At 66.0% G+C, this 51,389-nt stretch carries 42 protein-coding genes, 1 tRNA gene and 1 pseudogene; 17 read left to right on the forward strand and 27 right to left on the reverse strand.

All coding sequences use genetic code 11. The annotated features are described in order from the left end of the window. Nucleotides 1-163 (reverse strand): annotated as a pseudogene (locus NCCP691_RS21455) (phosphate ABC transporter substrate-binding protein PstS); the annotation flags it as partial. A 187-nt stretch (nt 164-350) separates the two neighbouring features. Between NCCP691_RS21455 and ppk1 the strand changes: the two are divergent. Further along, nucleotides 351-2,447: a polyphosphate kinase 1 gene (gene ppk1 / locus NCCP691_RS20385; protein ID WP_220810412.1), complete on the forward strand. Its 2,097-nt coding sequence runs from the start codon at nt 351-353 to the stop codon at nt 2,445-2,447. A 9-nt stretch (nt 2,448-2,456) separates the two neighbouring features. Continuing rightward, nucleotides 2,457-2,924 (forward strand): SixA phosphatase family protein, encoded by a 468-nt coding sequence (locus tag NCCP691_RS20390; protein ID WP_220810413.1) that lies wholly within the window; start codon nt 2,457-2,459, stop codon nt 2,922-2,924. Nucleotides 2,925-2,941: 17 nt separating this feature from the next. Here the strand turns inward: NCCP691_RS20390 and NCCP691_RS20395 are convergent, their stop codons facing one another. Continuing rightward, nucleotides 2,942-4,177, reverse strand: a complete 1,236-nt coding sequence (locus NCCP691_RS20395) for a DUF445 domain-containing protein (protein WP_220810414.1) — start codon at nt 4,175-4,177, stop codon at nt 2,942-2,944. Nucleotides 4,178-4,282: 105 nt separating this feature from the next. Beyond that, nucleotides 4,283-4,783: a hypothetical protein gene (locus NCCP691_RS20400; RefSeq protein ID WP_220810415.1), complete on the reverse strand. Its 501-nt coding sequence runs from the start codon at nt 4,781-4,783 to the stop codon at nt 4,283-4,285. A gap of 152 nt (nt 4,784-4,935) precedes the next feature. On the opposite strand from NCCP691_RS20400, the gene NCCP691_RS20405 reads away from it, so the two are divergent. Then, on the forward strand, nt 4,936-6,975 hold the full coding sequence (locus NCCP691_RS20405) for a methyl-accepting chemotaxis protein (RefSeq protein WP_220810416.1): 2,040 nt from the start codon (nt 4,936-4,938) through the stop codon (nt 6,973-6,975). A 31-nt stretch (nt 6,976-7,006) separates the two neighbouring features. After that, nucleotides 7,007-8,122, forward strand: a complete 1,116-nt coding sequence (locus tag NCCP691_RS20410) for an ABC transporter substrate-binding protein (protein WP_238482528.1) — start codon at nt 7,007-7,009, stop codon at nt 8,120-8,122. A 15-nt stretch (nt 8,123-8,137) separates the two neighbouring features. Here the strand turns inward: NCCP691_RS20410 and NCCP691_RS20415 are convergent, their stop codons facing one another. After that, a complete protein-coding gene (locus NCCP691_RS20415) occupies nt 8,138-9,592 on the reverse strand; it encodes a Ppx/GppA phosphatase family protein (protein WP_220810417.1) in 1,455 nt (484 codons plus the stop codon). A gap of 160 nt (nt 9,593-9,752) precedes the next feature. Between NCCP691_RS20415 and NCCP691_RS20420 the strand changes: the two genes are divergently transcribed. Further along, a complete protein-coding gene (locus NCCP691_RS20420; RefSeq protein ID WP_238482529.1) occupies nt 9,753-10,283 on the forward strand; it encodes a polyhydroxyalkanoate granule-associated phasin in 531 nt (176 codons plus the stop codon). Between the two features lie 20 nt (nt 10,284-10,303). Here the strand turns inward: NCCP691_RS20420 and NCCP691_RS20425 are convergent, their stop codons facing one another. Then, on the reverse strand, nt 10,304-11,275 hold the full coding sequence (locus tag NCCP691_RS20425; RefSeq protein ID WP_220810418.1) for a glycosyltransferase family 2 protein: 972 nt from the start codon (nt 11,273-11,275) through the stop codon (nt 10,304-10,306). A 61-nt stretch (nt 11,276-11,336) separates the two neighbouring features. Beyond that, nucleotides 11,337-12,278 (reverse strand): radical SAM protein, encoded by a 942-nt coding sequence (locus tag NCCP691_RS20430; protein ID WP_220810419.1) that lies wholly within the window; start codon nt 12,276-12,278, stop codon nt 11,337-11,339. 305 nt (nt 12,279-12,583) lie between these two features. Between NCCP691_RS20430 and NCCP691_RS20435 the strand changes: the two genes are divergently transcribed. Next, on the forward strand, nt 12,584-13,051 hold the full coding sequence (locus NCCP691_RS20435; protein WP_220810420.1) for a TIR domain-containing protein: 468 nt from the start codon (nt 12,584-12,586) through the stop codon (nt 13,049-13,051). A gap of 385 nt (nt 13,052-13,436) precedes the next feature. On the opposite strand, the gene NCCP691_RS20440 is transcribed toward NCCP691_RS20435, so the two are convergent. Then, nucleotides 13,437-13,526 (reverse strand) — tRNA-Ser (locus NCCP691_RS20440). Nucleotides 13,527-13,939: 413 nt separating this feature from the next. Between NCCP691_RS20440 and NCCP691_RS20445 the strand changes: the two genes are divergently transcribed. After that, nucleotides 13,940-15,694: a GGDEF domain-containing protein gene (locus tag NCCP691_RS20445; protein ID WP_238482530.1), complete on the forward strand. Its 1,755-nt coding sequence runs from the start codon at nt 13,940-13,942 to the stop codon at nt 15,692-15,694. 9 nt (nt 15,695-15,703) lie between these two features. Here the strand turns inward: NCCP691_RS20445 and serS are convergent, their stop codons facing one another. From serS to NCCP691_RS20470, 5 genes are all read right to left on the reverse strand, one after another. Further along, the gene (serS, locus tag NCCP691_RS20450; RefSeq protein WP_220810421.1) at nt 15,704-16,999 is read right to left on the reverse strand and encodes a serine--tRNA ligase; all 1,296 of its coding nucleotides are present in this window, start codon (nt 16,997-16,999) and stop codon (nt 15,704-15,706) included. 114 nt (nt 17,000-17,113) lie between these two features. Beyond that, nucleotides 17,114-17,464: a CzcE family metal-binding protein gene (locus tag NCCP691_RS20455; RefSeq protein ID WP_220810422.1), complete on the reverse strand. Its 351-nt coding sequence runs from the start codon at nt 17,462-17,464 to the stop codon at nt 17,114-17,116. A 71-nt stretch (nt 17,465-17,535) separates the two neighbouring features. Continuing rightward, entirely contained in the window at nt 17,536-18,822 is a 1,287-nt protein-coding gene (locus NCCP691_RS20460; protein ID WP_220810423.1) for a replication-associated recombination protein A, read from the reverse strand. A gap of 58 nt (nt 18,823-18,880) precedes the next feature. Then, complete coding sequence (lolA, locus tag NCCP691_RS20465; RefSeq protein ID WP_220810424.1) at nt 18,881-19,522, reverse strand: outer membrane lipoprotein chaperone LolA; 642 nt, start codon at nt 19,520-19,522, stop codon at nt 18,881-18,883. 9 nt (nt 19,523-19,531) lie between these two features. Next, complete coding sequence (locus NCCP691_RS20470; RefSeq protein ID WP_220810425.1) at nt 19,532-21,868, reverse strand: DNA translocase FtsK; 2,337 nt, start codon at nt 21,866-21,868, stop codon at nt 19,532-19,534. A gap of 219 nt (nt 21,869-22,087) precedes the next feature. Here NCCP691_RS20470 and trxB point away from each other — a divergent pair, with 219 nt between their 5' ends. From trxB to NCCP691_RS20485, 3 genes are read left to right on the forward strand one after another with little or no spacing between them, the layout of a single operon-like run. Beyond that, nucleotides 22,088-23,044 (forward strand): thioredoxin-disulfide reductase, encoded by a 957-nt coding sequence (gene trxB / locus NCCP691_RS20475; protein WP_220810426.1) that lies wholly within the window; start codon nt 22,088-22,090, stop codon nt 23,042-23,044. A gap of 52 nt (nt 23,045-23,096) precedes the next feature. Next, nucleotides 23,097-23,744, forward strand: a complete 648-nt coding sequence (locus tag NCCP691_RS20480; RefSeq protein ID WP_220810427.1) for a Smr/MutS family protein — start codon at nt 23,097-23,099, stop codon at nt 23,742-23,744. A gap of 57 nt (nt 23,745-23,801) precedes the next feature. Further along, nucleotides 23,802-24,404, forward strand: a complete 603-nt coding sequence (locus NCCP691_RS20485; protein WP_220810428.1) for a trimeric intracellular cation channel family protein — start codon at nt 23,802-23,804, stop codon at nt 24,402-24,404. Nucleotides 24,405-24,417: 13 nt separating this feature from the next. Here the strand turns inward: NCCP691_RS20485 and NCCP691_RS20490 are convergent, their stop codons facing one another. Both NCCP691_RS20490 and NCCP691_RS20495 read right to left on the reverse strand, forming a co-directional pair. Then, nucleotides 24,418-24,756 (reverse strand): P-II family nitrogen regulator, encoded by a 339-nt coding sequence (locus NCCP691_RS20490; protein ID WP_220810429.1) that lies wholly within the window; start codon nt 24,754-24,756, stop codon nt 24,418-24,420. Nucleotides 24,757-24,889: 133 nt separating this feature from the next. Beyond that, nucleotides 24,890-26,938, reverse strand: coding sequence for an NAD(+) synthase (locus NCCP691_RS20495; RefSeq protein ID WP_220810430.1), 2,049 nt, complete (start codon nt 26,936-26,938; stop codon nt 24,890-24,892). Nucleotides 26,939-27,053: 115 nt separating this feature from the next. On the opposite strand from NCCP691_RS20495, the gene NCCP691_RS20500 reads away from it, so the two are divergent. Both NCCP691_RS20500 and NCCP691_RS20505 read left to right on the forward strand, forming a co-directional pair. Then, a complete protein-coding gene (locus tag NCCP691_RS20500; RefSeq protein ID WP_220810431.1) occupies nt 27,054-28,184 on the forward strand; it encodes a GNAT family N-acetyltransferase in 1,131 nt (376 codons plus the stop codon). 42 nt (nt 28,185-28,226) lie between these two features. Next, nucleotides 28,227-29,276 carry a serine/threonine-protein kinase gene (locus NCCP691_RS20505; RefSeq protein ID WP_220810432.1) on the forward strand — a complete coding sequence of 350 codons (1,050 nt, stop codon included), beginning with the start codon at nt 28,227-28,229 and terminating at the stop codon, nt 29,274-29,276. A gap of 10 nt (nt 29,277-29,286) precedes the next feature. On the opposite strand, the gene NCCP691_RS20510 is transcribed toward NCCP691_RS20505, so the two are convergent. The 3 genes from NCCP691_RS20510 to NCCP691_RS20520 form a co-directional block, all read right to left on the reverse strand. Next, on the reverse strand, nt 29,287-30,888 hold the full coding sequence (locus tag NCCP691_RS20510; protein WP_238482531.1) for an HDOD domain-containing protein: 1,602 nt from the start codon (nt 30,886-30,888) through the stop codon (nt 29,287-29,289). A 181-nt stretch (nt 30,889-31,069) separates the two neighbouring features. Continuing rightward, on the reverse strand, nt 31,070-32,380 hold the full coding sequence (locus NCCP691_RS20515) for a PepSY-associated TM helix domain-containing protein (RefSeq protein WP_220810434.1): 1,311 nt from the start codon (nt 32,378-32,380) through the stop codon (nt 31,070-31,072). A 49-nt stretch (nt 32,381-32,429) separates the two neighbouring features. After that, nucleotides 32,430-34,388 (reverse strand): TonB-dependent siderophore receptor, encoded by a 1,959-nt coding sequence (locus tag NCCP691_RS20520; protein ID WP_238482532.1) that lies wholly within the window; start codon nt 34,386-34,388, stop codon nt 32,430-32,432. On the opposite strand from NCCP691_RS20520, the gene NCCP691_RS21460 reads away from it, so the two are divergent. Then, entirely contained in the window at nt 34,381-34,527 is a 147-nt protein-coding gene (locus NCCP691_RS21460; protein ID WP_238482533.1) for a hypothetical protein, read from the forward strand. The genes NCCP691_RS20520 and NCCP691_RS21460 overlap by 8 nt on opposite strands. 252 nt (nt 34,528-34,779) lie before the next feature. On the opposite strand, the gene ppa is transcribed toward NCCP691_RS21460, so the two are convergent. The 5 genes from ppa to hemC form a co-directional block, all read right to left on the reverse strand. Then, entirely contained in the window at nt 34,780-35,319 is a 540-nt protein-coding gene (gene ppa, locus NCCP691_RS20525; RefSeq protein ID WP_220810436.1) for an inorganic diphosphatase, read from the reverse strand. Between the two features lie 103 nt (nt 35,320-35,422). After that, nucleotides 35,423-36,619, reverse strand: a complete 1,197-nt coding sequence (locus NCCP691_RS20530; RefSeq protein WP_220810437.1) for a heme biosynthesis HemY N-terminal domain-containing protein — start codon at nt 36,617-36,619, stop codon at nt 35,423-35,425. A gap of 1 nt (nt 36,620) precedes the next feature. Continuing rightward, nucleotides 36,621-37,733 carry a uroporphyrinogen-III C-methyltransferase gene (locus tag NCCP691_RS20535; protein ID WP_220810438.1) on the reverse strand — a complete coding sequence of 371 codons (1,113 nt, stop codon included), beginning with the start codon at nt 37,731-37,733 and terminating at the stop codon, nt 36,621-36,623. Continuing rightward, nucleotides 37,730-38,512, reverse strand: coding sequence for a uroporphyrinogen-III synthase (locus NCCP691_RS20540; RefSeq protein ID WP_220810439.1), 783 nt, complete (start codon nt 38,510-38,512; stop codon nt 37,730-37,732). Before NCCP691_RS20540 ends, NCCP691_RS20535 begins: the two co-directional genes overlap by 4 nt. Before the next feature lie 29 nt (nt 38,513-38,541). Continuing rightward, on the reverse strand, nt 38,542-39,489 hold the full coding sequence (gene hemC, locus NCCP691_RS20545) for a hydroxymethylbilane synthase (RefSeq protein ID WP_220810440.1): 948 nt from the start codon (nt 39,487-39,489) through the stop codon (nt 38,542-38,544). Nucleotides 39,490-39,608: 119 nt separating this feature from the next. Between hemC and ppc the strand changes: the two genes are divergently transcribed. After that, complete coding sequence (gene ppc / locus NCCP691_RS20550) at nt 39,609-42,470, forward strand: phosphoenolpyruvate carboxylase (protein ID WP_220810441.1); 2,862 nt, start codon at nt 39,609-39,611, stop codon at nt 42,468-42,470. Between the two features lie 163 nt (nt 42,471-42,633). Here the strand turns inward: ppc and NCCP691_RS20555 are convergent, their stop codons facing one another. Both NCCP691_RS20555 and NCCP691_RS20560 read right to left on the reverse strand, forming a co-directional pair. After that, entirely contained in the window at nt 42,634-43,419 is a 786-nt protein-coding gene (locus NCCP691_RS20555; protein WP_220810442.1) for a LytR/AlgR family response regulator transcription factor, read from the reverse strand. After that, the gene (locus NCCP691_RS20560; protein ID WP_238482535.1) at nt 43,416-44,507 is read right to left on the reverse strand and encodes a sensor histidine kinase; all 1,092 of its coding nucleotides are present in this window, start codon (nt 44,505-44,507) and stop codon (nt 43,416-43,418) included. The genes NCCP691_RS20555 and NCCP691_RS20560 overlap by 4 nt, the downstream gene beginning before the upstream one ends. Nucleotides 44,508-44,527: 20 nt before the next feature. Here NCCP691_RS20560 and argH point away from each other — a divergent pair, with 20 nt between their 5' ends. The 3 genes from argH (at nt 44,528) to NCCP691_RS20575 (ending at nt 48,505) form a co-directional block, all read left to right on the forward strand. Next, nucleotides 44,528-45,922, forward strand: a complete 1,395-nt coding sequence (argH, locus tag NCCP691_RS20565) for an argininosuccinate lyase (protein ID WP_220810443.1) — start codon at nt 44,528-44,530, stop codon at nt 45,920-45,922. Between the two features lie 279 nt (nt 45,923-46,201). Further along, complete coding sequence (locus NCCP691_RS20570) at nt 46,202-46,786, forward strand: TRAP transporter small permease subunit (RefSeq protein WP_220810444.1); 585 nt, start codon at nt 46,202-46,204, stop codon at nt 46,784-46,786. A gap of 18 nt (nt 46,787-46,804) precedes the next feature. Further along, complete coding sequence (locus NCCP691_RS20575) at nt 46,805-48,505, forward strand: TRAP transporter large permease (protein WP_220810445.1); 1,701 nt, start codon at nt 46,805-46,807, stop codon at nt 48,503-48,505. A gap of 704 nt (nt 48,506-49,209) precedes the next feature. On the opposite strand, the gene NCCP691_RS20580 is transcribed toward NCCP691_RS20575, so the two are convergent. The 3 genes from NCCP691_RS20580 to NCCP691_RS20590 all read right to left on the reverse strand — a co-directional run. Then, complete coding sequence (locus tag NCCP691_RS20580; RefSeq protein ID WP_220810446.1) at nt 49,210-50,289, reverse strand: TRAP transporter substrate-binding protein; 1,080 nt, start codon at nt 50,287-50,289, stop codon at nt 49,210-49,212. A gap of 251 nt (nt 50,290-50,540) precedes the next feature. Further along, a complete protein-coding gene (gene efp, locus NCCP691_RS20585) occupies nt 50,541-51,098 on the reverse strand; it encodes an elongation factor P (protein WP_220810447.1) in 558 nt (185 codons plus the stop codon). A gap of 7 nt (nt 51,099-51,105) precedes the next feature. Further along, nucleotides 51,106-51,389 (reverse strand): hypothetical protein (locus NCCP691_RS20590; RefSeq protein WP_220810448.1); only part of this gene is annotated, 284 nt, incomplete at its 5' end.

A 51,389-nucleotide genomic window follows, 5' to 3' on the forward strand; every position in this document is an offset into this window, starting at 1 on the left:
TCAGGCCGGTGCCGGTGGCCTTCTTGTATTCCTCGGCCCACTTCGCATAGATCGGGTACGGGAAGGTCGCGCCGGCGCCGGTGATGTCGGCGGCGATCGCGTTGTTGATGAAGCTTGCTCCGGCGGCAATGGCCATCGTGGCAAAGAATTTGTTCAGTCGCATCATCTGCTCCATGAGAATTGTCAAACAAGGACAGGGCGAACTGTAGCCCCGAAATATGACACGTTTATGACAGCGGCGACACGCGCTTGTCATAAAGCGGCGCAAGAGATTTTTCCGTCATAAAGCGGTCATATTTGCTTAATAGACTCGGTCCGCCGGCATGTGCCGCCCTAGATTTGCCAAAAGAATGAATAAAAAGACAAGCAAGAAAACCGGCTCTTCCCTCTCGCACGAGGAAACAGGGACGTATCTGAATCGCGAACTGTCGCAGCTGGCATTCAACCGCCGCGTCCTCGCCCAGGCCGAAGACCGCGCGGTCCCGCTGCTCGAGCGCCTGCGCTTTCTCTGTATTGTCAGCAGCAACATGGATGAATTCTTCGAGGTCCGGATTGCCAGCCTGCTGGCGCAGGACCCGGGCGCCGCGCCGAGCGTGCCGACCCCCGCCCTGGCGGCGGTGCTGGGACGGATCGGCGAGGAGTGCCATGCGTTGATCGAAAGGCAATATACGCTGCTGCACGAGGAAATCCTGCCGCAGCTGGCATCCGCCGGCATCCGGCTGCTGCGTCATGAAGAGCGCAACGAGGCGCAGCGGGCCTGGGTCAAGGAGTACTTCGACCGGGAAGTGCGGCCGCTGCTGACGCCGATCGGACTCGACCCGGCCCATCCGTTTCCCCTGGTAGTAAACAAAAGCCTGAATTTCATTGTCGAGCTGTCGGGCAAGGATGCTTTCGGCCGCGGCAACGCGATCGCCATACTCAAGGCGCCGCGCGTGCTGCCCCGGGTCATCCGCCTGCCGGATGAACTGTCCGACGGCGCCGCCTGCTTCTGCCTGCTGTCTTCGGTCATCCACGCGCACATCACCGACCTGTTCACCGGCCGCGAAGTCACCGCCTATTCCCAGTTCCGCGTGACCCGCAACAGCGACCTCTGGGTGGACGAGGACGAGGTGAAGAATCTCCGCCAGGCGCTGCAGTCGGAGTTGCAGAGCCGTCAGTTCGGCTTTGCGGTGCGGCTGGAAGTGGCGGCGAACTGCCCGCCGCACCTGTCGCAGTTCCTGCTCGAGCAGTTCGGCATCGACAAGGGCATGCTGTATGCGGTGAACGGGCCGGTGAACCTGGTGCGGCTGCAGGAAATCATCAGCCACGTGCAGCAGCCCGCCCTGCACTACCCGCCTTTCGTCCCCGGCCTGCCGGCGACGCTGGCCGACGGCGGCATGTTCGCGCTGCTGCGGCGGCAGGATGTGCTGCTGCATCATCCCTTCCAGTCCTTCCAGCCGGTGGTCGAATTCATCCGCTCCGCCGCCCATGACCCGGATGTGCTGGCGATCAAGCAGACCATTTACCGGACCGGCATGAACTCGGACCTGATGGAGTCGCTGATTCTCGCGGCGCAGCGGGGCAAGGAAGTGACGGTGATCGTCGAGCTCATGGCGCGCTTCGACGAACAGGCCAATATCAACTGGGCGGAGCGCCTCGAACGGGTCGGCGCACAGGTGGTGTACGGCGTGGTCGGCCTGAAGACGCACGCCAAGCTCGCGCTCGTGCTGCGCCGCGAGGGCCGGGAGCTGCGGCATTACGCCCACCTCGGCACCGGCAACTATCATCCGACGACGACCAAGTTCTACACCGACTTCGGGCTGCTCACCGCGCACCCGGGCATCACCAGCGAAGTCAACGAGATCTTCATCCACCTCACCAGCCTGACCCGCCCGCGCCGGCTGCAGTATCTGTGGCTGGCACCCTTCGGGCTGCAGCGGGAAATCATCAAGGCCATCCGCAACGAAGCCGCGATCGCGCGCGAGGGCCGGCCCGCGCGCATCATCGCCAAGATGAACGCGCTGATCGACGAATCGGTGATCCGGGCGCTGTACGCGGCCTCGGCCGACGGCGTCAAGATCGACCTCATCGTGCGCGGCGCCTGCGCGCTGCGTCCGGGCGTGCCGGGCTTGTCGGAAAACATCCGGGTGCGTTCGGTGGTCGGCCGCTTTCTCGAACACAGCCGCATCTATTATTTCCGCGCCAACCTCGAACACCGGGTCTATCTTGCCAGCGCGGACTGGATGAGCCGCAACCTGCTGCGCCGGGTCGAAGTCGCTTTCCCGGTGCTGGACAAGTCGCTGCGCAAGCAAGTCATCAACCAGGGCCTGAACCCGTACCTGAAGGATAATGTCGACGCCTGGGAACTGGGCGCGGACGGCCGCTACGTGCGCCGTAAGCCGCGCGGCAAGCAGGCGGCGTTCAGCGCGCAGCAATACCTGGCGCAATCACTGGGCTCGAGCCAGTAAGGAGAAAACATGGAACTGATCCTGTGGCGGCATGCGGAAGCGGAACCGGGCGGACCGGAGCTGCGGGACGAGGCGCGGGCACTGACCGCCAAGGGACGCAAGCAGGCGGCGCGCATGGGCGAGTGGCTGGACCGCCAGCTGCCCGGATCCTGCCGCGTGCTTTCCAGTCCGGCGGTGCGCACCGTGCAGACGGTCGAGGCGCTCGGCCGCAAGTTCAAGACCCATGTTTCGCTGGCGCCGGACGCGAGCGCGGCATCGGTGCTGGAAGCTGCGCAATGGCCGCAGGCGGCGGGCGCGGTGCTGGTGGTCGGGCACCAGCCGACGCTGGGCCAGGTGGCGTCCCTGCTGCTGGCGGGGCAGGAACAGGACTGGCTGCTGCGCAAGGGCGCCGTGCTGTGGATCGCGCAGAAACAGGTCGGCGAGCAGACCCTCCCCTATATCAAGGCGGCGCTGACGGCCGACATGGCGGGCAAGTAAACCGGCGGCACGCCGCCCTAGGGCAAGGCCAGCGACACCACGTGCAGCACCAGGCCGACGAGGCCGCCCACCAGGGTGCCGTTGATGCGGATGAATTGCAGGTCCTTGCCGACATGCAGTTCCAGCTTGCGCGACATGGTCACTGCATCCCACTTGTGAATCACCCGCGCCACGAGGTCGGCAATCGCCTCGCGCCGGCCGACGATGGTCTCGGTGGCGACGATGCGGATCCACTGATTGAGCTTGCGCTGCACGCTTTCATCCTGCAGCAGGTCGCGGCCGAAAGCGCGGATGGCGTGATCGAGCTTGGCCGCCATCTGGGAATCCGGACTGTTGGCATCCGCCACCAGGCGTTCCCGGATGTCGTGCCAGACGCCGATCGCGTAATTGCGCACCGCGGGATGCCCGAGCACTTCGCTCAGAATCGCGTCCAGGCGCGCCTCGTACTCTTCCGAGGTGCGCAGCTTTTCCAGGAAATCCCTGGCGAGATTGTGGAAGCGCATCCGCCATTCGCTGTCTTCGTCGCGCATTTCATCGAGCGTGCTTTGCAGCGCCGCGACGATGCGCTCATACAGCTTTTCATCGATCGCCTTGGGCAGCCAGCGCGGGCTGGTCTCATGGATTTTCCATCGGATGTAGGACTTGTTGTGCTCGAGCGCGCGCCCCGCCAGCACGATCAGCTGGTCGAACAGCGCGCGCTGATGGCCGCTGGCCATCAGCAGATCGAGCATGTCGGCCAGCGCCGGCGCGAAGCGGGTGTTTTCCAGGGTGCGCGCGATCCGATGCTGGATGAAGCTGCGCACTTCGTCGTCCTCGATCACTTTCAGTAGCGAGGGCACGCTGCGCACCGCCTGCCGCGCCACCGCGCGGCTGTTTTCGGGCTGCGCCAGCCAGCCGGCCGCGGCACCGGCGAAGTCGACCCGGCGCAATTCCTCGCGGATGACTTCCTGGGTGATGAAATTATGCTCAAGGAAATTGGACAGGCTGTCGCCTATCCTGTCCTTGTTGCGCGGAATGATGGCGGTATGCGGAATCGGCAGGCCGAGCGGCGAGCGGAACAAGGCGGTCACCGCGAACCAGTCAGCGAGCGCGCCCACCATCGCCGCTTCGGCGAAGGCGGTCACGAACGCCAGCCATGGATAACGCGCCTCCCCCAGCCGCGCGGCGACGAACAGCACCGCCATCAGGACGAGCAGGCCGGTCGCCAGGCGGCGACTCTTGCGCAACTGTTTTTCCTGCTCCAGCTCGTGCATCGGTCGTGTCGCTCTGTTGACGGAACTCCGGTTCGAGCGCGAAGAGATGCGGTTGGTTCACAACCGCGGCAATGACTCGCGGCAAGCAGGATCGGCCTGGCCGGCTTACTTCCCTTCTTGCTTGCCCTCTTGCTTGCCTTTCTTCGGCCGCCCCGCCTTCAGCGACGGCAGCGAACCGAGCACGTCCCTGACGCCCTGGACATCGAGACGCTTGAGCAGCGCCACGCCCGCGCGCAGCAGTTCGCTCTTCTTGACCTCGATGCCGGCCTTCAGGCAGGCCTTCTTGATTTCGCCGAGCGCGGCGTATTCCGATTCCGGCATGGTGAAGCTGTCGCGAACGAGCTTAGGCTTGCGCGCCCTGACCTCCGGCTCCGCCTTGACTTCCGGCTTTGCCTTGACCGCCGCCGCCTTCCTGGCTGCCGGTTTTGCTGCCGGCTTTTCAACCGGCTTTGCGGCCGGCTTTGCGGCCGGCGCCGCCTGTTCGGCGGGGACAGCCGCCGGCGCCTTGGCCTGGGCCGTCACTTTCGAAACCTTCTTCGCTGCCGGCGCGGCCTTGCCTGCCGCGGGGGTGGCGGACTCCGCCTTGCTTGCAATCGTCTTTGCCATGTTCAATCCTCCATGCGTGAAATCGTATAAATCATTTATACCGTATAAATGATATTACCGTTTATGTCCGGCATGCAAGACTGTTTCCGTCATCACCGGGTAACAAACACTGGGCAAACTTGCCGAAAAACAACTTTTAAGGTGTCAAGCCCATGTCGATGCTCCTCTCTCCCGCCGTTCGCCTGATGCAGCAGCTGCGCCTGCTGCCGAAATTCGGGCTGGTCGCGCTGCTGTTCGCGTTGCCGCTGCTGCTCGTCACCGCGCTGCTGCTGGTCGAATTGCAGCAATCCGTGGCCAGCACCGAGACCCGTCGCGCCGGACTGAAACGCCTGGAGGCCGGCGCCGAGGCTGCGCGGCTGCTCGAGCAGCATCGCGCCTGGCGCCACCTTGCCCTCGCCGGATCGAAACCGGCGGCTGCCAGGGCCGACGAGATCAGGGCCGCGCTCGACACGGCGATCGCCCGGTTGACGACCGATGCGGCGCCCGCTGCGGCCGATGCGGGCAAGCAATGGCAGACGCTGAAGGAACGGATCGCCGGCCTCCAGGCCAAGGAAAGCTATGCCTTGCATGGCGCGCTGCTCGCGCGGATCGCCGAACTGAATACCCGCATCGCTGAATCCTCGGGCCTGACGCTGGACCCGGAAATCGCGCCGCACCACCTGGCGACGCTGGCCGTCACCGCCCTGCCGGAACTCGCCTCCGGTCTCGCCGACGTGGCCGCGCGTGGCGCCGCCTATATCGATACCGGGCTGCAGGAGGGCGGCGAAGATGTGCTGCTCAGCTCGACGCTGATGCTCGCCCAGCGCGACCTGGCGCGCATGCCCGAGCGTTTCGCCGCCGTCCTTCGCGAGCGCCCCGCGCTCGCCGCCCGCCTCAAGCCGGAGCAGGCATCGCTCGCGGGTGCCGGTCTCTTCATCGAGCGCGCACGCAACGAGGTGCTCAGCTCGGTCGATCAGACGTCCGGCATGGCCTTTCTCGAGGCGGGACTGCAAAGCATCGACGCCCTGCACGGTGCCGCGCGCGCCAGCCGCGCCGAACTCGACGCCCTGCTCGCGCAGCGTGTCGAGGATCAGACCGGTCATCGCAATCTGATCGTCCTGATCGCGGTCGCCGCGCTGTCCGCCGCCATGTGGCTGCTGTCCGGGTTCATCGAGTCGTTCCGGCGCGATATCGGGCAGCTCGGCCGCGCGGTGGCGAAGGCGGCGCAGGGCGACCTCTCGGTCCATGTATCGACCCGCTCGCGCGACGAGATCGGCGAGCTGGCGACGGCGTTCGACGACATGATCGACGGTCTCGGCCGGCTGGTGCGGCAGGTCCGCGGCGGCAGCGAAACCATCGGCCGCGCGGCCGCCGAAATCGCCTCCGGCAATGCCGACCTGTCGGCACGCACCGAGTCGCAGGCGGGCGCGCTGCAGCAGACCGTAAGCTCCATGGAAGAACTGACCGCGGCGGTGCGCCGCAACAGCACCGGTGCCGCCGATGCCCATCGCCTCACGCTCACCGCCGGCGCCATCGCCGACAAGGGAGGCGAAGCGGTGGAGCGTGCGGTCGCCAGCATGGCGGCGATCAAGGCATCCTCTGCCAAAGTGATCGACATCATCCGCGTGATCGACGAACTCGCGTTCCAGACCAATCTGCTCGCGCTCAACGCGGCCGTCGAAGCTGCCCGCGCCGGCGTCCATGGCCGCGGCTTCGCGGTGGTGGCTTCCGAGGTCCGCGCGCTGGCCCAGCGCAGCGCGGGCGCCTCGCACGAGATCCGCAAGCTGATCGACGGCGCGGTCGGCGAGACCGAGCGCGGCAACGCCATGGTGGCCGACGCCGGCAAGACCATGCGCGAACTGCTCGGCGCGGTGCGCGAAGTCACGCTGATCATGCAGGACATCGCCGACGCCAGCAGCGAACAGTCGACAGGCATCGAACAGGTCAACCTCTCCATCGGCCAGATGGATGAAGTCACGCAGCGCAACGCCGCGCTGGTCGAGCAGGCCGCCCAGGCCTCGGCGGCCCTGCGCCAGCAGGCGGAGGACCTGCTGCATGCGGTCGCCGCATTCCGCCTCGACGAGGACGGCGAGCCGCAGGCGCCTGCCGCGGTCAGCGCCGCGGTGCGGGTGCTGCCGGTCCCCGGCCGCCCGCTGCCCGCCGTGCTGCCCGCTGTGCTGCCCCGGGAAGAGCGTCCTCTTCTGCGCGCCTGATTCCCTGTTCACTCACTTTGCCAGACTCGACATGATGTACCGACTCAAACAACTGCTGGTCGCCGGCCTGTGCCTGCTGCCGCCCGCGATGCCCGCCCTGGCGGCCGAACCGATCGTGATCGGCCAGGCCATCGACCTGTCCGGCCCCAACGGAAGCCTCGGCCGCGACTATGTCGCCGGCATCAAGACCTGTTTCGACATGATCAACGCCGCGGGCGGCATCCAGGGCCGCCGCATCCGCTTCATCGCGCGCGACGACGGCGGCGACCCGGCGGCGAGCGCGGCCGCGGCGGCCGAACTGCTCGAACGCGAGCAGGCGGAATTCCTGATCGGCGGCATCGGCGATGCGACGGTGCGGGCAGTGGCGGACAGCCCCGCGGTGCGGCGCAAGGGCCAGATGCTGTACGCCCCGTTGGCGGCCGGCGAACAGACGCATGGCCAGCGCGTGCTGTACTGGCGCCCGACCTACCGGCAGGAGCTGCGCCACATCTTTTCGCATTTCAGGAAGCTGGGCATCAGCGATGTCGGCGTCGTGCACCAGGACAGCCCCGTCCACCAGGAAGCCTGGCGCAGCGTGCAGGAGGAAGCGCGGGAGCGCCAGGTGCGCGTGACCCGCGAGGCGCGCATCAGCGCGCGCGAAGACAGCATCGCGCAGGAAGCGCAACGCATGGCGGCCGCCCGACCGGGTTTCGTGCTGGTGATCGCCGACAGCATCAGCACCGGCCTCTTCCTGAAGGCTTTCCGCAAGCACGACGGCCAGCGCTTCGTCGCCGGCACTTCCCTGACCAACCTCGATACCCTGCGCGAACTGGCCGGCAGCCGCGCGGTCGAGTGGACCGTGTTTTCCCAGGTCGTGCCCAATCCCGGCGCCGGCAACACGGTGCTGCAGATGGAGCACCTGGGCATGATGAAGAAATACCGGGACGAGAGCGTGTCCGCGCTCACGCTGGAGGGATTTGCGGCCGCGCGCACGCTGGTGAAGATGATGCAGGCGTCGCGGCGCAGCGGACCGGCGGTGCTGCAGGAATTCATGGCGCGCGGCACGGCGATCGACATCGGCGGCCTGACCGCCGCGCCGGAGAACGGCCGCCTGTCCGGCTATCTCGACATCGCGCTGCTGACCCGCGGCGCCGGACTGGTTTTCTGAGGGCGCGGGCCGCGGTCAGTCCGCGGTCCGTAGCTGAAAGCCGTAGCCCGCCTCGTCCCAGGCGGCACGCTCCTTGTCGATCCACACGCCGACGGTCGGATGGCGCTGCAGCCATGCGCGCTTGAGCTCGAGTTCGATCCCCTTCTTCATGCGCAGCCGCATGTCGCTGATATCGCCGTCGATGCGCGAATGCATGAACATGGTGGCCAGCCGCAGCGCGAGTATCGCCCGCGCGCGGTCGCCGTCTTCCAGGGCGTCGGCCACCTTGCGCAGGTTGCCCTTCTGCGCCAGCGCCAGCGTCGACATCAGCCGCTGTTCGCGGGTGGTGAAGCCGGGCAGGTCCGCGTTGTCGATGATATAGGCGCTGTGCTTGTGGAAGCCGGTGTGCGAGACCGCCAGTCCGATCTCGTGCAGCAGCGCCGACCAGCGCAGGTATTTCTCCATGTCCTCGCCCGCCGGCTTGAGCCGCGCGTACAGCGTCAGCGCCGCATTGGCCACGCGGTTGGCGCGGTCCGCGTCCACGCGGAAGCGGCGCATGCATTCCCGCACCGACTGCTCGCGCCGGTCGCGCTGCGTCGCGCGCAGCTGCAGATCCCACAGCACGCCCATGCGCAGGCCGGCGTCCACCGGGTGCAGCACCGGGATGTCCAGTTCCTGCATGAGGCCGAGCAGGATCGCCAGGCCGCCGGCGACCGCGATCGCGCGATCGGGCCGGATGCCGGCGAGATTGACGCGGCCGATGTCGCCGAAAGCGATCAGGCGGCCGGCGAGCGCGCGCAGGCTGTCCTGCGACATGCGTCCGTCGCCGATCGCATTCCTGGCGATGACTTCGGCGGTGGTGCGGATCGTGCCCGACGAGCCGTAGGCATTGCTCCAGCTCTGCGCCTTGTACAGCGGGGCCGCGTCTTCGAAGGTGGAACGGGCGGCCAGCACGGCCGCCTCGAAGGACGTGTCGTCGATGCGTCCCCCGGGGAAGAAGGACAGGCTGTGGCCGGCGGTGCCGATGCTGAAGGATTCAACCTGGAGGATGTCGCTGCCACGGCCGACGATGACTTCGGTGGAGCCGCCGCCGATGTCGACCACCAGCCGCTGCTCCGCGGCCGGCAGCACGCTCGACACGCCCATGTAGATCAGCCTGCCCTCTTCTTCGCCGGAAATGATCTCGATCGGATAGCCGATGGCCTGCTCCGCCTGCGGCACGAACTCCGCCGCATTCCTCGCCACCCGCAGGGTATTGGTGGCGACCACGCGCACCGCGTCCAGCTCATATTCGCCGAGCACCGCGCGGAAGTCGCGCAGGCACTGCAGGGCGCTCTGCATGGCTTGCGGCGTCAGGTTTCCCCCGGCATCCAGTCCGGCACCGAGCCGTATCTGGTCTCGTGCCGTGCGTACGATGCGGATCGCCTCACCGTCGAAAGCGCCCACATGCAGGCGGAAACTATTGGAACCCAGATCGACGGCGGCAAACATGCTTTTTTCCTTTTATTGCCTCGTCCCGGCGCCGGCCGCGGACAAAGACGTTGACGATAGGGACGCATTATGACTGCTTGATGACAAAACAGGATGAATGTTCCGTGAACCGGCCCGGCCACGGGCGCTCCAAGCCCCACCCGCCGCCCGAGGAGCCGCCATGCCGTCACGCACCCCTTTTCCCGTCGCCGCCGATCCGATGCTCGGCTGGCTCCGTTTCACGCTCGGCTATGCGGAGATGCTGCAGTCGTCCGCGGTCGTGATTGCTCACCGGCTCGGCAGGATGGCGGCCGCCGGCCCCAACCCCGGCATCCGCGATCGCCGCGAGTTCACCCGCATGGTGCAGGAGAAACCGCAGGCCGCCGCCGAGTCGCTGCAGGCGATGATGCTCAGGGCCATGACGCTCAATGTGCAGCAGGGCATGTGGATGGCGGGGCAGATGGCGATGGCGGGCGCCGGCCTGATGCGATGGTGGATGATGCCCGCGCCTTTCCTTCACGCAGGGAGCGCGCGGCGCCCGGGACGCGCGGTGATGTATGGCGGCACTCATGCGATGGAGCGCCTGTCGCGTGCATGCGCGGGCATCGCCAATGGCGGGTTGAAGCCGGTCCGCTCGCGCGCGACGGCGAACGCGAGGCGGCTCGTCTACCGCCCCGCGGGTCGCCGCGCGGCAAAGCGCGGCGCGAGATAAGCCGTCAGGACGGGGCCGGCTCAGGCGGCGAGCTGTCCGGCCTCCTGTGCGGCCTCCTGAACGGCCGCGTCCGCCGCCGCCGTACTGTCCTGCCCGGCCTCCGGCGCCCAGGTGCGCGCAGCACCCGTCGAGCGATAGATCGGCCCGCCGCCGCGGCCCCAGCCGAGCACCCCGTCCAGCCGTCCCCGCATCACCGCCCGCCCCAGCGCCAGCTCGTTGCCGAAGCGCCCCTGCGACAACGGCCGCAGCACCGGCGCGAGCAACCCCCGCAGGATGACCCAGGGCGGCAGCGCATGCTTGCGGTACAAGGCGCCGGCGCCGCGCGCGCGGAGTCGCTCGGCGTGCCGCGCATCCGCCGTCGGCGGCGGTTCCTTGAGCGGATGATGAACGACCGCCGAGGGTTCGAATTCGATCACGGCGCCGGTGCGCAGCGCCCGGAACAGGAGGTCCGTCTCCTCCCCCGCGCCGAACCACTGGCCGACACCCAGCCGGGCGTCGAAACCGCCGATCCGCTGGAATACCGCCCGGTGGAAGAACAGCGCGAACGACGGCGTGGGCACATCCCGGAAGGCGCGCGAGCGTCGCCAGCTCAGCCGCGACGCCGGCTCGGACGCGTCTATCAGCTCATGCCAGCGCGCGGCGACGCCTGCCGCGGGCTGCCGGCCCTCGAAATACTTCGCCAGCCGCTCGAGCATGTGCGGGCTGTACCAGCAATCGTCATCCGGAAAGCCGATCCACTCGCCGCGCGCCGCATCGATGCCGAGATTGCGTGCGGCGGACAGATTGGCCGGCTGCAGGCGCAGATGACTGAGCGCCAGTCCTTCCTGTCTTGCCTGCGCCAGGATGGCGTCCAGGCGGTCATCGCCGTTCTGGTCGACGACGATGACTTCGAAACCGCGCCAGCTTTGGGCGGCAAGCGAGGCGAACAGGCCCGCGAGTTCGGCGGTGCGTCCCACCGTCGCGACCACGAGCGATAGCAATGGCTGATGCATGAACAAGCTCCTCCGGATCAGACTGTCGGTGAATGGCTCTCCGCCCGAGACGCGGCGGTATTCAGGATTCGACTTCCTGCTCGCGCACGGGCGCGACGGGCATGCGCTGAAAGCGCAGCTGATACTCGGTCTGCCGGGAGGCGTCGTCCATCCTGCGCGCCTTCTTGTCTTCCCGCCAGCGTTGATAAAGCCCGACCCAGGTCGGCGACAGCTTCTGTTCCAGGGTGGGCGGACGCAGATGCTCGGGAATGAAATGCCCCTCCCTGAAATGGCCGCACAGGCGGCACAGCCGTTCCGCGGCCTCCAGCATGTCGTCGTCGTCGGCCGGAAGATGCGCGTGGCCGAGGCGGTTGCCCTCGATGCGGTCGATGCCGCCTGCCACCGCGCACGGATAGTAGCCGAGCGGCGTGAGCGCCATGCCGCACTCCGACATCACCGCGCAGCCGTTCCGGTAATCCGCGTGCCGGTAGGCGGGATCATCGGCAGGCGCGAGGTTGAACGGACCGAACGACGGCTGCAGGTTGCCGGTCTTGGCGGAATTCTCGATCTCGATCCCGGACGGGATCTTCTTCAGCATCGCCTGCACGCCCTTGCCGTTGCCGTTGGTGACCAGCTGCACCTGGCAGGCGGGATGCCAGCGCTTGTACTGCAGCACGTCCTCGAGGATGCGGATGCATTCCGGATGCATGGTCGGCTCGCCGCCAAGGATGCGTATCGTGCTCCAGCGCTTGCCGCGCGCGATCGACTCGGCGACGAAATCCTGGATCATCGCGCGCGACATGTGCATCTTGTCCGGCGCCTGCGTGATCGAGCGGTTGCAGTTCAGGCAGCGCAGGTTGCAGGCATAGGTAATGTCGATCTCGATGCGGTCGCGGCTGCGCACATATTGCGCTCCGAACACGCGGGTCACCGCCCGGAGCACCCGCAGATGCCGATAGCCCGCGCGCACGCGGTACCAGAAACGCATCGGCGCCGGACTCATCCGACGCAGTACATCAAGCATGAAAGGTGTCTTGTTTGCGTTCGCCAAAGTCGTCTCCTTCGTTGGATCGGAACTGCGTCGGGACTCACATCTTTATCTCTTGCCTCGATGACACAATGACAATGATCAAGCGGTTACATCGTCCCGCGAAAGATAGTTACCGTGGTCATGCGGCGTGGCGGATGGGCCGGGCTACGCGTGGCCTGCTGCATAAAGTCCAGGCCTCGCCGTCCGGCATGGCTTCATGGCCGGTCGATGATTGTCCTTGATCCGTATTGCTGATAAACAAGTAAAATCTGGCAACCTGTCAACGATCGGGTGCAACCATGGGCTTGCCACGAGCTGTCGTCGGCTTCAGCAGTACGGATATTGCTTACTACCGGATGATGCAAGCGTGGAAAGAGCGCGAGCATATCGACTTCAATTTCGTCGACTGTCAGCTGGCGCAGGAAGTCAATTCCGAGAACGAGGCGTATATCAAGAAAAAATGCCGCGAGCGCATCAGCAGGGGCGGCACCTACCTGATGTTGATCGGCCAGGACACCCGTTATAAGTGCGACTACGTGCAATGGGAGGCGGAAGTAGCACTGGAAAAAAAATGCAGGATCATCGGGGTCAATCTCGATGGATTACGATACGCCGATCACAAATGTCCTCAGGTCATCCGGAATATCGGCGCCGTCTTCGTTCCGTATGAAGCGAAGATCATCGAGTTCGCCCTCAGAGATTACAAGATGCGCGGGACGGACGACTGGCACTATAAGGAAGAGATTTATGCGCGACTCGGCTTATAGGCCTTCGCTGCATAATCGGTCAAGAAGACGCATGAGCTTCCTGATGGAGCCGAGTTGACTGTGCTTTCAGGTTTCGCAGGACAGGGTGTTGGTCAAAGCCTGATCAACTGCTTGTTTGAGCGTCGGTATCCTGCCCCCACGTCAGACGCTTTTGCTTTGCGTCGGGACTGCTCGTTGATGATTTGGAGTAGGCCGGATATGTCGCCGTCGTGACAGTGCGTTGCCAGGAACCGCTGAAGCGTCGAGGGAAGCTGCGACGTACGTCAAAGCGCAACGACTGGACCATGGCGCTCGCGACCGACGACTTGCATCGCGTATCGCGCCGTGGCCAGAAACAGGGCAGAAACAAAAAAGCGCCTCGGGAGGCGCTTGATTGCTTGGTCGTTGGCGGAAAGGGAGGGATTCGAACCCTCGATACGCATAAACGTATACTGGATTTCGAGTCCAGCGCATTCGACCACTCTGCCACCTTTCCGTTACGGGTCGATTTGCGGACGGGGTACGCCGCAAAGCCGAGGAGTATAACAGACAAACTACGGAGAAGGAATAGTAACTGCGAGAAACCGGCCCCTTCCGCCCTTCCGCCCTTCCGCCCTTCTGCTCTTCTGCTCTTCTGCCTGCCCGACCCCACGTTCCGGCACCCGCCCCCGCCCATTCCCGATTTTCGTAAAAGTTTCTTTTGATCATCATCCTGTCACATACGGCGGCTAGGATGCGGCTACCAATAGACCGTCCAGTTCAAGAAAGGCTGCCGTGAGTTCCATCCTCTCCTTTTCCAGTGTCGCCGCGCCCGGGCAGCAGGTCGCGCCGAATGCTTGGCCGGGCATGTTCCCCGCCCCCGCCGGCCCGCAGCGCCAGCCCCGGCCCCAACCCGAGACCGGAGATGCCATGTTGTTGTCGCGACTGAGGGAAATCCTTTCGCTGCGCCAGTTGAGCGCGCTGTTCCAGCCGATCATCAACATCCAGCGCGGCGAGATCGTCGGCTATGAGGGCCTGATCCGCGGCCCGTCGGACAGCCCGCTCCATTCGCCGCTGAATCTGTTCAAGGTCGCCCGCGCCAACAACCTGAGCGTCGAGGTCGAGCACATGTGCCGGCGCGTGGTGCTGGAGCGCTTCGCCGAACTCGATCTGCCGGGCAAGCTGTTCCTCAACGTGAGCCCGGACATGCTGCTGCAGCCGCGCGCCCGCCACGGTGAAACCCTGGGCTACATCCACGAGGTGGGCATCCATCCCGACCGCGTGATCATCGAGCTGACCGAGAACCAGCCCGCCTATGACTACGACCTGCTGCGCGAGGCGGTTCGCCATTACCGTGGCATGGGCTTCCAGATCGCGATCGACGATCTCGGCGAGGGGTTTTCCAGCCTGCGCCTGTGGTCGGAGCTGCGGCCCGAGTATGTGAAGATCGACATGCATTTCGTGCAGGGCATCCACCAGGACCCGGTGAAGCTGCAGTTCGTGCGATCGATCCAGGAAATCGCGCAGGAATCGGGCACCATTGCAATCGCCGAAGGCATCGAGGCGCAGACCGAGCTGATGCTGGTGCGCGATCTCGGCATCGCCTGCGGCCAGGGCTACCTGATCGCGCGCCCGCAGCCGGAGCCGCCGCGCGAACTGGCGGCCGAACTCACGCAGTCGCTCAACCGCACCGGTGTCGCGCTGTATCCGCAGCGCGGCGCGCTGGAGCACAACGTGGTGACCGCGAAAAAGCTGCTGCGCATCGTGCCGAGCGTTTCGCCGACGATGACCAACAACGAGGTGTGCGAGCGCTTCATGAGCGACCCGCAACTCGCGATCCTGCCGGTGGTGGATGAAGGCCTTCCGCTCGGCCTGATCGCGCGCAGCTGCCTGGTGGACCGCTTTGCCCGCCTGTACTCGCGCGATGTCTACGGCAAGAAGCCCTGCACCACCTTCATGGACCGCCATCCGGTGGTCGCCGACAAGGACACCAGCCTGCAGGCGCTGAGCGAAATCATGGTGGCGGCCGACCGCCATCATCTGTCGAACGGCTTCATCATCACCGACAACGGCCGCTATCTCGGCATGGGCACCGGTCACGACCTGATGCGCGAGATCACGCAGATGCAGATCACGGCGGCCCGCTATGCCAATCCGCTCACCCTCCTGCCGGGCAATGTGCCGATCAACGAGCATATCGAGCGCCTGCTGCAGAAGCAGGTACCCTTCGCCGCCTGCTACGTGGACCTGGACCATTTCAAGCCCTTCAACGATGCCTACGGCTACCGCCGGGGCGACGACGTGATCCAGCTCACCGGCCGCATTCTCACCGCGCATGCCGACCCGCGCCGGGATTTCATCGGCCACGTCGGCGGCGACGACTTCCTGGTGCTGTTTCAGAGCGAGGACTGGGAGCGGCGGTGCAGGATGGTGATCGATGCCTTCGCGGCCTCGATCCCGCAGCATTACAGCAGCGAACATCGCGCGCGCGGCGGCTTCGTCAGCGAAGACCGGCGCGGACGCACCGTCTTTCATCCGCTGATCAGCGTCTCGCTCGGCGCGGTGCGGGTGGAGCCGGGCCGCTTCGTCTCCCACCACCAGATAGCGTCGGCGGCGGCGGAAGCGAAACGGCAGGCGAAAAAAATCCCCGGCAACAGCCTGTTCATCGAACGGCGCCAGGGATAGGAAGGGGTCTTAAGCGCTGCGGGTCAGGCGCTTGAGGCCGCCCATGTAGGGCTGCAGCACCTCGGGGATGTCGACGCTGCCGTCGGCCTGCTGGTAGTTCTCGAGGATGGCGACCAGGGTGCGGCCGACCGCGAGGCCGGAACCGTTGAGGGTATGCACCAGCTCCGGCTTGCCCTGCGCGTTGCGGAAGCGGGCCTGCATGCGGCGGGCCTGGAACGCCTCGCAGTTCGACACCGAGGAAATTTCGCGGTAGGTGTTCTGGGCCGGCAGCCAGACTTCCAGGTCGTAGGTCTTGGCGGCGCCGAAGCCCATGTCGCCGGTGCACAGGGTAATCACGCGATACGGCAGGCCGAGCTTCCTGAGGATGTTTTCGGCATGGCCGACCATCTCTTCCAGCGCTTCATAGGATTTTTCCGGATGCACGATCTGCACCATCTCGACCTTGTCGAACTGGTGCTGGCGGATCATGCCGCGCGTGTCGCGGCCATAGCTGCCGGCCTCGGAACGGAAGCACGGGGTGTGCGCGGTCATGCGGATCGGCAGCGCGTCGGCGGACACGATCTCGTCACGCACCATGTTGGTCAGCGACACTTCGGAGGTGGGGATCAGGTAGAGCGCCTCGCCCTCGCCTTCCTGGCCGCCCTTCCTGGCGGCGAACAGGTCGGCCTCGAACTTCGGCAACTGGCCGGTGCCGCGCAGCGAATCCGCGTTGACGATATACGGCGTGTAGCACTCGGTATAGCCGTGCTCGCCGGTATGGGTGTCGAGCATGAATTGCGCGAGCGCGCGGTGCAGGCGGGCGATGCCGCTCTTCATCACCGCGAAGCGGGAGCCAGTGAGCTTGGCGGCGACATCGAAGTCGAGCCCGAGCGCGGCGCCGACGTCGACGTGATCCCTGACCTCGAAATCGAAGCTGCGCGGCGTGCCCACCTTGCGCACTTCGACGTTGCCGGCTTCATCCTGGCCCACGGGCACCGACTCGTGCGGCAGGTTGGGGACGGCGAGCAGGAATTCGGAGAGCCTGGCCTGGATCTGGTCGAGCCGCTCGGCCGATGCCTTGAGCTCGTCGCCGATGCCGCCGACCTCGGCCATCACCGCGGACGCATCCTCGCCTTTGCCCTTGAGCATGCCGATCTGCTTGGACAGCATATTGCGGCGGCTCTGCAATTCCTCGGTGCGGGTCTGGATCTGCTTGCGCTCCGCCTCGAGTGCGTTGAAGGCGGCGGTGTCGAGCTGAAACTTGCGCGCGGCCAGGCGGGCAGCAACGTTGTCGATGTCTTTGCGAAGAAGTTGGATGTCGATCATGGAAGTGCGGGCGCTCGGATGCAAAAACGGCATTGTACCAAGGGCGCGCCCCATTCCCGCTGCCGCCTGCTGCGCCAGCGCAAGTCCGCGTCGCGGGCCATGCCGGCGGGGCGCTCAGTCGTTTCGCTCTCCCCCGTCGCCGCCGATGTATCTCGGGTCGGGGCCCACGTAGGCGATCACCGGATGCGGCAGCACGCCGGGCGGCGCCACGCGCGACAGGTCGAATGAACTGACCGTGGCGGCCACATTGAACGCCCATCCGAATTCGCGCCCGCCCGACACGAACCTGACCGCTTCACCGCCGTTGACGTTGACCCACCTCGTGTCCGGGTTCAGCACGATGGTCTTTTCGGCGGCCGCCGAGGGTATCGGGTGGCCGAGCAGGGACACCGGGTAATCCGACGCGCGGTGGGCACAGCCGGCGCTCAGGACAGCGACAAGCAGGGAAATGTGCAGGGATTTCATGACGCGCTCCGGGGACTTGTGGAGGCTTCGACAGCGCGGCTTTTCGGGCGGTTCTGGGAAGGCGGCGCGGATTACTGCTTGCCGGCGTCCTCGTCGAGTTTTTTCAGATACGCGAGTTTCTCGGCGATCTTGATTTCCAGGCCCCTCGGCACCGGCTGGTACCAGCGCGGCTCCCGCATGCCTTCCGGCAGGTAGTTCTCCCCCGCCGCATAGGCATTCGGCTCGTCGTGCGCGTAGCGGTACAGCTTGCCGTAGCCGAGTTCCTTCATCAGCTTGGTGGGTGCGTTGCGCAGGTGCTCGGGCACCGGGCGCGTCTTGTCCTTGGCGACGAAGGCACGCGCGGCGTTATAGGCGTTGTAGACGGCGTTGGACTTGGCGGCGCAGCTCAGGTAGACCACCGCTTCGGCGAGCGCGAGTTCGCCCTCGGGCGAGCCGAGCCGCTCGTAGACATCGGCGGCGTCCAGCGCGATGCGCAGGGAGCGCGGATCGGCGAGTCCGATGTCCTCCACCGCCATGCGGATGATGCGGCGCGCGAGATAGCGCGGGTCGGCGCCGCCGTCGAGCATGCGCACGAACCAGTACAGCGCGGCGTCGGGACTGGAGCCGCGCACCGACTTGTGCAGGGCCGAGATCTGGTCGTAAAAGGCGTCGCCGCCCTTGTCGAAGCGGCGCAGGTTTTCCGCCAGGGCGGTGGCGAGCAGCGCCTCGTCGACCATCTCGCTCTGCGCGGCCTGGGCGGCGCGGGCGACGATTTCGAGATTGTTGAGCAGCTTGCGGCCGTCGCCGTCGGCGCTGGCGATCAGAGTCGCCCTGGCCTCGGGGGTGAAGTCGAGGCCGTCCAGCTCCTGGATGCAGGCGCGGTCGACCAGCTCGCCCAGGTCCTCCTCCGACAACGACTTGAGCACATAGACGGCGGCGCGCGACAGCAGCGCGCCGTTGACTTCGAAGGAGGGGTTTTCGGTGGTGGCGCCGATGAAGGTGAACAAACCACTTTCCACATGCGGCAGAAAGGCGTCCTGCTGGCTCTTGTTGAAGCGGTGCACTTCGTCGACGAACAGGATGGTGCGGCGTCCGGAATTGGCCTGGACCACCTGGGCCCGTTCGACCGCCTCGCGGATATCCTTGACGCCGGACAGGACCGCGGACAGCGCGATGAATTCCGCATTGAAGCTGTCCGCCATCAGACGCGCCAGCGTGGTCTTGCCCACGCCCGGCGGCCCCCAGAGGATCATGGAGTGCGGCTCGCCCGACTCGAACGCCACCCGCAGCGGCTTGCCCTCGCCCAGCAGGTGCTGCTGGCCGATGACGTCGTCGAGGTGTTGCGGGCGCAGCCTTTCGGCGAGGGGTATGTTTGCCATGATGTCGTCGGGGGTGGTCCCGTTATTCTTGTGAAGGCGGCGATGCCCGCTGCGAAGCCTACTGCTGGAAGACGTCGGCGCCCTTGGGCACGGTGAAGCGGAACTGGCCCGCCGGCAGGTTCGGGTTCTTTTCGAAGCGGGTGAAGCTCAGCTGCGTGACCTGGCCGAAGGCGTCGCGCAATTCCATCGCCTGCGGCAGGCCGTCCTTGAGGCCGATCGCGATGCGCTCGAAGGTCGTGTCCCGGGACCTGGGCGTGGCTTCCAGCCATTCGAGTCCGTCGCGGCTGCCGGCTTCCTTCAGGCTGAAATTCTTTTCGAGGTCGTTGCTGCCGAAGAGGATGGCGGCCGGGGAGGAGCCGAGCGCATCGCCGAGCGGCTTGACCGTCACCTGGTTCAGGTCCTTGTCGTAGATGTAGAGCTTTTCGCCGTCGGCCTGCAGCAGCTGGTCATACGGCTTCTGGTAGGTCCAGATGAACTTGCCGGGACGGGCGAACATGAAGCTGCCGCTGGAAACGCCGGCCGGCTTCTGCGCGCCGTCGACCGTCTTGATCTGGCGCTGCGTGAATTCGCCCTTTGCCGACTTGGCGGTGGCGACGAAGGATTTGAACTGATCGAGCGCCGCGGCGCCGGCGAGCCCGGGCAGGGCCGCGAACAGGACCGGCAGCAGCAGCTTGCGCAAACGGTGAGAGGCCAGAATCAAATTGTTTCCCTATTCGGTGGTGGTCCCGGCAGGCACGAGGATGTCGCGGTTGCCGTTGGTTTGCATCGATGAAACCAGCCCGCTCTGCTCCATCTGTTCCAGCAAGCGGGCCGCCCGATTGTAGCCGATCCGCAAATGACGCTGCACCAGCGAGATCGAGGCGCGGCGGTTCTTGAGCACGACGGCGACCGCCTGGTCGTACATCGGGTCGGCCTCGCCGCTGGCGCCGCCTTCGGCCCCGGCCGCGGCATCGCCGCCCTCTTCGCTGGCGCCACCCTCTAGGATTCCTTCTATGTAATTGGGTTCCCCCTGCGCCTTGAGGTGCTGCACCACGCGGTGCACTTCGTCGTCGGAGACGAAGGCGCCATGCACCCGCACCGGCAGGCCGCTTCCCGGCGGCATGTAGAGCATGTCGCCCATGCCGAGCAGGGTCTCCGCGCCCATCTGGTCGAGGATGGTGCGGGAGTCGATCTTGCTGCTGACCTGGAACGCGATGCGGGTCGGGATGTTGGCCTTGATCAGGCCGGTGATGACGTCGACCGACGGACGCTGGGTGGCCAGGATCAGGTGGATGCCGGCGGCACGCGCCTTCTGCGCGATGCGCGCGATCAGCTCTTCGACCTTCTTGCCGACCACCATCATCAGGTCGGCCAGTTCGTCGATGATGATGACGATGGTCGGCAGTTTTTCCAGCGGCTCCGGCGCGTCGGGTGTGAGGCTGAAGGGATTGGGGATCTTCTCTTCCTTCTTCTCGGCGTCGGCGATCTTGGCGTTGTAGCCGGCCAGGTTGCGCACGCCGAGCTTGGACATCAGCTTGTAGCGGCGCTCCATCTCGGCCACCGCCCAGTTCAGCGCGTGGCCGGCCTGGCGCATGTCGGTCACCACCGGCGCCAGCAGGTGCGGGATGCCTTCATAGACCGACATTTCCAGCATCTTGGGGTCGATCAGGATCATCCGCACCAGGTTGGGATCGGACTTGTAGAGCAGCGACAGGATGGTGGCGTTGATGCCCACCGACTTGCCCGAGCCGGTGGTACCGGCGACCAGCAGGTGCGGCATCTTGGCCAGGTCGGCCACCACCGGGTTGCCGGCGATGTCCTTGCCGAGCGCGACCGTCAGGCTGGAATGGCTGTCGTTGTAGACCTTGGAGCCAAGGATTTCAGTCAGGCGCACGATCTGCCGCTTGGGATTGGGCAGCTCCAGGCCCATGTAATTCTTGCCGGGAATCGTCTCGACCACGCGGATCGAGGTCAGCGACAGCGAGCGCGCGAGGTCGCGCGCGAGATTGACGATCTGGCTGCCCTTGACGCCGGTCGCCGGCTCGATCTCGTAGCGGGTGATCACCGGGCCGGGATAGGCGGCCACGACCTTCACCTCGACGCCGAAGTCGGACAGCTTCTTTTCGATCAGGCGGCTGGTGAATTCCAGGGTTTCGACGCTGACGGTCTCCTGCGCCGGCGGCGGCTCGTCCAGCAGGGACAGCGGCGGCAGGTTGGTGTCCGGCAGGTCGGCGAACAGCGAGACCTGCTTCTCCTTTTCCACGCGCTCGGACTTCGGCACCGCCACCACCTGCGGCTCGATGCGGATCGGCGGCGCCTCGACGATCTTCGCGCGCTCCTGCACCACGGCTTCCTCGCGCTTGACGGCGGCGGCCTGGCCGAGCTTGCGGTCCTCGCGCGCGGCGTACAGCTTGCGCAGCGCGAGCGCGCCATCCTCGATGGCGCCGCCGATACGCTCGGCCAGCGCCAGCCAGGAGACCTGGAAGAACAGCGAAAAGCCGACGCCGAACAGCAGCAGCAGGAACAGCGTGCCGCCGGTGAAGCCGAACGCGGCGTGGGCGCCGCCGCCGATCAGCTCGCCGAGCACGCCGCCCGGCGCGCGCGGCAGCTGGACCCTGAGCGTATGCATCCGCAGGTATTCGATGGCAACGCTGCCGAACAGCATCAGCGCGAAGCCGAACGCCCGGATCCAAGCTTCCTGCGGATGCTCGGGCTCCGGTTCCTGCTGGAACAGGAAACGATGCGACAGCCGCCGGTAGCCCTTCCACACCATGCGCAGCAGATAAACGCAGAACCACCAGGCGGAGGCGCCGAAGATGAACAGCATCAGGTCGGCGAGCCAGGCGCCGATGCGGCCGCCCCAGTTGTTCAGCTGCGGCACGACGGCGGCCTGGGACCAGCCGGGGTCGGTCCGGGAATATGTCAGAAAGATAAGAATCAGGTAGACGGTGACCACCGCCAGACCGAACCAGCGCGCCTCGGACAACAGGCGCACCAGCCGGTTGGGCATGGGCGCGGCCGGGGCGGGCTTGGCATTGCGGGTATAAGCTTGGGCTGTTCGGGTCATAAGGCTTGGGACATGCGGCGGGACGCCGGGGGAGGCTCGACCGGGATCGGACACGGTCCGGCCCGGGAACGGGTTTCGTCTATAATCTTACCCAGTTTTTCGGATGCAATATCGGTGCGCCATTGAAATTTTACCTTTTGGCGACATCTGATCCGGCATGACGGCCCCATTGCGTCCCGTCGGCGTCACAACGATCAATCACTACTCTCCCCTACTGCCATGGCAACCACCACAAAACACGCCCATGTACTGATCATCGGGTCCGGCCCGGCCGGCTACAGCGCCGCCGTCTATGCGGCCCGCGCCAACCTGAAGCCGGTGCTGATCACCGGTGTCGAGCAGGGCGGCCAGCTGATGACCACCACCGACGTGGAAAACTGGCCGGGCGACCCGCTGGGCGTGCAGGGACCGGAGCTGATGCAGCGCCTGCTGCAGCACGCGGAGCGCTTCAACACCGAGATCGTGTTCGATTACATCCATACCGCCAAGCTGACCGAAAAGCCGATGCGCCTGATCGGCGACAGCGGCGAGTACACCTGCGACGCCCTGATCATCGCCACCGGCGCCTCGGCCCAGTACCTCGGCCTGCCGTCGGAAGAATCCTTCATGGGCCGCGGCGTGTCCGCCTGCGCGACCTGCGACGGTTTCTTCTACAAGGGCCAGCAGGTGGCGGTGGTCGGCGGCGGCAATACCGCGGTCGAGGAAGCGCTGTATCTGTCCAACATTGCCAGCAAGGTCACGGTCATCCACCGCCGCGACAAGTTCCGCGCCGAGCCCATCCTGGTCGACCGCCTGATGGCCAAGGTCGAGGAAGGCAAGGTCGAGATCAAGTGGAACCATACGCTCGATGAAGTGCTCGGAGATGACAGCGGCGTCACCGGCGTGCGCATCAAGTCGAGCAAGGGCGAGACCAGCGAGATCGGCCTGCAGGGCGTGTTCATCGCGATCGGCCACAAGCCCAATACCGGCATCTTCGAGGGCCAGCTCGACATGGAGAACGGCTACATCAGGACGAAGAGCGGCATCGAAGGCATGGCGACCGCGACCAACATACCGGGCGTGTTCGCCGCGGGCGACGTGCAGGACCATGTCTACCGCCAGGCGATCACCAGCGCCGGCACCGGCTGCATGGCCGCGCTCGACGCCCAGCGTTACCTGGAAAGCCTGGACGGCTGACCGGCGTCGCGGTCGGCGGCGGCGGATGCCGCCGCTGTGCAAGGAGTTGATCATGTCCGGTCCGATCAAGGACTTCGCCGCGCTCAAGCAATTGCGCGCGCAAATCAAGGCCACCGAAGAAGCCCGCAAGGCGGCCGAAGCGGAGCGCCTGCGGCGCGAACAGGAAAGCCGGCGCGACGTCGAGCTGTTCAGGCGCAGCATCGGCAATGTCGCGCCGCTGGCCCCGCCCGACAAGGCGCATGCCGCGCCGCCCCCGCCCGCGCCGCTGCCGCGCCAGCGCATGGCCGACGAACAGGCGGCGCTGCAGGAATCGCTGTCGGATGAATTCAATGTCGACACCCTGCTCGAATCCGACGAGGCGCTGAGCTACGCGCGCGAGGGCATCGGGCCGGACACGGTGCGCAAGCTGCGCCGCGGCCACTGGGTGATCCAGGAACAGCTCGACCTGCACGGCATGCGCCGCGAGCAGGCGCGCGAGGCGCTCGGCGAATTCCTGCGCCAGGCGGTCCGGCGCGGCATCCGCTGCGTGCGCGTCATCCACGGCAAGGGCCTCGGCTCGGTCAACAAGGAACCCGTCCTCAAGAGCAAGGTGCGCAGCTGGCTGGTACAGAAGGAAGAAGTCATCGCCTTTTGCCAGGCGCGCGCCGCGGACGGCGGCGCCGGCGCCCTGGTGGTGCTGCTGCGTGCATCGGGCGGCTGATTCCGCGCGCCGGCGCGCGCCGCGTACAATGCGGAAAAGAACAATTCCGCCTGGCGCATGTCCCTGATCAAATTCCTCGAAATACTCGCCATTCTCGCCGGCGCCTTCTCCGGCTTCGCCGAGGCGCGCAGAAAAAGAATGGACGTGGTCGGGATCTTCACCGTCGCCTTCATCACCGCCTTCGGCGGCGGCACCCTGCGCGATATCCTGCTCGACGAGCGCCCCTTGTTCTGGGTCGCGCACCAGGAATACGCGATCCTGATTTTTCTGCTGGCGCTGGTGGCCGCGCCCGCGATCGCGATGATGCGCAAGCTGATCTCGGAACGCCTGGTGGTGGTGGCGGACGCGCTGGGGCTCGGGCTGTTTTCGATCGTCGGCGTGTCGCAAGCGCTGGAGGCCGGCATGCCGATCTTCATCGCCTCGATGATGGGCGTGATCACGGGGATCTTCGGCGGCGTGCTGCGCGACATCGTGTGCAACGAGATTCCGATGGTGCTGCGCGACGGCCGGCCCTATGCGATCTGTTCATTCGCCGGCTGCTGGATGTACCTGCTGATGACCAAGGCAGGCATCCCGGGGGATTTTTCGCTGTGGACGAGTGCCCTGGCGATCAGCCTGTTCCGGCTGGTCACCTGGCACAGGGGTGTCCGGATCGACTGATCCGGACGAGGGTTCAGACGGCGTCGGGGCCGGTTTCGCCGGTGCGGATGCGGATGACCTGCTCGACTTCGCGCACGAAGATCTTGCCGTCGCCGATCTTGCCGGTACGGGCCGCCTTGATGATGGCATCGACCGCCTGCTCGACCACGGCGTCGTCGAGCACCGCCTCGATCTTCACCTTCGGCAGGAAATCCACCACGTATTCCGCGCCGCGGTACAGCTCGGTGTGGCCCTTCTGGCGGCCGAAGCCCTTGACCTCGGTGACGGTCAGGCCGGTGATGCCGATTTCGCCCAGCGCCTCGCGCACTTCGTCGAGCTTGAACGGTTTGATGATTGCGGTGACCAGCTTCATAACAACTCCTTCGTTAAATCGTCTTCAAAACCTGCTGGCGCGAACCTGATTGCCCGGGCCGGATGCCGCTACGATAACCCGCGGCAATGATCTCGGCAATGGCGGATGCGCCGGTCCCGCTTCAGTCGGGAATTCAGTCGGGAATATTCTTCATATCCTCCATCCAGACCACCGATTCGGAATCGCTCGGCGCGCGCCAGTCGCCGCGCGGCGACAGCGAACCGCCGGAACCGACCTTGGGCGCGTTCGGGATGGCGGAGCGCTTGAACTGGCTGGTCTTGAAGAATCGGTGCAGGAAGATGCCGAGATTGCGCTTGATCGCGGCCAGGTCGTATTCGTTGCGCGCCACGTGCGCCTCCTCCGGCCAGCGGCCGGCTTCCCGGTCGCGCCAGGCGGCATGCGCGAGGAAGGCCACCTTGGCCGGCGAGAAACCGAAGCGCAGCGTGTAGTACAGGTTGAAATCCTGCAGCTCGTAGGGGCCGATCGCGCTCTCCGTCTTCTGCTCCGGCTGATTGTCCGACTTGCCGGGCACGAGTTCGGGGCTGATGTCGGTGTCGAGCACCGCCAGCAGCACCTCGGAACCGGTACTGCCGATCTGGCCGGTTTCCGCCACCCAGCGCACGAGATGGCTGATCAGCGTCTTCGGCACGCTGGCGTTCACGCTGTAATGGGACATGTGGTCGCCCACGCCGTAGGTGCACCAGCCGAGTGCGAGTTCGGACAGGTCGCCGGTGCCGATCACGATGCCGTTGTGCAGGTTGGCGAGGCGGAACAGATGGCTGGTGCGCTCGCCGGCCTGCACATTCTCGAACGTGACGTCGTATTTCTCCTCGCCCTGGCCGTAGGGATGGCCGATGTCCTTGAGCATCTGCAGGCAGCTCGGCCGGATGTCGATCTCGCTCGCCGAGCAGCCGATCACGTCCATCAGCTGGCGCGCCTGCTGCAGGGTGCGGCCGCTGGTGGCGAAGCCGGGCATGGTGATGCCGATGATATTCGTGCGTGGCAGGCCGAGCCGGTCCATCGCTGCGGCGCAGACCAGCAGCGCATGGGTGGAATCGAGGCCGCCGGAGACGCCGATGATGACCTTGTCCATGCCGGTGGCCGACAGGCGCTGCGACAGCGCCTGCACCTGGATGTTGTAGACCTCGCTGCAGCGCTCGTCGCGGCGGCGGCGGTCGGACGGAACATACGGGAAGCGCTCGACGTTGCGCCGCAGGGGCAGCCTGTCCGCGCGCGGCAGGTCGAGCGGAAATTCGACGCAGCGAAAGCGCGCCAGCTCCTGCGCGTGGCGGCGCACCGAGTGGCCGAAGGTGGTATTGCGCATGCGCTCGTGCGACAGGCGGCCGAGGTCGACATCGGCGCAGATGAGATGCGAATCGGTGAGGAATCGGCCCGACTCGGCGAGCAGCTCGCCGTTCTCGCAGATCAGCGACTGGCCGTCCCAGGCCATGTCGGTGGTCGACTCGCCCTGCCCCGCCGAGGAATACAGATAGGCCGACAGGCAGCGCGCGGACTGCTGGCTCACCAGCTGGTGGCGGTAGCCGGACTTGCCGACCACGATATTGGACGCCGACAGGTTGAGCAGCACGGTGGCGCCCGCCAGGCAGGCATAGGACGAGGGCGGAATCGGCGCCCACAGGTCTTCGCAGATCTCGACATGGAATCGCAGCAGGGGCAGGTTGGCGACCTGGAACAGCAGGTGCGGGCCGAACGGCACCTGCTGGCCGAGCAGCGTGATCTCGCCGCAGACGGCGCTGTCGGCGGGATTGAACTGGCGCCCCTCGTAGAACTCGCCGTAGTTGGGCAGATAGGTCTTGGGCACCACGCCCTGGATGCGGCCGCCGGCGACCACCGCCGCGCAGTTGTACAGCTTGTGCTCGACCCGCAGCGGCAGGCCGACAATCATCGCCAGCGGCAGTTTTTCCGAGGCGGCGACGATGGTGCCGAGCGCTTCGGTGCAGGCCTGCAGCAGCGCGCCCTGGTGGAACAGGTCGTCGCAGGTGTAGGCCGACAGGCCCAGCTCGGGGAACAGCAACAGGGCGACGCCGCTTTTCGCGGCATCCTCGGCCAGCGCCAGCGTCTGGCGCGCATTGAAGACGGGATCGGCGACGCGGATGCGCGGCACGCCCACCGCGACCCTGGCAAAGTCGTGGGAATAGATATTGAAGAAATTCTTGCTCATGTCTGCTTGTCTCCGACGAATCCGCGGGCGGCAAGTGGATGCAGGCCCGGGTTGGCGAACTTGCGTAGAATGAAGCAGTACTGCCCGGAGAGCCGTACTGACTGGATTGACAAAAGTGAATTATCGCACGCGAATCGTTTCTTCCCTTTCCGCCATCGCCGAACAATGGGATGCGCTTGTCGCGGCGCAAAGCGAAACCAGTCCCTTCCTGCTGTCGGCCTTCCTGGATGCCCTGCACGAGAGCGGCAGCGCGGCCCCGCGCGCGGGCTGGCAGGCCCAGTACCTGACGCTCTGGCGGGACGACACCCTGGCGGCGGCGCTGCCGCTGTACGTGAAGGCCCATTCCTACGGCGAGTACGTGTTCGACTGGGCGTGGGCCGACGCCTACCGCCGCAACGGCCTCGACTATTACCCCAAGCTGCTGGCCGCGATTCCGTTCACGCCCGTGCCCGGCAGCCGCCTGCTGGCACGCGACGCCGGGGCCGAAGCCGCGCTGATCGCCGCCCTGTGCGAACTGCAGCGGGAGAACGGCCTGTCCTCGACCCACATCCTGTTTCCGCCGGAGGATCAGGCGCGGCGCCTGGAAGCGGCCGGATTCATGCTGCGCAACGGGGTGCAGTTTCACTGGCTCAATCGCGGCTATGCCGACTTCGACGGTTTCCTCGACACGTTGGAGCGCAAGAAGCGCAAGAACATCCGCGCGGAGCGGCGCAAGGTCGCCGAAGCCGGCATCGGCTTCAGGCATGTCGCCGGCGGCGAGGCGAGCGAGGCCGACTGGCGCTTCTTCAAGCGCTGCTACGACCATACCTATGCCGCGCATTATTCGACGCCCTATCTGAATCTCGATTTCTTTCTGCGCGTCGGCCGTGACATGCCGCGGCATCTGCGGCTGATCATCGCGGAACGCGAGGGACGCCCGATCGCCGCCTCGCTCGTGGTGCACGATGAACAGGCGCTGTATGGCCGCTACTGGGGTGCGATCGAAGACGTGCCCTGCCTGCATTTCGAGACCGCCTACTACCAGCCGCTGGAATTCTGCATCGCCCGCGGCATACAGCGTTTCGAGGGCGGCGCGCAGGGCGAGCACAAGATGGCGCGCGGCTTCCTGCCCGTGAAGACCTGGTCCGCCCACTGGCTCGCCCATCCCGGCTTCGCCGACGCGGTGGAGCGCTTCCTCGAGCAGGAATCGGGCGGCATCGCCGCGTATATCGACGAACTGCGCGAGCATGATCCGTTCCGCGCCTGATCGTCTTGCCAAATACGACACTTGCGGGCATGCTGTCGGGCCATGAGCGCCACCGCCTCCTCCCGCAGCCACTACAGCGAACCGCACCGCATCGGCCGGTTCAGCATCGCCCACGAGCTCGGACGCGGGACCACCGGCTGTGTCTACCTCGGGCATGACACGGTGGTCGGACGGGACGTCGCGATCAAGACCGCCAATCCCCGGCTGTCCGGGAGCGACAAGGCGCGCTGCGAGCGCCAGCTGATCAACGAGGCGCGCATCGCCGGGCGCCTCTCCCATCCCAACATCGTCACCATCTATGACGCGTCCAGCGAAGGCGGCGTGACCTATGTGGCGATGGAGTATCTGCAGGGGCATACCCTCGCCCGCCTGCTCGACGGCGGCCGCCGCTATCCCGCGCATGAAGCCGCGTCGATCGGGTGGCGCATCGCCGGCGCGCTCGAACACGCGCACCGGCGCGGCGTCGTCCACCGCGACCTCAAGCCCGCCAACATCTACATGGTCAACGACCTGCAGCCCAAGCTGATCGATTTCGGCATCGCGCGCGGCCCCAACCGTCTGCCCGACGACGAGGTGCGGCCGGACGAGGTGGTCACGCTGATGGCCGGGGAACAGCTGCTCGGCACGCCGAACTACATGTCGCCGGAGCAGGCGCGCGGCGAGCCGGTGGACGCGCGTACCGACATCTATTCGCTCGGCGCGGTGATGTATGAAATGCTCACCGGCTGCAAGCCCTTCCAGGCGCAAAGCGCGGACAAGCTGCTGCAGCAGATCGCCTACAAGGCGCCGCGGGCGCCGCATGAAGTGAACCCGGAAGTGCCGATGTCGCTGTCGCGCGTGGTGCTGCAGGCCATGAGCAAGCGGCCGGAGAAGCGTTACCAGAGCGCGGAGCGCATGGCGCTCGACATCCGCCGCTACCTGCTCAAGGAGCGTCGCGCGCGGCGCCGGCTGAACCTGGCGGTGGATGCCGCGGTGCAGGCGGCCGAGCGCGACGAGGACACGCGCGCGCCGGATCGCCGCCTGCTCCTGGCCGGGCTCGCCGCCGCCGCCGTGCTGCTGGCCGCAGCGGCCGCCGTGCTGAAGTTCGGCTGAACGGCCCCGCTCAGCGCGGCTGCACCGCCGCCAGCACCTGCCCCTTGAGCGTCTTGATCAATGCCGTCTCGTCGTGCGGCACCCCCTCGGGCGCCGGCTGCACCCGGTCGGCGTAGAAGAAGCCGAGCTGCCGCTTCTGCACCACCAGCGGCAGGACGATGAAGCTGCGCGCGTCGGGCAGCAGCGCGCGGTGCCAGGCCGGCAGCAGATCGCGGATCTTCGGCACGCCGGCGTCGGAAATCATCAGGTCGGCATCGTTTTCCAGCGCCAGCAGGAACAGGTCGCGCGACGACGAGGCGGGAAAGGCGAATTTCGCCTGCCGCTCGGCGGCCTGCTCGCCGATGGCGATGCGGGCGCGGAAGCCCTGGTTCTGCGGATCCTTCAGGCAGACCGTGGCGAAACGGAAGCCGAGGCCGCTGTACAGCGTCTCCAGCACCAGCAGCATCAGGTCGTTCACCTTGCAGCGGCCCGAGGCCATCATCTGCGTCACGTCCTGCACGCCGGCCAGCAGGCGGTCGCGGGCGTTGATCGGCTTGCCGCTCGCATGGCGCGGCACGTCGTCGGGCGACGGCTCCTGGTCCGCCCCGCCCAGCAGCAGTTCGCCCGGCAGCCCGGAAGCGCGCGCGGCGTCGTCCGCCGCCTGGGCGTGCGGCTCGCGCTCGACGTGCTCATCATTGAGCGCCAGGTCGACATTGGTGGCCAGGTTGCGGGTTTCCTCGGCGACGTCGGCGAACATCTCGCTCATGCGGGCATGATCCAGGCCGAGCGCGCCGCCGAAGCGGGTCAGCACCGCGCGCGCGGCGGCCTCCTGTCCCTGCTCGCCGTGCTGCGGAATCAGCCGGGCGGCGGCGGCGCTGAAGGCGGCGACCTGCTGCATCCATTCCTGGCGCCCCTTCGGCGGCTTGAGCACGCCGGGCGGCGGCGAGGCCAGCGCGGAGACGATGGTCTCCGGCATGTTCCACTCGCGCAGCACCGCTTCGGCCAGCAGTTCGAAACTGCAGCCGAGCACCTCGATCGAAGCCTGGGCGGGCGTATGGTCGCCGGCTTCCGCCAGCGCGCTGATGCGGTTGTAGCTGTGCGGATCGTGCGCGGCGACCAGCACCCGGCCGATGTTCTTGAAGAGCGCCGCGATGGCGGCCTCTTCCGCGTCCTTGAACTGGCTGCGGCGCGCCATCTCGCGCCCGACGATGCTGGCGCACAGTGCCTGGTTGAGTTCGTTGTACACCGCTTTCGCATGGCGGCCGGCGAGCCCGTCGACCAGGATCATCGCCAGCGCCGCGGTCTTGACCGTCTCGAAACCGAGAATGAAGATCGCCTTGGAGACCGTGGTCACCGGCGTGCCCGACGCGGTGCGGTAGGTGACGGTATTGGCGAGGCGCAGTACCTTCTGCGTCAGGGCCACGTCGGACAGGATGAAGCGGGCGAGACTGCGGACCGCCTCGTCGTCCGAGGACGTCATCTGAACGACGCGGGAAACGGCGCCGCCAAGCGCGGGCAGGTCAGCCTCGGAACTGATCTTCTGCAGCAGACGGTCGCGCGCGATGCGGGCGGCTTCGTCGGCCGGTGTCCGGGCTCCGGCGGGACTGGCTGGCCCGGCATGTTGTGAAACCACTTGAAAGCGCTCCTCGGAAAACCTTGTTCTTGTGTTGACCGATGATGCCCCAAACGCTGCGGAATGTCGATGCTCATGTGCAACATTTCCCGCGACAAGAGGGAAGCTGAACGCCGGGAGTCGGACGCCGCGCGGTCGCAGTGCGACCGCCCGTGTCCGGGCAACGGGACATCCCGCAGACTCATGCCGGCAATTTAATGCCGCGCTGCCCCGCCCTCGCCGCATGTCGCACGCCCGAGCCGAGCCTGGATCGACGCTTCTTCCACCAGATATAGACGCCGGTCACGCTCAGCATGGCAACAACGACGCCCATCAGTGAGATCAGAATGCGCCCCGGAATGCCGAGTATGCGTCCCGAATGCAGGGGGAATTGCGCCTGGACGAAAATGTCGGCGGCGGTGCCCTGCCAGGGCTGCCGGTCGCCGAGCAGCCGGCCATCATTGCCATCAATGTAAATGCGCGCGTGCCCGACCCCGCCAACGCCATGGTCGGCTCCCGGCGCCCAGAATTCGACGCCGTAGATGCCCCAGTTGGGCGTGTAGAACACGCTGCCCGCGGGGTCGGTCCAGCCGCGCTGCGCGGCCACGCCCCGGGCCGTCGCTATTGCGTCAGCATGGCTCAGCCTCGGCACGATCGGCTCGTGCGGTCCTGTCGGCGCGCGCAGGTCGAATGGCGACGGCGTGACCGTGGAGACGGTCGACATCAGCGGGAAGAACACTTCCCGGTAGAGGTTGAGCGAGAATGCGGTGAACGCGACAATGAAAAGCAGCACCCAGGTCCACAGGCTGAATGCGCGGTGCAGGTCGAAGTTCAGCTTGTAGCCGCCGCCGCCCCAGCGAACCTGCCAGGCCGGCTTCCAGCGCCGCCACCAGGACCTCCGTTCGGGACCCTCCCTGCCTTTGCTGTCGCCGGCGGGCGACACGTCTTGTGTCGCAGCCCGTCGTCCCGGCGGCAGGGTCAGGTAAAAGCCCGTGAAGCAGTCGATGGTCCAGATCACCGCGATCACGCCGAGCAGCCAGACGCCCCAGCGATCGATGCCCCACATTTCCGGCAGGTGGAGACTGTAGTGAAGCACGTAAAGGAAGGAGACGAAGTTCTCGCGGGTGACCGGCCATACCGCGCCCCACTCGCGCCTGCCGAGTTCCTCGCCGCTGACGGGGTCGACGAAGACCTGGTTGAAACCGGGTTCATGCAGTCTGCCGGTCGCCGGATTCACCCGCGGACTGACGCCGAACGCAAGCGACTTTCCCGCTTCCACGTTCAGGGGCATGAAGGTCACCATGACCTGCGGATGGCGTTCCTCGACCAGCCTGGCGAGTTCCAGCACGGGTCGGGGCTGGCCAGCGCTGCGCGCTTCCATGAGATGCGGGTTGAGCAGGTCGTCCAGTTCATGGTCCCACGAAATGACGGCGCCGGTGATGCCACTGATGAAAAGGAAGGCTGCCATCGCCAGTCCGGCGTAGCGGTGCAGCAGCACGAATAAGCGTCGCATGGCTTGCTCCTGGTCGGGTCGGGTGTGGACGTGCGTGCGTCCTGGCGAATCAGTAGGTCCAGTTCAGCGCGACGTTGAGGTTGCGCGGCGCGCCATAGAAGCCCTGCTCCCAGTACAGGCTGTTGATGTACTTCTCGTCGGTGAGGTTGTTCAGGTTCAGGGTGGCCGACAGGTGCTTGCTGAATTCATAGCGCGCCATCAGGTTGATGAGCGCGTAGCTCTTCTGCCTGACCCGTATGTCCTCGCCGGCCCGGGACCCGGTGCTCGCAGTACCGTTGATGCGGTGGATGTCGTCCTGCCACTTGATGCTGGCGCCCACCTTCATGGCCTGCATCGAGGGCAGGCGGTAAGTGACCGCCAGCCGGGCGGATCTGCGCGGGATGAAAGTCCTTGCGTCGCGACCGTCGGCATTGTCGATGTCGACGAAGGTGTAGCCCGCGGCAAGCTGCAATCCGGGCCATGCCTCGCCGCTCACATCGAATTCATAGCCCTCGCTGGAGAGGGTGTCGGAGGCAGCGTAGTACGTGATCGGGACGGTGCCCGCCTGTTCGGCGAGGTTCTTCTGGCGCGCGCGGAACAGGGCAAATGTCGCATTCAGCTTCCGGTTGAAGAATTCACCCTTGATCCCGGCTTCGTAGCTCTTTCCCGTCACCGGGTCCAGGCGCGAACCCGTGATGTCGACCTCCGTCTGCGGCCTGAAGATTTTCGTGTAGCTCCCGTACAGTGAAAAGGTTTCGCCCAGCCTGTAGCTTGCGCCGTAGTACGGCGTCGTCCTGTCCGGGTAGTTTTTGGTCCGGTCTTCGCCGTAGGCGATGCCGTCGGACTTGTAGCTGGTGCGGCGCACGCCGGCCAACAGCATCAGCCTGTCGCTCGCATTCAGTCTCACGGCGCCATATATGCTGTTTTGCCTGTCCTTGAAGCGGGAGCCATCGATGCCGGCATCGAAGGCTGGCAGAGGATAGCTGCCGTCCCAGTCTTCCAGGGCCGGGATTTCGGTTCCGATGCCCTGCCCATAGTAGGAGGTATTGTCGGAGGTCGACCTGGCCCGGCTGGCCCCGAGCATCAGTTCATGCTCGCGGCCGAACAGCGAAAATGGTCCGTTGGCGATCACGTCGAAGAGTGTCTGCCGGTTCTCGAATTCATATTCGCTGGGATAGCTGAACAGATCGGAACCCGGCGTGGTCGGGTCAGGCGTGCCGTAGACATAGAACAGGCGGCTGTCCTCGGTCGTCCGGTTGTGGCTGAGCACCGCCCTCGCCTGCCAGCCATTGTCGAGGAAGTGCGACAGTTCCAGGAAGCTGCCCGCCTTTTTCCCATCCCAGTAGGCCCAGTCGGTCGCGGTACTTGTGGAGCGGCGGTAGCCGGTGCGGTTGCCGCTGGTGTCGTTCAGGGGCAAGGCCCCCCACATCGGGCTGTCCGCGTCGTTGTACTGCGCGTTGTGTCCCGCCGCCAGCGTCGTGCTCGCTCCAAGGTCCGCCTCGATCACGCCGTAGAAGAGCGACTTCCTGTGCTGGTACCTGTCCAGGTAGGAGCCCTTGTCTTCATGCGCGGCGACCAGCCTGCCGCGCACGCTGCCGGACTGGTTGAAGGGCACGGAGAGATCGGCGTCGAGCCGGCGGTAGTTCCATGACCCGAACGACAGGCCGGCCGACGCCTGCAGATCGCGCACGGGGCGCTTGCGGATGAAGTTGATCGTGGCCGACGGATCGGAGAGGCTGGACATGAGCCCGGTGCCGCCCCGTACCACCTCTATCCGGTCATAGATGGCCGGGTCCAGGCTGCCCTCGACGTTGCCAAAGACCAGCGGCAGACCGATGCCGTCCACCTGGAAGTTCTGGATGTCGAAGCCCCGGGCGGTGTAGTAGGTGCGGTCGGTTTCCACGCGTTCGACGCTGATGCCGGTCGCCAGCTCGAGCGCATCGTTGACTTCGCGCACCGCGAAATCGTCAAGCTGCGTCCGGGTGATGACCGACACCGACTGCGGCGTGTCGCGCAGCGACATGCTCATGCCCGTCGCCGTCGCCGCCGAGCCGGCCGTGTACGAACCCGATCCCTCGGTCTTCGCCGGCAGGCCGCCGCCGCTCACGGTCACCGTGGGCAGTACCGAATCGGCGGCAGACGGCTCCGCGGACGGCGTCTGGGCGTAGAGGGGAAATGAAGCGATGGCTGCCATCATGGCAACCGAAACTGGACGAAGCCGGACCCGGCACTGATGCGACACACTAGCCTCCATGCGTGATGACAATGGCTGGCTAGTAAGCGGGGGCTTTACGGGGCGAGCTGAAAGAGAATGATTATCAATTGCAAAAACCGATCGGTCAAGCTCATTCAGCCATCCCCGCGGCAATAAAAAAGGCGCGTCCCGCGACGCGCCTTTCGTGAACGGACCAGCTACCGGATTACTTGCTGTGTTCCTCGGCGTACTTGGCCGCGCTGGCCATGATTTCCTTCTTCGCTTCTTCCGGGCCGAACCAGCCTTCGACCTTGACCCACTTGCCCTTTTCGAGGTCCTTGTAGTGCTCGAAGAAGTGCTGGATCTGCTGCAGGCGCAGGTCGTTCAGGTCTTCCGGCTTCTGCCAGTGGGTATAGATCGGCAGGACCTTGTCGACCGGGACCGCGAGCAGCTTGGCGTCGCCGCCGGCCTCGTCCTTCATCTTGAGCACGCCGATCGGGCGGCAGCGCACCACCACGCCCGGAATCAGCGGGAACGGCGTGATCACCAGCACGTCCACCGGGTCGCCGTCGTCGGAGATGGTCTGCGGGATATAGCCGTAGTTGCACGGGTAGTGCATGGCGGTGCCCATGAAGCGATCGACGAAGATCGCGCCGGTCTCCTTGTCGACCTCGTACTTGATCGGGTCGGCGTTCATCGGGATTTCGATGATGACGTTGAAGTCATCCGGCAGGTTGCGGCCGGCGGGTACGTTGCTCAGGCTCATGATGCTCTCTCGGAAAGGAAGAAAATTTTATAACCCCGGGATTATAGCGGCTTTCCCTGCGGGTTCATGCGGCGCAACATGGGCGCTTGCGCCGCCGCAGGCATCAGAGCAGGGTCGCCAGCGCGCACTGGCGGAAATGGGCGGCGGCCTGCTCCGGCTGATTGAGCGACTCGTGCAGCTGCGCGAGCTTGAGATGCGCGGCGCGCACCACCTCCGGCTCGTCCGCTTCCGACAGCGCCTGTTCGAGCTGGCGCTGCGCCCTGCCCCAGAGTTGCTGGCGCAGGCAAAGCGAACCCAGGGTCAGCGCGAGTTCGGCATCGCCTAGCCGGGACTGCGCCCATTGCTCGCAGCGTTCGATCTGCGCCAGCAGGGCCGGTGTGCCGGGCGCGGCGGCGGATTCGCCGTAGACCCGCACCAGGCGGTCGTCCCATTCCACCGCGAGCGCCTTTTCGACGATCACGCGCGCCTCGTCGTGCAGGCCGGCCGCATTGAAGGCGCGCGCGGCGCGCACGGCGACGAAGCACTGCGTCCTGTCCTCCGCCGGGATCGTCGACCAGATGCGGCGTATCGATTCGGCGTCGCCCGACTGCTTCGACAGCAGGTCGTCGTAGGCCAGTTCGCGCAGCCGCTTCGACAGCGCGGGATGCAGCGCATTGCGCTTGTCCAGCAGCCGCACCAGGCGCAGCACTTCAGGCCAGTCCTGGGCGGTCTGGTTGGCCTTGAGCGCCAGCCGCAGCGCATGAATATGGCGGATGCCGCTCGCGTTGAGTTCCTGCACCGCCGCCAGCGCCGCTTCCGGCTCGTGGGCGTCGGTGGAGAGTTCGATGGCGGTCATCAGGCGCGCGGTCTTGAGGCCCTGCTCGTCCCGCGCCCTGGCCAGCCAGGTGTCGCGCCGGTCGGACTGCCCCATCCTGTGCGCGGCACGGGCCGCGATCAGCGCGGCCAGGCCGGCGTTCTCCGGGCTTTCCGCGGCGCGCGTGGCGGCACGCTCGGCCTGGCCGAAGCGGCCGTCGAACAGGGCCTTGAGCGCGTCGCGCAGCGCGCGGTTGCCTTCGCGCTCGCGTTTTTCGCGGCGGTACGCGGCCACCCGCGCCGGCATCTGCTGCGTCCTGCGGATCGCGCTGAGCAGCATGAAGAGCAGCACGAACAGCCCCGCCGCCAGCGCCAGGAACAGGTTGAGCGACATGTCCATCCGGTACGGCGGATAGAAGAACACCACGTTGCCCGGATTGAAGCGCGCGCCCAGCGCGAGTCCGACCGCGGCGGCAAACAGGATGACGAGCGAAAGAAAAATCCTCATGTCAGGGCTTGGCCTTGTAGTTGCGGACCGCGTTCAGACTGTCGGACAGCGTCGGCATTTCGATCGACAGGTTGCTGGCCTGGACCTGGCGCAGCAGCGCCTGCACCGTCTGCGTCTGCCGCGCCCGCGTGTCGAAGTACTTGCCTATCGTGTCCTGCGCCGCCGACAGGTCGCTGCGGAAGGCTCCCTCGTTGCGGGTCAGCAGCGCCAGGCGCGCGTTGAGCAGGCGCAGCTTGAGGTTTTCGCGCACGTAGTACGCCTGGCTGGGGGCGAGCAGCAGCGCGTCGGGCGTGTTGACGTCCCGGACGCGCACCAGCTGGCGCACTTCATTCCACATCTCGGCCGACCAGCTCTGCCATTTTTCTTCCAGCGCGGCCAGCCAGTCGCTGTCGGCCGGCTGACCCGCCGCCGCCCGCTGCGCGCGGCGCGATTCCTTCGGCTGGGTCGCGGGCAACGCCGGGCGTTCATCCGACAGCAGCGGCATGGCATCCACCTGGGCGATCACGCTGTCCAGGCGCAGCGCCAGTCCCGCGAGGTCGACCGCCGGCAGCGACTTGAGCCGCTCCAGGTCTTTTGCGATCGCGCGCCGGATCATGATGAACTGCGGCTTGTCGGAACGGGACAGGCGGCTGTCCGCGTTCTGCAGCGCGATCACCGCGCCCTGCACGTTGCCGGCCAGCTGCAGCTGCTGGCTGGCCGTCGACAGCACCTGCTCGATCTCGGCCAGCGCCCAGTCGTCGCGGTTGCGCGCCAGCTCCTGGTACATCTGTTCCAGCGCCAGCTGCTGGCTCTGCGACTCGGTCTGCTTCCCTTCCAGCACATTGACCTTGGCCTGCACATCCTTCATCGCGTCCTGCACCGATTTCGCGATGAGCCGCGTCTCGGTGCCGGCCGCCTCGCCGCTCTTGAGCCGCTGCGCCATGTCCTGGCGCAGGTCGCTCAGCTCGCGCTCGGTGTGCCACCACTCGGCCAGCAGCAGCAGCGCGAGCAGTCCGAGTGCGGCCGCCAGCGCGCGCGTCGCGCGACGGGGGTCGTTGGTCTTTTGCAAAGCGTCGGGGGCGGAATCGGCTGGCATGGAGGTGTCGGGCGGCGGTGATGACGGCAAATTGTTCATGGACGCAATTCTAACGCGGCGACCAGGGCATCGTCCCCTGAAGCGGTCTGCAAAAGCGTGTCGAAGCCGAGCGCGCGGGCGGTCTCGGCGATGCGGATGTGAGGCAGGATCAGCCGCTGCCGGCGCAGCGCCGTCACGCCCGCGTCGCCGGCGGCCTGGCGCGCCATGTCGAGCAGATTGCGCAGCGCTTCGGAACTGGTGATCACCCAGTCGGCGCCGCCGTCGAGCAGGCCCACGAGCTGCGCGCGCCGCGCCTCGTCGAGCGCGGGCGCGGCGCGGCGGTATGCGGCCACCGGCACGACGTCCACGCCATGGGCGCGCAGCGCGTCGGCAAGCAGTTCGCGCCCGCTTTCGCCGCGCACGATCAGCACCTTGCGGCCGCGGAGCGCGTCGATGTCGAGCGCCTGCAGCAAGGTCTCGGAATCGCTGCGCACGGGGTCGCGCGGACTGTGGATGATGAACCTGCCGGGCACGATGCCGTGCCGGGCCAGCGCAGCCTTGCTGCCCTCGCCCACCACCGCGAGCGCGACCTCGGGCGGCCAGTCGGCGATCAGCGCGAAGGCGGCGTCGATCGCGTTGGGACTGACGAAGGCGACCATCGCGTAGTCGCGCAGGCGGGACAGCGCGGCGCGCAGGCCCGCCGGATCGGGCAAGGGCTGTATCTCAAGCAGCGGAAAGACGACGGCCTCGCGCCCGGCGGCGGCGAGTCGGGCCGCGAGCGGGGCCGCCTGCGCTGCCGGCCGCGTCACGACCACGGGAAGGACTGGATGCGCTGCCATGCCGTCGATGGGCGGTGACAGGAGACCGCTCAGCCGGCATCCATCGCGCGGCAGGCGGCGAGGATGCCCTCGGCATCGCGCGCGCGCAGCGCATCGGCGATCTCGCGGCCGAGCGCTTCGGGATCGGCCGCGGCGCCGCGGGTCTCGGCGCTGGCGATGCGCTTGCCGTCCGGCGTCGCCACCATCGCACGCAGGCGCATCTGTTCATTCTCGACGGTGGCAAAAGCGGCCAGCGGGATCTGGCAGCTGCCGCCGAACACGCGCGAGACGGTGCGTTCCGCGCGCACGGCCTGCGCCGTCGCCCGGTGGTCGAGCGGGGCCAGCAATTGCATCAGATCGTCGCGTCCGTCGAGGATCTCGATCGCCATCGCGCCCTGACCCGGCGCCGGCAGGCTCTGCTCCGGCTCGATCAGCGCGCGGATGCGCTGCGGCAGGCCGAGCCGCTTCAGTCCGGCGGCGGCGAGGATGATGGCCGCGTATTCGCCGCGGTCGAGCTTGCCCAGGCGGGTATCGAGGTTGCCGCGCAGCGGACGGATCACCAGGTGCGGATAGCGGGCCGCGATCAGCGCCTGACGGCGCAGGCTGCTGGTGCCGACGACGGCGCCCTCGGGCAGATCGTCGAGCGAGGCATAGTCGTTGGACACGAAGGCGTCGCGAGGGTCTTCCCGCTCCAGCACCGCGGCCAGCGCGAAGCCTTCCGGCAGATCCATCGGCACATCCTTGAGCGAGTGCACGGCGAGATCGGCGCGCCGCTCGCTCATCGCGACTTCCAGCTCCTTGACGAACAGTCCCTTGCCGCCGACCTTGGACAGCGTGCGATCGAGAATCTGGTCGCCCTTGGTTGTCATTCCGAGAATTTCGATGCTGCACTGCGGATATAATGCCGACAACCTTGCGCGCACATGTTCTGCCTGCCACATGGCGAGGCGGCTCTCGCGCGATGCGATGACCAACTTGGACGGAGGGGAAACTTTCACGACGGGCTCTTTTCGATGTGACAGATGCTGTTCTCAGCTGGGCGCCGATTCTAACATGCGACCGCCCCCGATCCCCGGCCAAAAGCCGCTTTCGTTTCCCTGAAATCATTTCGTTCGACATGGCAAAACAGACACTGGCCGCACGTGCGGCACGCAGCACCGCGACGTCCGCGCCCGACAAGGACGCGCCTCTCAAAGAAGACATCCGGCTGCTCGGCCGCCTGCTCGGCCAGGTGCTGCGCGACCAGGAAGGCGAAGCGGTGTTCCAGGTGGTGGAGACCATCCGCCAGACCGCGGTCCGCTTCCGTCGCGAATCGGATGCGCAGTCGGGCACCGAGCTCAACCGCCTGCTGAAGAAACTGACGCGCGACCAGACGATTTCAGTGGTGCGCGCGTTCTCGTATTTCTCACATCTGGCAAACATCGCCGAAGACCAGCATCACAACCGGCGCCGCCGCGCCCACCTGCTGGCGGGCTCGGCGCCGCAGCAGGGCAGCATCGCCTACGCGCTCTCGCGGCTCGACGACGCCGGCGTGCCGGGCGCATCGGTGCGCAGCTTCTTCCGCGAGGCGCTGATCTCGCCGGTGCTGACCGCGCATCCCACCGAAGTGCAGCGCAAGAGCATCCTCGACGCCGAGCGCGAGATCGCGCGCCTGCTGGCCGAGCGCGACCTGCCGCTGACGCCGCGCGAGAGCGCGCGCAACACGCAGCTGCTGCACGCCTGCATCGCCACGCTGTGGCAGACCCGGATGCTGCGCTATACCCGCCTGACCGTCGCCGACGAGATCGACAACGCCCTGTCCTACTACCGCATCACCTTCCTGCGCGAGCTGCCGGCGCTGTACGACGATATCGAAAACGAGATCGCGGCCCAGTTCCCGCAGCGCCACGCGGGCGAGCTCGAGCTGCCGGCCTTCGTCCAGATGGGCAGCTGGATCGGCGGCGACCGCGACGGCAACCCCAATGTCAACGCCGGCACCATGCGCCATGCGCTGGAGCGGCAGTCGGCCACCATCTTCGATTTTTACCTGGACGAGGTGCATGCGCTCGGCGCCGAACTGTCGGTGTCCACGCTGCTGGTCGGCGCCAGCCCGGAACTGCTCGCGCTGGCCGAAGCCTCGACCGACGCCTCCGACCATCGCGCCGACGAGCCCTACCGGCGCGCGCTGATCGGCCTCTATTCGCGGCTCGCGGCGACCGCGCGAAGCCTCGGCGCGGCGCATGTGCTGCGCAAGGAAGTCGGCACCGCCCCGCCCTACGCCGAACCGGCCGAGTTCACGCGCGACCTGCAGATACTCGTCGACTCGCTCAAGTCGCACCACGGCGCGATGCTGATCAAGCCGCGCCTGGCGACGCTCAGGCGCGCCACGGAAATCTTCGGCTTCCACCTTGCCACGCTGGACATGCGGCAAAGCTCGGACGTGCACGAGCGCGTGCTGACCGAACTGTTCGCGCGTGCCGGCGCCTGCCCCGACTATGCGGCACTGCCGGAGGAGGAAAAGCTCACGCTGCTGCGGGAAGAACTCGCCAAGCCGCGCCTGCTGTATTCGCCCTGGCTCGGCTACAGCGCCGAGACCGAATCCGAGCTCGAGATCCTGCGCGCCGGGCGCGAAATCCGCCAGCGCTACGGCGAGCGCGCGATTCGCAACTACATCATCTCGCATACCGAATCGGTGTCCGACCTGCTGGAAGTGCTGCTGCTGCAGAAGGAAACCGGCCTGCTGCATCTCGGCTGGGACGGCGCGCAGGGCGGCGCGGCGCGCATGGAGCTGATGGTCATCCCGCTGTTCGAAACCATTCCCGACCTGCGCTGTGCGGCCGACATCATGCAGCGCTACATGGCGCTGCCGGAAGTGCGCCGCATGATCGCCGCCCGGGGCGACCTGCAGGAAGTCATGCTCGGCTATTCGGATTCCAACAAGGACGGCGGCTTCCTCACTTCCAACTGGGAGCTGTACAAGGCCGAGACCCGGCTGGTCGGACTGTTCGAGGGTGCAGGCGTCAAGCTGCGCCTGTTCCATGGCCGCGGCGGCACCGTCGGCCGGGGCGGCGGTCCGAGCTATGAAGCCATCCTCGCGCAGCCGGCCGGCACCGTGAACGGCCAGATCAGGCTGACGGAACAGGGCGAGATCATCGCCTCCAAGTTCTCCAACCCGGAGATCGGCCGCCGCAACCTCGAGCTGCTGGTCGCCGCCACGCTGGAAGCGAGCCTGATGCCCCATCCGGGCCAGGGCCGCCAGGGTCGCCGCATCGCCGGCTTCGAAGCGGTGATGGACGCGCTGTCGGAGAATGCCTACCGCGCCTACCGTCACCTGGTCTACGACACGCCCGGCTTCACCGACTACTTCTTCGCCGCCACCCCGATCGCCGAAATCGCCGAACTCAACATCGGTTCGCGCCCGGCCTCCCGCAAGGCAAGCCGCCGCATCGAAGACCTGCGCGCGATTCCCTGGGGCTTCTCCTGGGGCCAGTGCCGGCTGCTGCTGCCGGGCTGGTACGGCTTCGGCAGCGCGGTCGATGCATGGCTGCAGGAGGACGCGGATCCGAAGGAACAGAAAAAGCGTCTCGGCATGCTGCGCGCCATGTTCAAGGAATGGCCGTTCTTCGCCACCCTGCTGTCGAACATGGACATGGTGCTCGCCAAGTCCGACCTCGCCGTCGCCTCGCGCTACGCGGAACTGGTCCCCGACCGCAAGCTGCGCAACAGCATCTTCAAGCGCATGGTGGACGAGCACGAGCGCACGGTCGCCTGCCTCGCGCTGATCACCGGCTCGCGCGAGCGGCTGGCCGCCAATCCGCTGCTGGCGCGCTCGATCAAGAACCGCTTCGCCTACCTCGACCCGCTCAACCACCTGCAGGTGGAACTGATCAAGCGTCACCGCGCCTCCGTGGCCGCGGGAAGTCAGACCGACGAACGGGTGCGGCGCGGGATACACCTGTCGATCAACGGGATCGCTGCGGGCTTGCGGAATACCGGCTGATGCGGCGTTGAGTTCGCTGGCCTTGTGAAGGGACGGCAGCGATACCCGCAGGCGGGCGGGTTGGCCGGCCCTGTGTACGCAAGCGGATGAGAGGCAGGTCTCGGGACTATAGAAGCCAGACTTGTCTCTTTTTCGGGCGCCTCTCGCAAGGCGTCCTGCCGCGCTACCGCACCAGCCCCTTCACCACTCCCCACTGCCGCCTCGAGATCGGCAGCCGCTCATCGATCCCCCGCAACACCACCTGCCAGCTGTCCTGACCGCGCTCCGCCTCGCCGTCCCCTTCCGCCGGATGCGCGGCGCGCTCCACGCCGGCGATGGCCGCGCGTGCAACCAGCGCATTGCGATGCACGCGGATGAAGACCGAGCCCAGCTCTTCCTCGATCGAGGTCAGCGATTCCTCGATCAGGAATTCCTGCGCCGCCGTGCGCAGCGTCAGGTACTTCTGTTCCGCCTTCAGATACAGCACCTCATCGACCGGCACCAGCCTGACCCGCCCCCGCTCCGGCACCGAGAAGTGGCGCCGCGCCGCCCCCATCATCGCGGCCGCCGCCGCGTGTCCGGGCAGCGGCGCGGGCGCGCGCAGGGAGGCGGCACGGCGGATCGCCTCGGCCAGCCGCGCCGCGCGCACCGGCTTGAGCAGGTAATCGAGCGCATGCACCTCGAAGGCCTTGAGCGCGAACTCATCGAATGCCGTAACGAAAATCACGGCCGGCGCCGACGGAGCGGCGGCCAGATGCCGCGCCAGTTCAATCCCCGTCATGCCCGGCATCTGCACATCGAGCAGCACGATGTCCGGCACCCGGGACGCGGCCAGGTCGAGCGCTTCCTGCGGCGTGCCCGCCTCGCCCGCCAGCGTATGCGGGCATTCCTCCTCGATGTCGGCCAGCAGCGTCTTCATGCGGCTGCGCGCCGGCGCTTCATCATCCACGATCAGCAGACGCGGCGTCATGCAGCCCCCTTCACATACGGAAAACGCAGCCGTACCTCGAAATGCCCGTTTGCGACCGACGTGGCCAGCTGCGACTCCACGTCATAGAGCAACTGCAGGCGCTCGCGGATGTTCTGCAGCGCCAGCTGGTTGCCCGGGACGACCGCCGCGCCGTGCCAGGCATTGACGACGACGACCTCGATCCGCTCCAGCGCGCGGCTGATTTCGACCCGGATCGGCGCCGGCGCGGAGGCCGGCTCCACCCCATAGTGCACCGCGTTCTCCAGCAGGGGCTGCAGCAGCAGCACCGGCATCTGCGCGCGCCGCAGCACGTCCTCCCCGATGTTCTCCATCCGCCACTCCACCTGCAGGCGCTCGCCGAGGCGCAGCTTCTCGATCGCGAGATATTGCTCGCACAGGCGCAGCTCCTTATCCAGGGTGGTCATGTTGCGCGGATCGCTCATCAGCACCCGGAACAAGTCGGCCAGGTCTTCCAGCGCGGCTTCCGCCCGGCGCGGCTCGCCGCGAATCAGGGACAGCACCGCGTTGAGACTGTTGAACAGGAAGTGCGGCCGGATGCGCGCCTGCAGGGCCTGCAGCCGCGCCTCCACCAGCGCCGGCGAAAACGCGCGGGTGCGCAGCTCGAAGTAATGCTGCATCAGCCCCCCGAACAGCGCGGCGAGCAGCGCGCCGCGCGGTACCGTCAGGTACTCGAAGCCGCCGCGCAGCCATTCGACCGACACGAAGAAATGCACGACGGCGGCGGTCACGGCGGCAGGCACCAGCACGCACGCGAACCGCTGCGCCCACGCCGGCGCGGCAGCCGCGGGCAGGCGAGGCAGCATCCGCCGCAGCACGCACAGCGCGAACAGCGACCACAGGCATGACAATTCGACCATCATCGATCCCTCGACGAAGGACAGGAAACCGGCGCGCCAGCCGCTCGCATGCAGCAGGCTGCCGACGGCCACCGCCAGGTTCACGGCCAGCAGCACGCGCAGCACCACCCCGAGGTTGCAGCAGTCGGGAATCAGGATATCGGTGGGGCGGTCGGGCTTGCGAACTGCGGTTTCGGACGGCATCGGGCGCGGGGCTTGTTCTATAATCACGGATTCACCGGGGTTCTTTCATGACAGCACAACTCTCCAAAAAAAGCGAGGCCTGGTCGGCCCGCTTTTCCGAACCGGTCTCCGACCTGGTCAAACGTTACACCGCCTCCGTCTTCTTCGACAAGCGCATGGCCGACGCCGACATCCAGGGCTCGCTCGCGCATGCGGAGATGCTGGCGCACCAGGGCATCATCAGCGCCCAGGACTACGCCGACATCCAGCGCGGCATGGCGCAGATCCAGTCCGAGATCGCTGCCGGCAGGTTCGAATGGCTGCTCGACCTGGAAGACGTTCACCTGAACATCGAAAAACGCCTGACCGAACTGGTCGGCGACGCCGGCAAGCGCCTGCACACCGGCCGCTCGCGCAATGACCAGGTCGCCACCGACATCCGGCTCTACATGCGCTCGGCGATCGACGACATCGCCGGCCTGCTGCGCGAGCTGCGCCTGGCGCTGCTGGATCTGGCTGAAACCCATGCCGACACCATCCTGCCCGGCTTCACCCACATGCAGGTGGCCCAGCCGATCACCTTCGGCCACCACATGCTGGCCTATGTCGAGATGTTCACCCGGGACGCGGAGCGCATGGCCGACTGCCGCAAGCGCGTCAACCGACTGCCGCTCGGCGCCGCCGCGCTGGCCGGCACCACCTTCCCGATCGACCGCGAGCGCGTGGCCCGCACCCTCGGCTTCGAGGAAGTGGCCCGCAACTCGCTGGACGCCGTGTCCGACCGCGACTTCGCCATCGAATTCTGCGCCGCCGCCGCGCTGGTCATGACCCACGTCTCCCGCATGTCGGAAGAGCTGGTGATCTGGATGAGCCCGCGTGTCGGCTTCATCGACATCGCCGACCGCTTCTGCACCGGTTCCTCCATCATGCCGCAGAAGAAGAACCCGGACGTGCCGGAACTGGCTCGCGGCAAGACCGGCCGCGTCAACGGCCACCTGGTCAGCCTGCTGACCCTGATGAAGGGCCAGCCGCTGGCTTACAACAAGGACAACCAGGAAGACAAGGAACCGCTGTTCGACACCGTCGACACCGTGGTCGACACCCTGCGCATCTTCGCCGACATGGCGCGCGGCATCACGGTCAAGCCGGAGGCGATGCGCGCCGCGGCGCTGCAGGGCTATGCCACGGCGACGGATCTGGCCGACTACCTGGTCAAGAAGGGCCTGCCCTTCCGCGACGCGCACGAGGCGGTCGCCCACGCGGTGCGCGCCTGCGAGCAGCGCGGCTGCGACCTGGCCGACCTGACGCTGCAGGAAATGCAGGCTTTCTCGCCGCTGATCGACGCCGACGTGTTCCAGGTGCTCACCCTGGAAGGCTCGGTCGCCGCCCGCAACCACATCGGCGGCACCGCGCCCGAGCAGGTGCGCGCCGCCATCGCCTTCCACCGTTCGCGTCTGGGCTGATCCACCAGCATGCGTCGCGCCGGCATTCCCGCCGGCGCAGCGCCCGCACATCCGGCGGCGGCTCCCTACCCCGACCCGTCATTTTTCAAGGCATTTGCGTATTTCCACGTAATCGCAACTGCTTGAAAACATGAAAAAATCCCGTGTTTTCTTATCAGCACGACGGCGTGCCGCCGGCTGGTGGAAATGGCATATACTCCCCCGGACCCGAGATCCGGCCCGCCCGGAAAAAACAACCAAGGACCGGGGACAAGATTTTTCAATCATGGAGACACCATCATGTCTTTTTTGCTCTCGCTGTCGAGATTCATTGACGCGCTCAATGAAAAAATAGGCAGCCTTGTCAGCTGGGCCCTGCTGATCTCGGTCCTGATCTGCACCGGCAACGCCGTCGTGCGCTACGCGTTCAACTACAGCTCCAACGCGTGGCTGGAAATCCAGTGGTATCTGTTCGCGGCGATCTTCCTGCTCGGCGCGTCGTACACCCTCAAGCGCAACGAACACGTCCGCATCGACGTGGTGGTGGGACGCTTCTCCAAGCGCACCCAGGTCTGGATCGACATCTTCGGCTTCCTGCTCTTCCTGCTGCCGATGACGCTGATCATTCTCTATTACGCCGTTCCGTACACCTGGATCTCGATCGAAAGCCAGGAAGTATCGAGCAATGCCGGCGGCCTCATCATCTGGCCCGCCAAGCTGCTGATCCCGGCCGGCTTCCTGCTGCTCACGCTGCAGGGCGTGTCCGAGCTGATCAAGCGCATCGGCTTCCTGCAAGGCAGGGTACCTGCCAGCGCATTCGAAAAACAAGCAACGACGCCGGAAGAAGAAATCGAGGCGATCAAAGCTGCAAACAAACTGAACTGATCGCCGGAGACTCAGAACATGGAGCAATTCCTCATCGCGAACATGGCGCCGATCATGTTCGGCGCCCTCATCGTATTCCTGCTGTCGGGTTTCCCGGTAGCTTTCGCGCTCGCCGCCAACGGCCTGTTCTTCGGCCTGCTCGGCATCGAGCTCGGCCTGCTCCAGCCCGCGCTGCTGCAGGCACTGCCGAATCGCGTGTTCGGCATCATGGCCAACGACACCCTGCTGGCGATTCCGTTCTTCACCTTCATGGGCCTGATCCTCGAGCGCTCCGGCATGGCCGAGGACCTGCTCGACACCATCGGCCAGCTGTTCGGCCCGATCCGCGGCGGCGTCGCCTATGCGGTGATCTTCGTCGGCGCACTGCTGGCGGCGACCACCGGCGTGGTGGCGGCCTCGGTGATTTCGATGGGCCTGATCTCGCTGCCGGTCATGCTGCGCTATGGCTATGACAAGCGCATCGCCTCCGGCGTCATTGCCGCCTCCGGCACGCTGGCGCAGATCATTCCGCCGTCGCTGGTGCTGATCGTGATGGCCGACCAGCTCGGCCGTTCCGTCGGCGACATGTACAAGGCGGCCTTCGTGCCCGGCCTGCTGCTGACCGCGATGTACGCCGGTTACGTGCTGGCCGTCTCGATCTTCAAGCCGACGGCTGTGCCGGCACTGCCTCCCGAGGCACGCAACCTGCGCGAGCCGAACGGCAAGAGCGGCGTGGTGTCGCTGGTCGTGCTGCTGGTGCTCGCCACCCTGGGATCGTTTGCGTTCGCCGAGATCTATTTTGCCGGCCACGAAAACGCCAAGCCCGACGAAGTGGGCATCTATTCGGCGGCGGTCGGTATCGTCGGCGCCTTCGTGCTTGCTGCGGGCAACCGTTATCTGAAGCTTGGCCTGCTGTCGCGCCTTGCTGAAAAAGTCGTGTTCGTGCTGATTCCGCCGCTGGCCCTGATCTTCCTGGTGCTCGGCACGATCTTCGTTGGCATCGCAACGCCTACCGAAGGCGGCGGCATGGGCGCGTTCGGCGCGATGGTCCTGGCGATGATGAACCGTCGCCTGAATTTCTCGCTGCTCAAGCAGGCGATGGACTCCACCACCCGCCTGTCCTGCTTCGTGGTGTTCATCCTGATCGGATCTTCCGTGTTCGGCCTGACCTTCCGCGCCGTCAACGGCGACCTCTGGGTCGAGCATCTGCTGACCTCGCTGCCGGGCGGCCAGATGGGCTTCCTGATCGTGGTGAACATCCTGTTCTTCGGCCTGGCCTTCTTCCTCGACTTCTTCGAGCTGGCCTTCATCCTGGTGCCGCTGGTCGGCCCGGTCGCCGAAAAGCTGGGCATCGACCTGATCTGGTTCGGCGTGCTGCTGGGCGTGAACATGCAGACCTCGTTCATGCACCCGCCCTTCGGCTTCGCCCTGTTCTACCTGCGCTCGGTCGCGCCAAAGGAGGTCAAGACATCCGACATCTACTGGGGCGCGGTGCCGTTCGTGGTCATCCAGATCATCATGGTCGCGCTGATCATCGCCTTCCCGAACATCGTGTCGGTGGCCGAAAAGACCGACATGAAGGAACAGCTCGAGCTGAAGATCGAGACGCCGATGAACCAGGAACAAAGCAGCGACATGCCCTCGTTCAACTTCTCCACCGAGGAAGAGAACAAGGATGGCGCCAGCCAGCAGAGCGAAGAGCCGCAGCTGAACTTCTCGACCGAAGAGGAAAAGAAGTAAGGCGCCGGGCTCTCCCCCGCCAACCCCGCACGGTTCGCCCTGCGGGGTTTTTTGTTGGCGGCGAACAGAGGAAGGTCCAACGAAAAAGGTGGCGCCGGCCTCCGTGCCGGCGTAGTCGGCGGTTGTCCGAAGACTGAAGCAACAGGGTGCCCCATCACGCGAAGCCGCGTGCGCGACCTCCGCCGGGCCGGCAGGGACGCCGGCCCTACTGGCAGGGCGAGGTCCAACGAAAAAGGTGGCGCCGGCCTCCGTGCCGGCGTAGTCGGCGGTTGTCCGAAGAATGAAGCAACAGGGTGCCCCAGCACGCGAAGCCGCGTGCGCGACCTCCACTGGACCGGCAGGGACGCCGGCCCTACTGGCAGGGCGAGGTCCAACGAAAAAGGTAGCGCCGGCCCCCGTGCCGGCGTAGTCGGCGGTTGTCCGAAGAATGAAGCAACAGGGTGCCCCATCACGCGAAGCCGCGTGCGCGACCTCCGCTGGACCGGCAGGGACGCCGGCCCTACTGGCAGGGCGAGGTCCATCGAAAAAGGTGGCGCCGGCCTCCGTGCCGGCGTAGTCGGCGGTTGTCCGAAGACTGAACCGCACGGCGCGCTATCGAGCGGAAATCGCACAGCCGGCTATCCCGTGACTGAAGCGCGAAACAAACCGGCAGTCCATAAAAAAACCCGCTGCAGCACAGCGGGTTTTCATCAGGCCGGAAACGCTTACTTGCGCGCAGCCATGAAGTTTTGCATCGGATACTCGGACACCGAGTTCCACTGGTTCTGGTCGCGCTGGAAGCGCTTGTACGGCTCCCAGATCTTCTTGAACTTGGCGTTCTTGGAGGCTTCCTCTTCCATGGTGGTCATCGCGGCCTTGTAGCAGGCTTCCATGATCTCCTTGGAGAAGAAACGCATCTTGGCGCCGTTCTTGATCAGGCGGGCCAGTGCCGGCGGGTTCTTGGCGTCGTACTGGGCCTGCATGGTGACATGCGCCTCGTAGGAAGCGGCTTCGATCGCGAACTTGTAGTCGTCCGGCAGCTTTTCCCATTCCTTGATGCCGATGTAGAACGACAGCTGCGCGCCGGCTTCCCACCAGCCCGGTGCATAGTAGTACGGCGCGACCTTGTAGAAGCCGAGTTTCTCGTCGTCGTACGGGGTGGTCCACTCGACCGCGTCGAGCGTGCCCTTTTCCAGCGCCGGATAGATGTCGGCGCCGGCGAGCTGCTGCGGCACCAGGCCGAGCGGGGCCATCACGCGGCCGGCGAAGGCGGAGATCCGCATCTTCAGGCCCTTGATGTCGTTGAGCGTCTTGATCTCCTTGCGGAACCAGCCGCCCATCTGCGCGCCGGTATTCCCGCCGAGGAAGTTGATCACGCCATAGTCGCGATAGAACTCGCGCAGCAGGTCGCGGCCGCCGCCCTGGTCGAACCAGGCGGTCTGCTGGCGCGAGCTCATGCCGAAGGGTACGGCGCAATCGAAGGCAAACGTCGGATCCTTGCCGAAGTAGTAATACGGCGCGGTATGGCCCATCTCCACGGTGCCGTTCTGCACGGCGTCCACCACCTGCAGCGGCGGCACGATTTCGCCGCCGGCGAACACGCGGATGTTGAGCTTGCCGCCGGTGAGCTGGGCGACACGGCGGCTGAACACTTCAGCGGTGCCGAACAGGGTGTCGAGCGACTTCGGGAAGCTCGAGGCCAGGCGCCAGTTCAGGGTGGGCTGCGACTGGGCCAGAGCGGGAGCTGCGAGTGCGCCTGCGGCGCCGCCGACTGCCGCCTTTTTCAGAAAGGAACGACGTTCCATTATGTCTCCTGTAGAAAAGAAGCTTTGATACTGAGCATCGACGCGCGATGACTTTGTTGTCGATTTGTACGCGCGGCGGTTCACCACTTTCGGGCCGGAAGTCATACGCTTTCCCGGCACCGCTGAAGCATGCCATGAAAAGAAACAAATTGCCATTTCCATAGGGGCGCGGGCGGCCCGATATGAAGAAATGCGCGAAAAAAAACGCCGCAGGGTTTCCCATGCGGCGCTCCTCGCGTATGCGTACCGGATTACTTGCTGCGGCTCTTGTATTCGCCGGTGCGGGTATCGATCTCGATCTTGTCGCCGATGTCGACGAACAGCGGCACCGGAATCTCGAAGCCGGTCGCGATCTTCGCGGGCTTGAGCACCTTGCCCGAGGTGTCGCCCTTGACGGCCGGCTCGGTGTAGGTGATTTCGCGGACGATGGTGGTCGGCAGTTCGACCGAGATCGCCTTGCCGTCGTAGAACACGGCTTCGCATTGCATGCCGTCTTCCAGATAGTTGAGCGCGTCGCCGAGGTTTTCCTTTTCGATTTCGTACTGGTTGTATTCCTCGTCCATGAAGACATACAGCGGATCGGCGAAATACGAGAAGGTGACCGGCTTCTTCTCGAGCACGACGACGTCGAACTTGTCGTCGCCGCGGAACACGTTTTCCAGCGGCGCGTTGGTCAGAAGATTCTTCATCTTCCACTTGTAGGTGAAGCCCGTGCGGCTCGAACCGTTGACGTCGGAGCGCAACAAGATGAACGGCTTGCCATCGATCATGACGATATTGCCGACGCGAACTTCTTTTGCAGCTTTCATAGCGAATTTAGAAAAATGGGTTGTTTTGGAAACAGGCCGTCGCCTCTGGAGCGTGCGACAGGTTGACGCGATCGTTGAAGGACCGAATCGGGCGCATGTACGGACAGCCGGGTATTATACCAGCGCCGCGGCGCGTTCCAGAATTCCGGTTTCCGCGGCCTAGGTGTGATGTTTCAATAGGTTGTTCTGGTTCATTCGGATTGGATTTGAGAAACTGGAAATCGCCAAACCCCCAGTTCTCAAAGAAGCCAACCGAATGAACATCCATAAGAATGCCCGATTGACGTTTAT

Origin of the sequence: Noviherbaspirillum aridicola, assembly GCF_019656455.1 — a bacterium.
Lineage (GTDB): Bacteria > Pseudomonadota > Gammaproteobacteria > Burkholderiales > Burkholderiaceae_D > Noviherbaspirillum > Noviherbaspirillum aridicola.

Excerpts from the sequence above, each read along its gene's own strand:
- NCCP691_RS20405 (WP_220810416.1), top strand. The coding sequence starts at position 4,936 with ATGTCGATGCTCCTCTCTCCCGCCGTTCGCCTGATGCAGCAGCTGCGC.
- ppk1 (WP_220810412.1), top strand. The coding sequence starts at position 351 with ATGAATAAAAAGACAAGCAAGAAAACCGGCTCTTCCCTCTCGCACGAG.
- NCCP691_RS20430 (WP_220810419.1), bottom strand. The coding sequence starts at position 12,278 with ATGCTTGATGTACTGCGTCGGATGAGTCCGGCGCCGATGCGTTTCTGG.
- ppc (WP_220810441.1), top strand. The coding sequence starts at position 39,609 with ATGGCAAAACAGACACTGGCCGCACGTGCGGCACGCAGCACCGCGACG.
- NCCP691_RS20485 (WP_220810428.1), top strand. The coding sequence starts at position 23,802 with ATGTCCCTGATCAAATTCCTCGAAATACTCGCCATTCTCGCCGGCGCC.
- NCCP691_RS20420 (WP_238482529.1), top strand. The coding sequence starts at position 9,753 with ATGCCGTCACGCACCCCTTTTCCCGTCGCCGCCGATCCGATGCTCGGC.
- NCCP691_RS20455 (WP_220810422.1), bottom strand. The coding sequence starts at position 17,464 with ATGAAATCCCTGCACATTTCCCTGCTTGTCGCTGTCCTGAGCGCCGGC.
- NCCP691_RS20575 (WP_220810445.1), top strand. The coding sequence starts at position 46,805 with ATGGAGCAATTCCTCATCGCGAACATGGCGCCGATCATGTTCGGCGCC.
- NCCP691_RS20470 (WP_220810425.1), bottom strand. The coding sequence starts at position 21,868 with ATGACCCGAACAGCCCAAGCTTATACCCGCAATGCCAAGCCCGCCCCG.
- argH (WP_220810443.1), top strand. The coding sequence starts at position 44,528 with ATGACAGCACAACTCTCCAAAAAAAGCGAGGCCTGGTCGGCCCGCTTT.
- NCCP691_RS20390 (WP_220810413.1), top strand. The coding sequence starts at position 2,457 with ATGGAACTGATCCTGTGGCGGCATGCGGAAGCGGAACCGGGCGGACCG.
- NCCP691_RS20555 (WP_220810442.1), bottom strand. The coding sequence starts at position 43,419 with ATGACGCCGCGTCTGCTGATCGTGGATGATGAAGCGCCGGCGCGCAGC.
- trxB (WP_220810426.1), top strand. The coding sequence starts at position 22,088 with ATGGCAACCACCACAAAACACGCCCATGTACTGATCATCGGGTCCGGC.
- NCCP691_RS20395 (WP_220810414.1), bottom strand. The coding sequence starts at position 4,177 with ATGCACGAGCTGGAGCAGGAAAAACAGTTGCGCAAGAGTCGCCGCCTG.
- NCCP691_RS20520 (WP_238482532.1), bottom strand. The coding sequence starts at position 34,388 with ATGAGCATGTCGCTGCGCGACACGCCGCAGTCGGTGTCGGTCATCACC.
- NCCP691_RS20505 (WP_220810432.1), top strand. The coding sequence starts at position 28,227 with ATGAGCGCCACCGCCTCCTCCCGCAGCCACTACAGCGAACCGCACCGC.
- NCCP691_RS20445 (WP_238482530.1), top strand. The coding sequence starts at position 13,940 with ATGTTGTTGTCGCGACTGAGGGAAATCCTTTCGCTGCGCCAGTTGAGC.
- NCCP691_RS20410 (WP_238482528.1), top strand. The coding sequence starts at position 7,007 with ATGATGTACCGACTCAAACAACTGCTGGTCGCCGGCCTGTGCCTGCTG.
- ppa (WP_220810436.1), bottom strand. The coding sequence starts at position 35,319 with ATGAGCCTGAGCAACGTACCCGCCGGCCGCAACCTGCCGGATGACTTC.
- NCCP691_RS20480 (WP_220810427.1), top strand. The coding sequence starts at position 23,097 with ATGTCCGGTCCGATCAAGGACTTCGCCGCGCTCAAGCAATTGCGCGCG.
- NCCP691_RS20535 (WP_220810438.1), bottom strand. The coding sequence starts at position 37,733 with ATGAACAATTTGCCGTCATCACCGCCGCCCGACACCTCCATGCCAGCC.
- NCCP691_RS20570 (WP_220810444.1), top strand. The coding sequence starts at position 46,202 with ATGTCTTTTTTGCTCTCGCTGTCGAGATTCATTGACGCGCTCAATGAA.
- serS (WP_220810421.1), bottom strand. The coding sequence starts at position 16,999 with ATGATCGACATCCAACTTCTTCGCAAAGACATCGACAACGTTGCTGCC.
- NCCP691_RS21460 (WP_238482533.1), top strand. The coding sequence starts at position 34,381 with ATGCTCATGCCCGTCGCCGTCGCCGCCGAGCCGGCCGTGTACGAACCC.
- NCCP691_RS20530 (WP_220810437.1), bottom strand. The coding sequence starts at position 36,619 with ATGAGGATTTTTCTTTCGCTCGTCATCCTGTTTGCCGCCGCGGTCGGA.
- NCCP691_RS20495 (WP_220810430.1), bottom strand. The coding sequence starts at position 26,938 with ATGAGCAAGAATTTCTTCAATATCTATTCCCACGACTTTGCCAGGGTC.
- NCCP691_RS20515 (WP_220810434.1), bottom strand. The coding sequence starts at position 32,380 with ATGCGACGCTTATTCGTGCTGCTGCACCGCTACGCCGGACTGGCGATG.
- NCCP691_RS20460 (WP_220810423.1), bottom strand. The coding sequence starts at position 18,822 with ATGGCAAACATACCCCTCGCCGAAAGGCTGCGCCCGCAACACCTCGAC.
- NCCP691_RS20425 (WP_220810418.1), bottom strand. The coding sequence starts at position 11,275 with ATGCATCAGCCATTGCTATCGCTCGTGGTCGCGACGGTGGGACGCACC.
- NCCP691_RS20400 (WP_220810415.1), bottom strand. The coding sequence starts at position 4,783 with ATGGCAAAGACGATTGCAAGCAAGGCGGAGTCCGCCACCCCCGCGGCA.
- NCCP691_RS20415 (WP_220810417.1), bottom strand. The coding sequence starts at position 9,592 with ATGTTTGCCGCCGTCGATCTGGGTTCCAATAGTTTCCGCCTGCATGTG.
- NCCP691_RS20435 (WP_220810420.1), top strand. The coding sequence starts at position 12,584 with ATGGGCTTGCCACGAGCTGTCGTCGGCTTCAGCAGTACGGATATTGCT.
- efp (WP_220810447.1), bottom strand. The coding sequence starts at position 51,098 with ATGAAAGCTGCAAAAGAAGTTCGCGTCGGCAATATCGTCATGATCGAT.
- NCCP691_RS20580 (WP_220810446.1), bottom strand. The coding sequence starts at position 50,289 with ATGGAACGTCGTTCCTTTCTGAAAAAGGCGGCAGTCGGCGGCGCCGCA.
- NCCP691_RS20490 (WP_220810429.1), bottom strand. The coding sequence starts at position 24,756 with ATGAAGCTGGTCACCGCAATCATCAAACCGTTCAAGCTCGACGAAGTG.
- NCCP691_RS20540 (WP_220810439.1), bottom strand. The coding sequence starts at position 38,512 with ATGGCAGCGCATCCAGTCCTTCCCGTGGTCGTGACGCGGCCGGCAGCG.